We start from the raw sequence: 57,671 nt of genomic DNA, 5'->3' as shown, positions 1-57,671 counted from the left end.
CAGGAAGAGGCTGATATAGACGCGGTTCTGTTGATACCAGTCTTTAGAAATAGCCTGAGTCAAGCTTTCCTTGCTTTGGAAACTATCAGTTGTGATAGCATGATAGCGAATGCTGGTTAACTCTTTTCCTTGCTTACTGATGACGAGTTGCTCGGGTTCAAAGCTAAGAAGTAATTCCTCAGGGAAACTTGAACTAGCAGTAGCCCCGATTTGTACAGAAGCTTGATGAGGAGTCGAACCAGTATAGCTTAGTTTTCCATCTACAATCTGAGCATTGGTAGCTAGATCCTGAACGACTTCGTCCGTCAATGGAGCATAGACATCATCGATGAACATCTCTAAAGGATAGGTTTCCTGAGAACTGTTCTGGATAGCAATAGGTACCATGGATAAGCTAATCAAGAAAATACTGGTAAAAATCAGTTGAAACCAGTTTAGACCAAAACGATGAGAGAGGGGTTTACGAAATCCCCAAATACTATTAAAATAAGAAAATGGATATGGTAACATAAATCTCTTTCTATAGGCATTTTTCTATATGAGTATTATATAGAGAAATGTTTTTTATTTCAAGCGGGGATAGTAGAATCCTTGATAAAAGTGAATGTTTGTTATGATTCGTCCACTAACTAACAAGGTAATCTCAGCAAGCTCTTGTTTCTCACCAGACAATCGATGTACAAGGTCAAAAATGAAAAAGGGTGGCGGGGGGTATATTACCCCTTGTCGCCACCGCTTGTAAGTCCTGAAACGAAGTTCTTTTGCAAGAAGAAGAAAAGTGTACAGATTGGAAGAGCGATGAGGATAGCACCTGCTGAGAAGTAGGCAATCTTCAAGTTCTTCGCATTGCTGACGAAGGTTTGTAGACCAACGGCAACTGTAAAGTATTCTTTTTCACGAAGCAAGAAACTAGAGAGGATATAGTCTCCGAAAGGTCCCATGAAGGCCCAGAGTGCTTGTACAGCAACCATTGGGCGAACAAGAGGGAGAACGATTTGCCAGAAGCGGCGGAAGTGTCCTGCACCATCTAGTTTTGCAGACTCATCAAGAGACATTGGCACGGTGTCAAAGTAACCTTTCATCAACCAAGCATTCATAGGGATACCACCACCGACGTAGAGGAAGATGAGGAACCAGCTATGGTTAAGGGCGTTCAACATGAGGGCCATAACAAAGAAGGCAGTCAAAGCGGCCATTGTTGGCACCATTTGGATAATCAAGAAGAAGACCAAACTTTGTTTACGAGCCAAGAAGTTGTAACGGCTATAGGCATAACCAGCAAGTACGATAATACTTGTCTGAACAACCATAGTGATCAAAGCGATGATCAAAGTGTTGAGGTACCATGTGCCGTACAAGGTTTCTGTAAAGAGCCCTTTGAAGTTATCAAGACTGAAATTAACATTGCTGTCGAGCTTGAAGGCCACAACGTTACCGGCCTTAAAGGCTGACATAATCGTGATTAAAAGAGGATAGATAATAACGATTGAAAGTCCAATTAAGTAAAGATAAGTAAGGGTTTGAGTCAGTCTACGTTTGATTTTGATTGAGTTATTCATCTTAGACGTCCTCCATATCAAATGCGTGTAGTTTCTTGAATGCAATCATAGAAATAGAGATGACAATGATTGAAATAATCAAGGTAACAGCAGCTGCCATAGAGTATTGAGGAGCTGTACCAGTTGTCAAACGGTAGATCCATGAGATCAAGATATCGGTTGAACCAGCTCCACCACCGACACTACCAGGACCACCACCATTGAAGAGGTACATGATAGAGAAGTTGTTGAAGTTGAAGGTGTATTGGCTGATCAAAGTAGGTGCCGCAACGGCCAAAATCATTGGGAAAGTGATGTTGCGGAATTTTTGCCAAGCGTTTGCACCGTCGATATAAGCTGCTTCATACAAGTCATTTGGAATAGACTGTAGGATACCGAGAGTCAAGACGTAGATATAAGGGAAACCAAGCCATCCTTGCATCATAATCAAGGCAATTTTAGTCCAAGTTGGATTTGTCTTCCAAGGGATAAGAACGCCATCTAAGAAAGGAAGAACCTTAGCAAAAAGTGGCAAAACTTGAGTATTGATAGCACCAACACTATCGTTGAACATGTTTGAGAATGTCAAGATAGTGATGAAGGCTGGAACCGCCCAAGGTAGAAGGAAGATAACACCAAAGATACGTTTACCCTTGATGAATGGTTGGTTAGCAATAATAGCTGTAAAGATACCGAGTACGATTTGCAAAGTAGATGCAGATAAAGCCCAGATAATAGTCCAAGAAAGGACAGAACCGAAGGCTGAACGGAAGGTACTTAAGCTCCAGATATTTGTAAAGTTAGTCAATCCAACCCAATCCAAGAGTTTGTTTGGTGGTAAATGTTGGAAATCGTAGTTAGTAAAGGCAATCATCAAGGTTACAATAACCGGGAAGATGATTGCAAATGTCATGGCAACGTAAGATGGAATGATAAGCAAGTAAGGGAATCCATTTTCATAGATACCTTTAATCATATCCTTAAGTGTCGATGGGACAGGGATGCCATTATTGATACGTTTTGCAATAGTGTGAGCGTCTTTAATATTGAGAATATAAAAGGCTAGATAAACAATTACAAAAATAGAGTGGAATGCACCACGAATCAACATGAAGAGAGAGTTGTCACGGCCAGGTTTTTCACCAAGCGTGATTAAGTTGCTCAATTCAGGTGCTGCAAGTACTATAAAATAGAGGACAAAAGCCACTGTTACAGCAAGGAAGATAAAACCTTTAGCTTTTTGTTTGTTGTAGATTTGTCCCAACCCAGGAATCAATGAAAGCAAGGCTGCTTTTTTTGGTTGTTGTTCCATGAGTGCTCCTTTCATAAGATACGAGCATTGAGCTCGATGCTAATCAGTAATACTACTGAAAACATTGTCAATGTATCTAAAAATCAAGGGAGATGTTTAAATTATCTCCCTTGAATCAATCAATTAGTTACCAAATTTTTGTTGGATTGTTTCTTTGATCAATGTTACAGCATCATTAGCAGCTGTTTTAGCATCTTTCTTACCGCTTACGGCGTCAAAGAGCATTGTTTTAGCTGGGTCCCAAACTGTTGACATTTGAGAGATGTTTGGCATTGGTTGTGCGTTCTTGAACTGCTCGATAACAGCTGTAGTCAACTCATCTTTTTTACCTTCAGCGTAAGCACGAGCTTCAGTGTTAGCTGGGATTTCGTTAGTTGCATCGTAGAATGCTTTTTGTTGTTCAGTTGATACAAGGTAGTCTACAAATTTTTGAGCGCCTTCAAGGTTCTTAGTGCTTGATGGGATGATCCAAGCTTTACCACCACCAAAGGCTGCGTAGTTTTTGCCGTTTGGAAGAGTTGGGATAGTTGCAACACCGTAGTTTACTTTAGCATCTTTGAATGCTTGAGCTTTCCAAGGACCATCGATGATAGCAGCTGTTTTACCTTCTTGGAATTGAGTTTGGATCAAGTTTCCAGCACCTTCAGTATCTTGCATACCTTTAGGCCATTTTTCGTACCAAGTTTTAGCGTATTCGATTCCTGCGATAGCACCATCGTTAGCAAGACCGATATCTTTAGGATCTTTACCATTTTGACCGAATACATAACCACCGTTACCAGCAAGGAGTCCGTATGCGTAGTAGAAGTTTGTCCAGTCAGCTAGGAAGGCAGTAGTTTTACCATCTTCACCAGCGAAAGCGTATTTGCTATCTTTAGCAAGGTTTTCTAAGTCAGCAAATGTTTTTGGAGCTTCTTTGAGCAAGTCTTTGTTATAGTACATAACAAGTGACTCGATAACGGCTGGAGCGCCGTAAACTTTACCGTCAGCAGCTGTTACAAGAGATTTAGTAGTATCATCTGTTTTAGCACCGTCGCTTAGTTTAACTTCTGAAAGTTGTCCATCAGTACCAAGGCTACCTACACGGTCGTATGGTGCCATCATAACGTCAGCAGCTTGACCTGATTGGTTGTCAAGTGAAAGTTTGTCAAGTCCGCCAAGTTGGTCACCAGATTTGATGTTAACTTTTGTACCTGATTCTTTTTCATAAGCAGCAGCAACTTTCTCAGCGTAAGCTTTATATTGGTCTTCAACGTAGAAAGTGATTTCTTGGCTTCCTGATGCAGAAGAATCAGCTGCTTTATCAGCAGTTTTGCTTCCGCAAGCTACCAAAAGCAAGCTAGCAAGAGTAGCAGTACCAAGTACAGCAGCGCTCTTCATGAATTTAGTTGACATAGTGTATTCCTCCTAAAGAATAACAAATTTTAATTTCGAGGAAACGCAAACGTTTTCCCTTATGACCTTAGTATAGCACAAACAGAAAACGGTTGCAAGCGTTTTTTTGAAAAAATTTTAAAAAGCTTGTGACTGGCTAATTCCTAAAATTGTTTGTATAATAGAAGAGAAATAGGAAATCGTGTAAATTTCAATTCAAAAATAATTGCAGGGAAACGATTGCATAAATAGAAGACGAAACAAAGGGAGGGGGAAATTTAAAATATAGGGAATTTCCGATTTCGGAAATAAAAAGTAGGGAAAAAGTTTTTTTTACAAACGCTTGCATTTATTTTAGAAATGGGGTATACTTGACTTAGCGCAAACGTTTGCGCAAAGATTGAAATAATTAACAATATAAACACTTGAGGTGCTAATATGAAAAAACGTCAAAGCGGTGTGTTGATGCACATCTCATCACTTCCAGGAGCATACGGAATCGGATCATTTGGTCAAAGCGCTTATGATTTCGTTGACTTCTTGGTTCGTACAAAGCAACGCTACTGGCAAATCCTTCCTTTGGGAACAACTAGCTATGGAGATTCTCCATACCAATCATTCTCAGCTTTTGCAGGTAATACTCACTTTATCGACCTTGATATTTTGGTGGAGCAAGGTTTGTTGGAAGCAAGTGATCTTGAAGGTGTGGACTTTGGTAGCAACCCAACTGAAGTTGACTACGCTAAAATCTACTATGCACGTCGTCCACTTCTAGAGAAAGCTGGCAAACGTTTCCTTGAAGTCGGAGATGTCAAAGACTTCGAAAAATTTGCTCAAGAAAATCAATCATGGCTTGAACTATTTGCAGAGTATATGGCTATCAAGGAGCATTTTGATAATCTTGCTTGGACAGAATGGCCAGATGCAGATGCTCGTGCTCGTAAAGCTTCAACTCTTGAAAGCTACCGTGAGAAATTAGCTGACAAGCTTGTTTACCACCGCGTAACCCAATACCTTTTCTTCCAACAATGGTTGAAATTGAAAGCATACGCTAACGAAAATCACATCGAGATTGTCGGAGATATGCCTATCTATGTAGCGGAAGATTCAAGCGATATGTGGGCTAATCCACATCTCTTTAAAACGGATGAAAACGGAAAAGCGACTTGCATCGCAGGATGCCCACCAGATGAATTCTCTGCTACTGGTCAGCTTTGGGGTAACCCAATCTATGACTGGGAAGCAATGGACAAAGACGGCTACAAATGGTGGATTGAACGCTTGCGTGAAAGCTTCAAAATCTACGATATCGTTCGTATCGACCACTTCCGTGGATTTGAGTCTTACTGGGAAATCCCTGCTGGTTCTGAAACAGCGGCACCTGGTGAGTGGGTGAAAGGTCCTGGCTACAAGCTTTTTGCAGCCGTTAAGGAAGAGCTTGGTGAGCTAAACATCATCGCAGAAGACCTTGGATTCATGACTGACGAAGTTATTGAACTACGTGAACGCACTGGCTTCCCAGGAATGAAGATTCTTCAATTTGCCTTCAACCCAGAAGACGAAAGTATCGATAGCCCACACTTGGCACCTGCCAACTCTGTTATGTACACAGGAACACACGATAACAATACAGTTCTTGGTTGGTACCGTAATGAGATTGACGATCCAACTCGTGAATACATGGCTCGTTACACGAACCGTAAAGAGTATGAAACAGTGCCACACGCAATGCTTCGCACAGTATTTTCATCAGTTAGCTTCATGGCTATTGCAACCATGCAAGACTTGCTAGAACTAGATGAGTCAGCTCGTATGAACTTCCCATCTACTCTTGGTGGAAACTGGTCATGGCGTATGACAGAGGATCAATTGACTCCTGCTGTCGAAGAAACTTTGCTTGACTTGACTACAATTTATCGCCGAATCAATGAAAATTTGGTAGAATTAAAGAAATAAGACATTATCAGGAGACACAAAAAATGTTACCATTAAAAGAATTTGTACAAAATCGTTACAATAAATCTATCGCAGAATGTAGTAACGAAGAGCTTTACCTTGCTCTTCTTAACTACAGCAAACTTGCAAGTAGCCAAAAACCAGTCAACACTGGTAAGAAAAAAGTTTACTATATCTCAGCTGAGTTCTTGATCGGTAAACTCTTGTCTAACAACTTGATTAACCTTGGTCTTTATGACGAAGTTAAAAAAGAACTTGCTGACGCAGGTAAAGAGTTGATCGAAATCGAAGAAGTAGAATTGGAACCATCACTTGGTAATGGTGGTTTGGGACGTTTGGCAGCCTGCTTTATCGACTCAATCGCTACACTTGGTTTGAACGGTGACGGTGTTGGTTTGAACTACCACTTTGGTCTTTTCCAACAAGTGCTTAAAAACAACCAACAAGAAACAATTCCTAACGCTTGGTTGACTGACCAAAACTGGTTGGTTCGTTCAAGCCGTAGCTACCAAGTGCCATTTGCACACTTTACATTGACATCTACTCTTTACGATATCGATGTACCTGGTTACAAAACAGCTACTAAAAACCGTTTGCGTTTGTTTGACTTGGATTCAGTTGACTCTTCTATCATCGAAGATGGTATTAACTTTGATAAGACAGACATCGCTCGCAACTTGACTCTTTTCCTTTACCCAGACGATAGCGACAAACAAGGTGAATTACTACGTATCTTCCAACAATACTTCATGGTTTCAAACGGTGCTCAATTGATCATCGATGAAGCAATCGAAAAAGGAAGCAACTTGCATGACCTTGCTGACTACGCAGTTGTACAAATCAACGATACTCACCCATCAATGGTGATTCCTGAGTTGATCCGTCTTTTGACTGAACGTGGTATCGAACTTGATGAAGCAATCTCTATCGTTCGTAGCATGACTGCCTACACAAACCACACAATCCTTGCTGAAGCCCTTGAAAAATGGCCTCTTGAATTCTTGGAAGAAGTGGTTCCTCACTTGGTACCAATCATCAAAGAATTGGACCGTCGTGTTCGTGCTGAATACAAAGATCCAGCTGTTCAAATCATTGATGAACATGATCGTGTTCACATGGCTCACATGGATATCCACTACGGATACAGTGTAAACGGGGTTGCCGCTCTTCACACAGAAATTTTGAAGAACTCTGAGTTGAAAGCTTTCTACGATCTTTACCCAGAAAAATTCAACAACAAAACAAACGGTATCACTTTCCGTCGTTGGCTCATGCATGCTAACCCAAGCTTGTCTCACTACTTGGATGAGATCCTTGGACGCGAATGGCACCATGAAGCTTCTAAATTGGAAGACCTTCTTTCATACGAAGACAAGGCTGCTGTCAAAGAAAAATTGGAAAGCATCAAAGCTCACAACAAACGTAAGTTGGCTCGTCACTTGAAAGAACACCAAGGTGTGGAAATCAATACTAACTCTATCTTTGATATCCAAATCAAACGTCTTCACGAGTACAAACGTCAACAAATGAACGCTTTGTATGTCATCCACAAATATCTTGACATCAAGGCTGGTAATATCCCTGCTCGTCCAATCACAGTATTCTTTGGTGGTAAAGCAGCTCCTGCCTACACAATCGCTCAAGACATCATCCACTTGATCCTTTGCTTGTCAGAAGTGATCGCAAACGACCCAGCAGTAGCACCACACTTGCAAGTAGTAATGGTTGAAAACTACAACGTTACTGCAGCAAGCTTCCTCATTCCAGCATGTGACATCTCAGAACAAATCTCACTTGCTTCTAAAGAAGCTTCAGGTACTGGTAACATGAAATTCATGTTGAACGGAGCTTTGACTCTTGGTACTATGGACGGTGCTAACGTGGAAATCGCTGAGTTGGTTGGAGACGAAAACATCTACATCTTTGGTGAAGATTCAGAAACTGTTATCGATCTTTACGCAAAATCAGCTTACAAATCAAGTGAATTCTACGCTCGTGAAGCGATCAAACCTTTGGTTGACTTTATCGTGAGCGACGCTGTTCTTGCAGTTGGTAAGAAAGAACGCTTGGAACGTCTTTACAATGAATTGATTAACAAAGATTGGTTCATGACTCTTCTTGACTTGGAAGACTACATCAAAGTGAAAGAGCAAATGCTTGCTGACTACGAAAACCGTGACGCATGGTTGGATAAAGTCATCGTCAACATTGCTAAAGCAGGATTCTTCTCATCTGACCGTACAATCGCTCAGTACAACGAAGATATCTGGCACTTGAACTAAGATTAAACAAAAACGCATCTTTAATAGATGCGTTTTTTCATATTTAAACTAATTTACAGTGCTTTCCCAACCAGAATCTCTGCTTCGATAGTAATCTCAGTCAACTGACTCCAGTCAATCTTGCTTTGATCGACGTGAAAGAGTAGGGGCGTCATGCTGAGTAAGGCCTGTCTTTGCTCTGCGGTGATGGACTTGGTCAGGGAAGCTATCTGACTAGATTGGATGCGGAAATGTTCCTGGAAATGTTCCTTGATATCTTGGTTGGAATAGTCCTTCTTTGTTAGTTGCTCCTGTACCATTTGGCGGATTTCTTTAAGGTGATTTTCAGTTGGTATGACCTTAATTAAGATACCATTTTGAGATAAAACACGACGAAATTCACTGTAGTTAGCAGGGGAAAAGATATCAAGCAGGATATCCATGCTGGCGTCTTTTATAGGAAGACGAGCCAGGTCGCCAACGAACCAGTTGACTGCCCAGTTGGTTTCACTTTTAGCAGCGATTTGGACCGAGTCTTTTGAAATATCAAAGGCATAGAAGGTTTTATCAGAGTGACTTTCTTGGAATTTACGAGAGTAGAAGCCTTCGCCACAACCGATGTCCAAGACAGTTTTTGCAGATGATTTAGTCGCTAGTAGGTCCGAGATGCCTTCTAAGATAGCCTGATAAAAGCCAGCTTCTAGGATTTGCTGGCGATTTTGAAAGTTTTCCTTGTCGTAGTTGGCCGATTGCTTGATTTGTGGTGCTAGATTGACATAGCCGAATTTTGCTAGGTCAAAAGAATGGCGGTTGCTACACTTGAGGCTAGTCTCAATCAAGGTCAGATTTTCTTGGCAGATAGGACAGGCAAAGGCACTAGCAGAAGCAAAGCGCTGGAGTTTGGGTTTGAGGTTTGTATTCATAGTTTTAGTCTAGCAAAAAAAGGACTGGATAGCAAATGCCTCCAGTCTGTTTTTTAATATGTAAGGACGAAGTATTTTTTCTTACCACGGCGGATAACAGTGAGTTCGTTCTCTAACTTATCTGCGTCACTCAAGACATAATCAAGGTCTTGGATACGGTCGCCGTTGACATAGATAGCTCCATTTTGTACGTCTTCACGGGCTTGGCGTTTTGAGTTAACCACGCCAGAAGATACAAGAAGTTCAACGATGTTGTGATTTTCGTCTACCTGTACTTGGTAGTTTGGCACGCCACGAAGTCCTTGTTTGAGTTCTTTGACAGAAAGGTTTTTGATATTTCCTGCAAAGAGTTGTTCAGTGATGTTAAGGGCTTCTTTGTAGGCTTCTTCTCCGTGGACAAGAGTCACGACTTCACGAGCGAGGACTTTTTGAGCCAAGCGTTCGTGTGGTGCTGCTTCGAATTGTTTGCGGATGTCTTCAATCTCATCAAGTGACAAGAAAGTAAAGATTTTCAAAAAGCGAACAGCGTCAGCGTCCATAACATTCATCCAGAATTGGTACATTTCGTATGGAGAAGTCTTTTCAGGGTTGAGCCAAACAGCGTTCCCTTCAGATTTACCAAATTTCTTACCAGTTGCGTCTGTGATGAGTGGAACAGTGATTACGTGACCAGTTTTATCAGCCTTACGACGAAGCAATTCTGTACCAGCTGTCATATTTCCCCATTGGTCAGAACCACCGATTTGGAGGGTTACATTGTGCTCTTGGTTAAGGACAAAAAAGTCGTACCCTTGCATGATTTGGTAGGCAAACTCAGTGTAAGAAATCCCTGTTTCAATCCGTTTTTTAACAGACTCCTTGCTCATCATGTAGTTAACAGTGAAGTATTTTCCGATATCACGGAGGAAGTCAATGAAGCTGATGCTGCCAAACCAGTCGTAGTTGTTGACCATGACAGCTTTATTTTCACCATTTTCAAAGTCAAGAAAGCGAGAAAGTTGTCCTTGGATAGACTTGACCCAGCCATCTACTGTGTCTTTTGTTTGGAGACTACGTTCAGCATCTTTGAAGGACGGATCTCCGATGAGACCTGTAGCACCGCCAACGAGCGCATATGGTTTGTGACCTGCTAACTGCAAGCGACGACTTGTCAAGATTGCGACAAGGTGACCTAGGTGAAGGCTGTCAGCAGTTGGATCGTAGCCAGTATAATAAGAAACTTGACCTTCTTCTAGGGCTTTGCGCAAAGCTTCTTCATCAGTCGTTTGAAAAATCAAACCACGCTCTTTTAGCTCATCAAAAATGTGCATGTGTCTTTTCTCCTTTTTAAAATATTGTTTCTACCTATTTTACCACAAACTTGGCAAATAACCTAGTAAAATCGGGAAGAAAGTTGCTACTCGGACTTTTTTGGAAACGAGTGAAATATGGTATAATAGCACTAGCTTATTTTCAGAGAAATAGATAAAAATCGTTAAGAAAGGGGCTGAAAGATGTCTCATATTATTGAATTGCCAGAAGTCTTGGCCAACCAGATTGCAGCAGGAGAAGTGATTGAACGTCCTGCCAGCGTAGTTAAAGAGTTGGTTGAAAATGCTATCGATGCCGGCTCAAGCCAGATTGTTGTTGAAATTGAAGAAGCTGGTCTTAAGAAAATCCAAATTACAGATAATGGGCACGGGATTGCCCACGATGAAGTCGAGTTAGCTCTCCGCCGTCATGCGACCAGTAAGATTAAGAATCAAGCGGATCTTTTTCGGATTCGGACCCTCGGTTTTCGTGGTGAAGCCCTGCCCTCTATCGCATCTGTTAGTGTACTGACTCTTTTGACAGCAGTGGATGGAGCAAGTCACGGGACCAAGTTAGTTGCTCGTGGAGGAGAAGTTGAAGAAATCATCCCTGCGACCAGTCCTGTTGGGACCAAAGTTTGTGTGGAGGATCTCTTTTTCAACACACCAGCTCGTCTTAAGTATATGAAGAGCCAGCAGGCAGAGTTGTCTCATATCATCGATATCGTCAATCGTCTAGGCTTGGCCCATCCTGAGATTTCCTTTAGCCTGATTAGCGATGGCAAGGAAATGACACGAACAGCTGGCACGGGTCAACTGCGCCAGGCCATTGCTGGAATCTATGGTTTGGCTAGTGCCAAAAAGATGATTGAGATTGAGAATGCTGACCTAGATTTTGAAATTTCTGGTTTTGTCTCATTGCCTGAATTGACACGGGCTAATCGTAACTATATCAGCCTTTTTATCAATGGCCGTTATATCAAAAACTTCCTGCTCAATCGTGCTATTTTAGATGGTTACGGCAGCAAACTCATGGTGGGGCGTTTTCCACTAGCCGTTATTCACATTCAAATCGATCCTTATCTGGCAGATGTCAATGTGCACCCGACCAAGCAAGAGGTAAGGATTTCCAAGGAAAGAGAACTGATGGCGCTGGTTTCAGAAGCTATCGCAAAGAGTCTCAAGGAACAGACCTTGATTCCAGATGCCTTGGAAAATCTGGCCAAATCTACGGTTCGCAATCGTGAAAAAGTAGAGCAAACGACTTTGCCACTGAGAGAAAATACGCTCTATTATGAAAAAAATGAACCGACAAGACCGACACAAGCTGAGGTGGCAGACCATCAGGTGAATCTGACGGAAGAAAGACAGGATTTGAATCTGTTTGCCAAGGAAACCTTGGACCAGATGACCAAGCCAGCTAAACTGCATTTTGCAGAGAGAAAGCCTGCTAGCTATGACCAACTGGACCATCCAGAGTTAGACCTGGCTAGTCTTGATAAGGCTTATGACAAGTTGGAGCGGGAAGAATCTTCAAGCTTCCCAGAGTTGGAATTTTTCGGTCAGATGCACGGGACTTATCTCTTTGCACAAGGTCGAGATGGGCTCTACATCATAGATCAGCACGCGGCTCAGGAACGGGTTAAGTATGAGGAGTACCGTGAGAGCATTGGCAATGTTGACCAGAGCCAGCAGCAACTCCTAGTGCCCTATATCTTTGAATTTCCTGCGGATGATGCCCTTCGTCTCAAGGAAAGAATGCCTCTCTTAGAGGAAGTAGGCGTATTTCTAGCAGAGTACGGGGAGAATCAATTTATCTTGCGCGAACATCCCATTTGGATGGCAGAGGAGGAAATCGAGTCTGGAATCTATGAGATGTGCGATATGCTCCTCTTGACCAAGGAAGTTTCTATCAAGAAATACCGAGCAGAGCTAGCCATTATGATGTCCTGCAAGCGGTCCATCAAGGCTAACCATCGTATTGATGACCACTCGGCTAGACAACTCCTCTACCAACTCTCTCAATGTGACAACCCCTATAACTGTCCACACGGACGTCCTGTTTTGGTTCACTTTACCAAGTCGGACATGGAAAAGATGTTCCGTCGCATTCAGGAAAATCACACAAGCCTACGAGAGCTAGGAAAATACTAATACTTTTCGAAAATCAAATTCAAACTGCGTCAGCCTTACCTTGTCTAACTTAAGTTATGCCTACGGTTAGCTTCCTAGTTTATTCTTTGATTTTCATTGAGTATAAATTGAAGGGAAAATTATGTACGAATATCTAAAGGGTATTATTACCAAAATTACTGCTAAATACATCGTTCTAGAAACTAACGGTATCGGCTACATTCTGCATGTAGCTAACCCTTATGCCTACTCAGGGCAAGTCAACCAAGAAGCACAAATCTATGTGCATCAAGTCGTTCGCGAAGATGCTCATCTACTTTACGGTTTTCGCTCGGAAGATGAGAAGAAACTCTTTCTCAGCTTAATCTCTGTATCAGGCATCGGCCCAGTTTCAGCTCTGGCTATCATCGCAGCCGATGACAATGCAGGCCTCGTTCAAGCTATTGAGACTAAGAACATCACCTACTTGACTAAATTCCCTAAAATCGGTAAGAAAACAGCCCAACAGATGGTATTGGATCTAGAAGGTAAGGTGGTTGTGGCAGGGGACGACCTCCCTGCTAAGGCTGCAGTTCCATCTAGCAGTGACAACCAAGAACTGGAAGAAGCTATGGAAGCCATGTTGGCACTGGGCTACAAGGCAGCAGAGCTCAAGAAAATTAAGAAATTCTTTGAAGGAACGACAGATACAGCAGAGAATTATATCAAGTCGGCCCTTAAGATGTTGGTGAAATAGGAGATTTCTATGCCAAAACGCTGTGGCTGGGTTAAAATGAACAACCCTCTGTATGTAGCCTACCACGATGAGGAATGGGGTCAACCCCTACATGACGACCGAGCGCTTTTTGAGTTGCTTTGTATGGAAACTTATCAGGCTGGACTATCTTGGGAAACAGTGCTCAACAAACGACAAGCTTTCCGAGAAGCCTTTTATGGCTATCAAATTCAAGCAGTCGCAGAGATGACTGACACCGAATTGGAAGCTTTGCTGGATAATCCAGCCATCATCCGAAATAGAGCTAAGATTTTTGCGACACGTGCCAACTCCCAAGCCTTTCTACGACTACAGGAAGATTATGGTTCTTTTGATGCCTATCTCTGGTCTTTTGTTGAGGGGAAAACTGTCGTTAACGATGTTCCTAATTATCGCCAAGCCCCAGCTAAAACACCTTTGTCTGAGAAATTAGCCAAAGATCTCAAAAAACGAGGCTTTAAGTTCACTGGGCCAGTTGCTGTCTTGTCTTTTCTACAAGCTGCAGGTTTGGTTGATGACCACGAGAATGATTGTGAATGGAAAAGCGGTAAGTAGTGAGTACAGATAGCGAAAGTATTTGAGAATATTGAAAAAGCTGAGAAATTCATCTCAGCTTTCTTTGTTATAGTCAAAGCGAATGACTTGATCCGTTGCATCTACATACGCGTGGACTCCAAAGGGAATAATTGCTCTTGGTGTGGCATGGCCAACGTTTAGATTATAGACAATCGGGATAGTGCTATCAATGATGTCCATTAAAGCCTCCTTATAGTCGTCATAGAAGGTTTCATCCATAGGTTTTCCGACCAAGAGTCCACTGATGACTTCAAATATCCCAGTGTTCTTTAAAGTCCGCAACATCTTTTTGAATTCTTCAGGTTCAGGCTTTTCTTCGCTTGTTTCTAGCAAGAGGATTTTTCCTTCCCAGTCTGACAAGTCAGGGAAAAGTTTGTATTTTTGGCAGAGGTCTGTGCTATCTGCATATCGAGAGTTGTCAAAGATATCGTAGAGGGATTCGAGGCAACCGCCGAGGATTTCCCCCTCGAACTGTGCAGTTCCTTGTAACAAGTCAAAACCTGTATTTGTATGGCTGACACGAGGTGTTCCCAGAGCCTTGGGACTAAAATCAGTCCGTTCCTCATACCAAAGGTCACTAGGTCGAATTTCTGAGATTCTTCCCGTCTCAATCAATTCTTTGAAGTAGTGGAGGCTATATGGCAACATTTCTTTGTCTAACTCACAAATGTCTGCTAGAAATGATTGGCCGTAAAAAGTCTTGATGCCTAGTTTATGCAACATGAGGTGGTTCATGGTCGTATCCGAGAAGCCAAGAAAAATCTTTTGTTTGATAACTGTTTCTAGTTGGTCATTTTCAAAAAGATAGGGTAATAAACGATAGGTATCGTCTCCACCGATGGCACATAGTATCATGTCGATGCTATCATCAGAAAAGGCCTGAATTAAATCCTCTGCACGTGCTTTAGGATGGTTCTTGATAAAGTCTAAACCTTTTAGTGAATGAGGTAAAAAGATAGGATTGAGTCCGAGGTCTTTGAGTCGTTGGGCCCCCAAGTCCACTTCGTGTTTGACAAAGTCTTCTCCGATAATGCCACTAGACAAACTAACAATTCCAATAGTAGAAGACATATATTATCCTCCTAGAAATAAATTGATGCTATTGTATCACAAAAGATGAGGGGAAACAACAAGAATTAGAGCCAGAAGAAGGCTTTTAGATCAAGAAAGTAGTAAAAAAGCAACCAATCGTGTGGTTGCTTTTTCTTTTTATATTAGTTGCATTCTTATAGAGCAGTAAGGAAGGTCAGTCCGCCAAGGATAACCCCAGCCGAGTTTGGAATGATTAGAATCCAGTCTTTCTTAGGCTCTTTTGTCCATCCATAAATGACCCAGATTAAGCAAGAGACTGCTGCTGATAAAGGTTGAAATGGTTGAGCTTTATTTCCTTGTAAATTGGCAAAAATTTGGGGGATGTAGGCTATAAATACAATAATCCCGATAAAGGCACCAATTGAACCAACAATTTGATTAATTCTCTGTTTAGTCATATATATTTCTCCTTATTACTTTATTAGTATAACAGAAAAACAACTTGGATTCAAGGACAAAACCTCGGGATTCTAAGGAAAGACTTTACATTAGAACGTTTTTAGAAAATGTAGCTACTTTTCTTTGGAGAATAAAAAAAAGCTTTGGAGCCATAATAAAAGTAGTCTGTCTGTAAAACACACTACTTTTATTGTTTATCTTAATATCTAGCAGGTCCGGCACTTGCGCTCTTGATGTTGAAACGTTTTTTGAGGTAGAAACGTAGGGCAAGGAGAGCTCCTCCAATCACCAACAAAACAAGAGGTGGTAAGCTGATGTTGATGGCTTGTGGAAGGAAGTTACTCAAGAAGAGGATGAAGACCCAGGCAAACATGGTTGCTAACATAACCAAAAGTGATTTCCAGAATGGAGGGCGTTGGCTGCGGTCAGTATCTGGTCCGTAGTAGCGGTAGATGAAGTGGTAGAGCAGGTAAAAGGCAACTCCACCAAAGGCCCCTACACTGATAAGTGTTACCAATCCGTAAGCTACTGGCTGGTTTGAGAAGAAGCTCATCAAGGCGCTAACTACTGCAAATAATCCTGTGATGAAAAGGGCTGAATCCAACATCATCAATTTTGGATCGTCGTTTTCTTTTGGATGTTCTTTTTCGTATTGCTCTTTTTCGCTGAAACTATGAGCCCAGTGAGTTGGTGCTCCGTAGATAGAACGAGCTGTCACTCCTTTTGGTTGCTCCTCAAGGATATGAGGAATGACTTCTTCAAGGATAGCCTTGATTTCGGCATCGGTTTTCCCGTCCTTGAGAAATTGCTGGGTTGCAATATGGATAAATTCTTGGTTTTTCTTTGTTAATTCTTTTAAATCAATCTGTGACATAATAACTCCTGTTTAGAACCATTTTTTATGGATGAGGTAAAGAGTGAGAGAAACACTCATGGCAAAGGCGATAAAGACGATGAGCCAGAAAGCGTGCGGTTCTCCGTTTAAAGGAATTTCATTATCCTTAAAGTTCATTCCGTAAGCTGAGAAAATCATGGTCGGGATAGACATAACGATGGTCACGAGGGCCAAGGTTTTCATGATATTGTTCTGGTTGTTTGAAATGATAGAGGCAAAGGTCTCTGTCATAGAGTGAAGGACGTTTCCATAGATATCCGCCATCTCGATGGCCTGTTGCGTTTCAATCAAGGTATCTTCGAGTAAGTCTTCATCTTCAAGGTATTTCTTGATATTGCTAGTTGCGCTGGTCAATTTTTTAATCACGCGCTCGTTTGTCTTGAGAGAGGCCTTGAAGTAGACGATGGTCTTTTCCAACTCCATGAGTTCAATCAACTCTTCATTTCGAGTAGACTTGTGAAGTTGAGTTTCGATTTGCTCACTCTTACGTTCGATTGAACGTAGGGCAGTTAGGTAAATCTCCGCATTGCGGTAGAGGATTTGGAAGATAAAGCGCGAACGCATAAAGGTATAGAAATTTCGAAGTCTCCGATTGATAAAGACATCTAGAAGTGGGAGAGGTTCCAAGCAAGTAGTAATAATAGCCTCCTCTGTGATGATAATCCCCAAGGGAATGGTCACATAGTAGGTGCGGTTATTTCTCTCCTCGGTAATGGGAACGTCCACGATGATCAGAGTGTATTCATCTTCAATGGTAATACGAGACATTTCTTCCGCATCGAGTGGTGCACGGAGGTCAGCGATATCAATATCAAAGGCAGAAGCGATTTCCATCGATTCGCTTTGTGTAGGATTGACGAGATTGATCCAAGTGCCCGGTTGGAGCGTATCGATCTCTTTAAATTCTGTTGTTGTTGAGAGAAAGACTTGTTTCATATCCCCTATCCTTTCCTAATCTATTCTGTGTTTAAGTGATTTTTAGCACCGTACTATTATACTACAAATTCGGCTTTTTTGGTAATAGAATTTCACTTTTTTTGGTATAATGGAAAGCAACAATGGACTAGAAAGAAGTAATATGCAAGATAAGATTGTCATCCATGGGGCACGCGCCCATAATTTAAAAAATATTGACGTGGAAATTCCACGTGACAAGCTAGTTGTGGTGACGGGGCTGTCGGGTTCGGGCAAGTCGAGTCTTGCTTTTGATACCCTTTATGCAGAAGGGCAACGTCGCTATGTAGAGAGTCTATCAGCCTACGCTCGTCAGTTTTTGGGCAATATGGAAAAACCAGATGTGGACTCTATCGATGGTCTCAGCCCTGCCATTTCCATTGACCAGAAAACGACCAGTAAAAATCCTCGTTCGACGGTTGGGACAACGACGGAAATCAACGATTATCTACGTCTTCTCTATGCACGTGTAGGGACACCCTACTGTATCAATGGACATGGGGCTATCAAGGCTTCGTCTGTAGAGCAGATTGTGGACAAGGTTTTGGAATTACCAGAACGCCAGCGTCTGCAGATTTTGGCTCCTGTTGTTCGTAAGAAAAAAGGGCAACACAAGACGTTGATTGAAAAGATTCAAAAAGATGGTTACGTACGTGTCCGTGTCGATGGAGTTGTCTATGATGTGACTGAAGTTCCTGAACTTGAAAAGAATAAACAACACAACATTGACGTGGTGGTAGACCGTATTATCATCAAAGAAGGTATCCGTAGTCGTCTCTTTGACTCAATTGAAGCAGCTCTCCGCATCGCTGAAGGTTATGTCGTTATTGATACCATGGATGATTCAGAGTTACTCTTTTCAGAACACTATGCTTGTCCAGTTTGTGGCTTTACGGTTCCAGAACTAGAACCTCGTCTCTTCTCTTTCAATGCACCATTTGGTTCTTGTAGTGAGTGTGATGGTTTGGGGATCAAGCTAGAGGTTGATACAGACTTGGTAGTGCCAGATGCTAGCAAGACCCTTCGTGAGGGAGCCTTAGCGCCTTGGAACCCGATCTCTTCTAACTATTATCCAAATATGCTAGAACAAGCCATGACAGCCTTTGGAGTGGATATGGATACTCCTTTTGAGGACTTGTCTGAGGAGGAGAAACATCTCATTTTCTATGGTTCAGATGGTAAGGAATTCCATTTCCATTATGAAAATGAATTCGGCGGAGTTCGTGATATCGACATTCCTTTTGAAGGTGTTATAGGAAATATCAAGCGTCGTTACCATGAAACCAATAGTGACTACACCCGCACACAGATGCGTCTTTATATGAATGAGCTAACTTGTGGCACTTGTCACGGTTATCGCCTCAACGATCAGGCCTTATCCGTTCGTGTAGGAGGAGAGAAAGCCCCTCATATTGGAGAAATTTCAGACCTCTCCATCGCAGACCATTTGGAGGTTATTGATCAACTAAGCCTATCTGAAAATGAAGCCACCATCGCTCGTCCGATTCTTAAGGAAATAAAGGACCGCTTGACCTTCCTCAATAATGTTGGTCTCAACTATCTGACCCTTTCTCGTTCTGCAGGAACATTATCAGGTGGGGAGAGCCAACGTATTCGCTTAGCGACCCAGATTGGTTCCAATCTCTCAGGAGTCCTCTATATCTTAGATGAGCCGTCAATCGGTCTCCACCAGAGGGACAATGACCGTCTGATTGCCAGTCTGAAAAAGATGCGGGATTTGGGTAATACTCTTATCGTGGTAGAACACGATGAAGACACCATGCGAGAAGCCGATTATCTGATAGACGTCGGCCCTGGTGCAGGGGTCTTTGGTGGAGAGATTGTAGCAGCAGGAACGCCTAAGCAGGTAGCTCGAAACAGTAAGTCAATTACAGGACAGTATCTGTCAGGGAAACGTGCGATTCCAGTACCGACGGAACGCCGTATAGGCAATGGTCGCTTTATCGAGGTGACTGGGGCGCGTGAGAACAACCTACAAAATATCACCGCTCGCTTCCCACTCGGGAAATTCATTGCGGTGACAGGGGTCTCTGGCTCAGGGAAGTCGACACTTATTAACAGCATCCTCAAAAAAGCCATTGCTCAAAAACTCAATCGAAATTCAGACAAGCCTGGAAAGTTTAAGACTATCTCAGGGATTGAGCATATCGATCGTCTGATTGATATTGACCAGAGTCCTATTGGAAGAACACCGAGGTCTAATCCTGCAACCTATACAGGTGTCTTTGATGACATTCGAGATCTCTTTGCTCAGACAAATGAAGCCAAGATTCGTGGCTATAAGAAGGGTCGCTTCAGTTTCAATGTCAAGGGTGGTCGCTGTGAGGCCTGCTCAGGTGACGGGATTATCAAGATTGAGATGCACTTCTTGCCAGACGTATACGTAGCTTGTGAAGTCTGCCATGGAACCCGCTACAACAGTGAAACCCTGGAAGTTCATTATAAGGAAAAGAATATCTCGCAAGTTTTAGATATGACCGTCAACGATGCGGTGGAATTTTTCAAACACATTCCAAAAATTCAACGCAAACTCCAGACTATCAAAGATGTTGGTCTAGGCTATGTGACCTTAGGGCAACCAGCCACGACACTTTCTGGTGGAGAAGCGCAACGTATGAAGCTGGCTAGCGAGCTCCATAAACGCTCGACCGGTAAATCCTTCTACATTCTAGATGAACCGACAACTGGTCTTCATACCGAGGATATCGCGCGTCTACTAAAGGTCTTGTCTCGCTTTGTAGATGATGGCAATACAGTTCTCGTGATTGAGCACAATCTAGATGTCATCAAAACAGCAGACCATATTATCGACCTAGGCCCAGAAGGCGGTGTTGGTGGTGGAACCATCATTGCAACAGGAACTCCAGAGGAAGTAGCTGCTAATGAAGCTAGCTATACAGGACAGTATTTGAAAGGAAAGTTACATCATGAATAAACGTGTGCAAGCATTTTTAGATAAAATGCAAGAAAAAGAACTAGATGGGATCATTATCAATAACCTTAAGAACGTCTACTATTTGACAGGATTTTGGGGTTCGAATGGAACAGTCTTTATCAGTCGTGACCGTCAAATTTTGGTGACAGATGCCCGCTATATTATCGCTGCTAAGCAAGAAGTAACTGGTTTTGAGATTTTTGCAGAGCGTGATGAGTTGGCTACTATCGCAAAAATTGCTAAAGACATGGGACTTTCTCGTATCGGGTTTGAAGATGAAATTTCGGTTTCTTATTACCACCGCATGCAAGCCGCTTTTGAAGGTTTGGAATTAATTCCTCAGACACAGTTTGTTGAAGCGCTTCGCATGATTAAGGATGAGACAGAGATTGCGACGATTCGTAAGGCTTGTTCAATATCAGACCAAGCTTTCCACGATGCCCTTGAATTTATCAAGCCAGGGAAGACTGAAATTGAAATTGCCAACTTCCTTGATTTCCGTATGCGTGAGCTGGGAGCGGCAGGTTTGTCTTTTGACACAATCCTAGCGAGTGGCATCAACTCTTCTAAACCCCATGCTCATCCTATGCATAAGCCAGTAGAACTAGGCGAAGCTATCACTATGGACTTTGGGTGCCTTTACGAGCATTATGTGAGTGATATGACTCGTACCATCTACCTAGGCCATGTCAGCGACGAACAAGCAGAAATCTACAACACTGTTTTAAAGGCTAACCAAGCATTGATTGACCAAGCTAAGGCTGGCTTAGGTTTCCGTGACTTTGACAAAATCCCTCGTGATATCATTGTGGAAGCAGGCTATGGACAATACTTTACACACGGTATCGGGCACGGTATCGGACTTGATATCCACGAAGAGCCTTACTTTAGCCAAACTTCCAAAGAAGTTATCAAAACTGGTATGGTTTTGACTGATGAACCCGGTATTTATATCGAAGGTAAATATGGAGTTCGTATCGAAGATGATATCTTGATTACAGATACCGGTTGCGAATTATTAACCCTTGCTCCGAAAGAATTGATTGTGATCTAAGAAAATGAGATAAATCGTTGACTTTTATTAGTTAAAGGTTTATACTGAAAGGCGAAAACGGTAGGTGAGGCTACCATAGGGATACGGATGACTACCGCAAAGCAGTGGAGACACTACTCGTTGGTCAACAGTCCTGGTCGCGAAGGTCAAGACTAAGCTCATTACATCGCCCTATGGAGTTAAAGCTTGAACGAAAACAGATAATAAGTTTTTTAGTCCTGCCATTTTATGGCAGGATTTTCTGCTGTTTTAAAACAAAGAAAGGAGACAAACGATGCAAATTGACGATCATCCAGAACCGCACATACACAGCCAATCGCTGATTTGTGTCGTTCTGTCCCTATAAAGTGATTGGTCCCTGTGTATGATACTCTTCGAAAATCAAATTCAAACTGCGTCAACGTCGCCTTGGCGTACTCAAGTACAGCCTGCGGCTAGTTTCCTAGTTTGCTCTTTGATTTTCATTGAGTATGAAATCACCATTCATACAGATAGGAGAAACCAATGAAAACTACAAAAGAAAGACTAGCAGTAGCTATTCAAACTCCATTAAAAGATAGTCTAGCTTTTTACCATACAAGTCTAAAAGGCTTAGACCAAGAACAAGTCGAAGAAAACCGTGACCTATATGGTGAAAACACCATTACTAAGGGTCAAGAGGATTCCATCTTTAAAAAGATTTATGAGTCCATTATCAATCCTTTCACAATCATTTTGCTTGTAATTGCCTTTATTTCTCTCGTTACAAACGTCTGGCTTGCCAAACCTGGCCAAGAGGACCCTACGACCTCTATTATTATTGTTGTCTTGGTTTTGATTTCAGGAGGCATCCGTTTTGTCCAAGAGTTGCGGAGCGACAAGGCGACAACCAATCTTTCAAAAATGATTGTCAACACTGCAACTGTTATTCGTGATAGTCTGGAACAAGAGTTGCCAATCGACGAATTGGTTGTGGGAGACCTCGTGAAATTGAGCGCTGGAGATATGATTCCAGCAGATGTCATCTTATTCGAATCGCGCGACTTTTTCGTTCAACAGTCAGGTTTGACTGGAGAAAGTGATGCAGTTGAAAAGCTAGCTTTAAATAAAACCACTGGTCAAAATGTAGATAGCCTCTTAGAAGCAGAATCTTTGGCCTTCATGGGGACAAACGTTATCTCAGGAAGTGCTACAGCTATGGTCCTAGCGGTTGGTGATGACACCATGATGGGAGCCATCGAGCAGACTCTCAACACCTACGATGAACCAACTTCTTTTGAACGTGAAATGAACAGCATTTCTTGGCTCTTGATCCGCTTGATGCTTGTCATGGTTCCAATTGTGTTTTTCGCAAATGGTTTGACCGACGGAGACTGGCTAGAGGCTGGAGTGTTTGCCTTGAGCGTCGGTGTCGGCCTTACACCAGAAATGCTTCCGATGATTATTACAGCCAGCTTAGCAAAAGGTTCCATTATCATGGCTAAGGAAAAGGTAGTCATCAAAAAACTCAATGCTATCCAAGACTTAGGAGCAATCGATATCCTTTGTACGGATAAAACTGGAACTTTAACACAAGATGAGATTGTCTTAGAATACCCATTGGATATCCATGGCGATTTGGATATGGCAGTCTTAAGAAGAGCTTATCTAAATTCACATTTTCAAACAGGTTTGAAGAACTTGATGGACCGTGCCATCATCAGTAGAACTGAAAAAGAAGCCAAGGAACATGTTATCCTACAAAATCTAGACACCAGCTTCCAAAAAATCGACGAACTACCATTTGATTTTGAACGTAGACGCATGAGTGTTATCGTCAAAGATGATAGCAATGTTGTTAGTATGGTAACCAAAGGCGCCTTGGAAGAAATGTTGACCATTTCGACACATGTGGAATATCGTGGAGAAGTCATCCCTCTTACTGAAGACATTCGTCAAGAAGTGTTGGCGGAAGTTGGTCAATTAAACCGTCAAGGTTTACGTGTATTAGGTGTTGGTTACAAGTCAGGTCTACGTGAAGATTATGCCTATGCTGTGACTGATGAAAGTGACATGATCCTTACAGGTTACCTTGCCTTCTTGGATCCACCAAAACCATCTGCAGCACCAGCTATTCAAGCTTTGCTTGAGCATGGTGTCAGAACAAAGATTTTAACTGGGGATAATGAAAAAGTAACCCAAGCCATCTGTGAAAAGGTTGGTTTGGATGTTGAGCAGATGCTTTTGGGAGCTGATATCGACCAAATGACAGACCAAGAATTGGCAGAAGCGGTTGAAAGTGTAACAGTCTTTGCCAAATTGTCTCCTGACCAAAAAGCTCGAATTATTCTACAATTGAAGAAAAATGGTCATGCCGTTGGTTATATGGGTGACGGTATTAATGATGCCCCATCTATGAAGGTAGCAGATGTTGGAATTTCCGTTGATACAGCAGTAGATATCGCAAAGGAAACAGCTGATGTTATTTTGCTGGACAAGGATCTCATGGTTCTTGAAACAGGTATCGTTGAAGGCCGGAAGGTCTACGCCAACATGACCAAATACATCAAGATGACCGTTAGTTCAAACTTTGGGAATATCTTCTCTCTGTTGGTTGCAAGTATCTTCTTGCCATTTTTACCAATGGCTCCTGTTCATCTCATTGTCCTAAACCTAGTCTACGATTTATCTTGTGTGGCATTGCCGTTTGATAACGTGGATCAAGACTTCCTCAGACAACCCCATACATGGGAAGCAAAATCTATTACGCGATTTATGGTTTGGATGGGTCCAATATCATCTATCTTTGACATTTTGACCTTTATTTTCCTATACTTTATCATTGTTCCTTTGGTGACAGGCCACCATTATGTTCATGGTTCTGAATCTGCCCTTCAGTTTATTATCTTATTCCAAACAGGATGGTTCATCGAATCTATGTGGTCTCAAACCATGGTTATCCATATGCTTCGTACGGCAAAAGTTCCTTTTGTACAAAGCAGACCAGCTTGGCTTGTAATCTTGACAACCTTGGTTGCCGCAATTTTCGTAACTAGTCTGCCTTATGGACCGCTAGTAAATATCCTTCGTCTAGCACCCTTAGGGCTTCCTTACTTCTTGTTCTTAATCTGTATTATTTTCTTGTATATGTTTAGCGTCACAGTTATTAAGAAATTTTACATTAGGAAGTACAAAGAATGGTTATAGTTCGGTTTTTGTCAAGAAAAAAGATAGAAAACTGGGGAAAAAGTTAAATTTTTTTAAAAATAGGTCGCAAGTCGGATGTTTTTTATGGTATAATAGAATAAACTGATAGTAACATGTAGCGAAAGGGGTAGGTACATGATCAAAATTTATACAGTCTCAAGTTGTACTAGCTGTAAAAAAGCTAAAACCTGGCTCAATGCCCACCAGTTAAGTTATAAAGAACAAAACCTCGGTAAAGAGGGGATTTCTAGAGAAGAATTATTAGATATTCTAACAAAAACAGACAATGGAATTGCGAGCATTGTATCATCAAAGAATCGCTACGCTAAAGCTCTCGGAGTTGATATCGAAGATTTGAGTGTCAATGAAGTGCTTAATTTAATCATGGAAACACCACGCATCCTAAAAAGTCCAATTCTTGTTGACGAGAAACGTTTACAAGTTGGCTATAAAGAAGATGACATTCGTGCCTTCTTGCCACGCTCTGTCCGCAATGTAGAAAATGCAGAAGCACGTTTACGTGCAGCACTATAAAACATAAAGGCTGGGAGTGACTCCTAGCCTTATTTGATAGATAAATAAGGAAAAATAAATATGAAGAAGATAGTTATCGGTACAGTTGCGCTCCTATTTTTGCTAGCTGGCTGTGGACAGAAAAAAGAGTCTGCGGAACCTTCTAAAGATACAACGACAGAAGCTCTTCAATCAACTTTGCCAGTTCTAGAAAATGCCAATAACAATACAGTAGTAACAAAGACGCTTGTTCTACCTGCTGACGAAAATGGGGTTCAACAAACCCAAACCATTACCTATAAGGGCAAACAGTTCTTGACCTTAACGATTCAGCAAAAACGACAAGTTTCAGAAGACCTCAAGAACTTTATTGCAGAGCATGGATTAGAGGAAGCAAGAAAGGCCTTGAAAGAAGGAGAAGACAAGGATGAATCGGTCCAAGAAGCACGTAAAATTCCTGGATTTAACATTGAAACCAATCTTTTAAGTGAAACCGAGATTGAAACAAAAACAAGTTATGATTTTCAAGTTCTAGACGTTAAAAAGGCAAGCGAAAGCGAATATTTAAAAAATGTGGGATTAGAAAATCTACTAAAAAACGAACCAGAAGAATATATTGAAAATCGAGTTGCAAGTGGCGCGACTGTCCAGTAAGGAAGTCACAGAAAATCAGCAAAATCAGGCTGTGTCATTTGTAGAATGGCTGTGAATGTGCTATAATAGTACTATTCTAAGGAAAGAGGGTGTTAGAATGGGATTTACTGAAGAAACCGTACGTTTTAAATTGGATGATTCCAATAAAAAAGAAATTAGTGAAACATTGACAGAAGTCTATGCTTCATTGAATGAGAAGGGGTATAACCCTATTAATCAGATTGTGGGCTATGTTCTCAGTGGAGACCCAGCTTACGTTCCTCGTTATAACAATGCACGAAATCAAATTCGTAAGTATGAACGCGATGAAATTGTTGAAGAGTTGGTTCGCTACTACCTTAAGGGACAAGGAGTCGATCTATAATCTATGAGAATTATGGGATTGGACGTTGGTTCCAAAACAGTAGGAGTAGCGATTAGCGATCCGCTAGGTTTTACAGCACAAGGGCTTGAAATCATCCAAATCAATGAAGATCAAGGAGAGTTCGGCTTTGAACGACTCAAGGAATTGGTTGACACCTATAAGGTGGAGCGCTTTGTTGTTGGTTTACCTAAAAACATGAATAATACCAGTGGACCGAGGGTTGAAGCTAGTCAAGCCTATGGTGTAAAGCTAGAAGAACTTTTTGGTTTGCCAGTAGAGTATCAAGATGAACGCTTGACTACGGTTGCTGCAGAGCGCATGTTGATTGAGCAAGCAGACATTAGTCGCAATAAGCGTAAAAAAGTTATTGATAAATTGGCAGCTCAGTTGATTTTGCAAAATTATTTAGATAGAAAATTTTAAGACAGAGGAGAAACTATGTCACACGATCACAACCACGATCACGAAGAACGTGAACTTATTACACTTGTAGATGAGCAAGGAAACGAAACTTTATTTGAAATCCTTTTGACTATTGACGGAAAAGAAGAATTTGGTAAAAACTATGTTCTTCTTGTACCAGTTAATGCAGAAGAAGATGAAAACGGTGAAGTTGAAATCCAAGCTTACTCATTCATCGAAAATGAAGATGGAACTGAAGGCGAATTGCAACCAATTCCTGAAGATTCAGATGACGAATGGAACATGATTGAAGAAGTCTTCAACAGCTTTATGGAGGAGTAAAAACATCCGGGGGATGTTTTTACCCTTGCGATAGAAATGAAGACCGCAAGTCAGTCCAGGGGATGTTTTTAGCCCTGCGCTAGAAAATAGAAACGCAGGTAGTCTGGGAGACTGTATCAGCCCAGTTCCTTGAAATAAGAGAGAACTGGTAAGTCCAGTGGACGTTTTTAGCCTGACGCTAAAAATAAAATTTAGCTAGTATCTAGCAAAATGAGTAAAAAGCGAAGAGAATCTTCGCTTTTTTGTTAAGGAGATAAGCATGATTGAAGTAGAAAAATGGCTTCATAGTCGGATTGGCTTGAATTTTAGATCAGGATTGGGACGGATGCAAAGAGCAGTAGATTTGCTGGGGAATCCTGAGCAAACCTATCCAATTATCCATGTGACAGGGACAAATGGCAAGGGGTCAACTATTGCTTTTATGAGGGAGCTTTTTGTTGCCCATGGGAAAACGGTTGGTACCTTTACTTCGCCCCACGTTGTCAGCATCCATGACCGTATCTGTATTAATGGTGAGCCTATATCGGACGAAGATTTTATTCGTTTAGCAGATCAAGTCAAAGTAATGGAGCAAAGACTTTTAGAAACCCACGATCAGCTATCTTTTTTTGAGTTGCTGACCTTGATTGCTTTGCTTTATTTTAAAGAGCAAAAAGTAGATTTGGTCCTACTGGAAGTTGGGATAGGTGGACTTCTTGATACCACTAATGTGGTGACAGGAGAAATTGCAATCATCACATCAATCGGCCTCGATCACCAGGAGACCTTGGGCGATAGTTTAACAGCAATTGCAGAGCAGAAAGCAGGAATTTTTAAGCCTGGGAAATCAGCTGTGATTGCAAATTTAGCACCGGAAGCCCAACTCGTTTGTCAAAGGACAGCCACTGATTTGGGTGTAAGTCTCTACCAAGCTAATAAAGATTTTTCTTTCCGAAATGGGAACTTTTCTTCTTCTCTAGCTGACTTTAACCACCTAATATTGGGACTGGAGGGAGCATATCAGGAGGAAAATGCAGCTCTTGCCTTGCAGGCTTTTCTACTATTTATGGCACAAAGAGACGAGAAAGTTGACCAAGAAGCAATTCGAGCTGCTTTGCGAACTACCAGATGGGCTGGAAGGCTAGAAGCTGTCACTGAGCACATCTATTTGGATGGGGCTCACAATTTACCAGCTCTAGAGCGTTTGGTTGAGTTTATCCAAGAAAAAATCCAGCAAGGGTATCAGCCTCAAATCTTATTTGGTGCCCTAAAGCGGAAAGATTATAGTGGAATGCTTACTTATTTAACAGAGCATTTACCTGATGTAGCTCTCTATGTTACGAGTTTTGACTATCAGGGTTCCTTGGAAGAGCAAGACTTTGGAGATTATACAAGCATTGCTTCTTATCGAGATTTTATAGATAATTTTGAGAGTTTTGCAGGGGAGCAAGACTTGCTATTTGTGACAGGATCTCTCTATTTTATATCAGAGGTTCGCGCTTGTCTCATGGCCCTAGATTCATTTGATTGACCCTCCTATCTTTATTTGTTATAGTAAAGGTGTGGTGGCTCAGCAGGGTTATTCTGATTTTAAGCCACTAAAAGAAAGGAGCCGTCATGTCACTAAAAAAATTCACACTTTCTCTTGCTTCTTTGGCAAGTCTTAGTCTCTTAGTTGCATGTTCGCCAAAAGAGCAGGCAGCTCCTTCAACTCAAGCAAGTACTAGTACGGAAGTAACGACTGCTCAGTCAGCAGAAACGACTGTTTCTAGTTCGACTGCTAGCTCAGTAACCAACATTGATGGGACCTATAAAGGGCAAGATGAGAGAGATAGCATTACTCTCGTAGTTACTGGTAATACTGGAACATGGACAGAAGTAGAAGCTGATGGCGATCAGGAAATTAAAAAGGTCACCTTCGAACCAGAAAGTCAGAGGGTCTTTATTGGAGATGATATCAAGGTTTATGTAGCTGATGGCAATCAAATTATTATTGATGATATGGGTCGCGAAATTTCTGATCGTATCGTTCTAAAAAAATAGATATCTTTTGTAAGGATTTGAATCTCGTTAACAAGGATTCGGGTCCTTTTTTCTTTAATCGATTTTTGGCAAAAAAAAATCCATACGATTAAGGTAGCTATTTTCTACCAAAAAAGTATGGAGGGATAGTTTTTATTAAAGGAACTGCTCTTGTAAAAAGTGAGCGACTCCGTCTTCTTCGTTGGTTAGTGGTAATTGCTCGTCTGCGAAAGAAAGTAGAGCGGGATTAGCATTTTTCATGGCATATCCTCTACCTGCAAAGGAGAGCATTTCTTGGTCATTGTGTTCGTCACCAAAGGCAATCAGGTTCTGTCTGTCTATATTCATGACATTTAGAAGGTATTCAAGAGCAAAGGCCTTGTGAACACCTTTTGTAGTACATTCAAGAATGTTCAAGGGACCGCCCCAAGTATTGATATTAAGCTGATGCTTGTAAAAGCTAGTCATCTCTTCTGCTAGTGCATATTTATCGTCTGCCCTAGTTTGTAATAAAATACAGTTAGGCCCCTTAGTCACTAAGTCAGGCTTGAATTGATTTTCAGGGCGAAAGTTTTCAACACCAAACAATTTAGGATCTGCAATTTCCTTGTCTGGGGATGTAATGTAAAACTTTTTACGGTATTCACCTGCGATAAAGTCTGCCTCGATATCCTCTTTTCGTTTTACGATATCCAAGAGATATTTTTTGTCCACAGTAAGACATTTTTCATGTTTCCAAGCCCTACCAGGTAGGTGAGTGAGCGAACCGTTGAAGTTAATCATAGGAGTCTCAAGTTCAAGTTGGTCATAAAAATCTTTGGCCATACGATATGGGCGACCGGTTGCGATAACCACATGGTGGCCTTTCTTAGAAATTTTTTTAATGGTTTCTTTTGTAAAGTCAGAGAGTTTGCTTTCTCCATTAAGTAAGGTACCGTCTAAGTCCACGGCAATCATTTTTTTAGTCATAAAATCCTCCCGAATTTAGTTTCAGATAAGATGTTTCCTATTATATCAAAAAGCTGAAAGAAAAGCTGACTATAAGCAAAAATAAGAAGAATCATATCCTTTAAGAATTTTTAAAAATAAGAAAAATAGCTTGAAAATGTGAATGATTAATGATATAATAGACATATTGTTCGTAAAATGACAAAGGAGATTAAAAATGGACAAATTATTTAAACTAAAAGAGCACGGGACAGATGTTCGTACAGAGGTGCTTGCTGGTTTAACAACTTTCTTTGCAATGAGTTATATTCTCTTTGTAAACCCTCAAATGCTTTCGCAAACAGGAATGCCTGTTCAGGGTGTATTCTTGGCAACAATCATCGGTTCTGTAGTAGGAACTTTGATGATGGCTTTCTATGCTAACTTGCCATACGCACAAGCTCCAGGTATGGGACTTAATGCATTCTTTACATTTACGGTTGTATTCGGAATGGGCTATACTTGGAAAGAAGCTCTTGGTATGGTCTTCATCTGTGGGATTATTTCTCTTATTATCACATTAACCAATGTTCGTAAAATGATCATTGAGTCTATTCCTGCAACTCTTCGTTCAGCAATTTCAGCTGGTATTGGTGTTTTCCTTGCCTATGTTGGTATTAAGAATGCTGGTCTCTTGAAATTCTCAATTGACCCAGGTACTTATACTGTAGCAGGTGAAGGAGCAGATAAGGCTCAAGCAGCGATTACTGCAAATGCAGCAGCTGTTCCAGGATTGGTAGATTTCAATACTCCAGCAGTATTGGTAGCTATTGCAGGTCTTGCCATTACAATCTTCTTTGTTGTCAAAGGTATTAAAGGTGGGATCATTCTTTCTATTTTGACAACTACAGTCCTTGCGATTGCGGTTGGTCTTGTTAATTTGTCAGGAATCGATTTTGCTAGCAACAATCTTTCAGCAGCAGTTAACGACTTAGGAACTTTATTTGGTGCAGCCCTTGGTTCAGAAGGTTTGGGTTCTCTGATTTCAAATACTTCACGTTTACCTGAAACCTTGATGGCCATTCTTGCCTTCTCATTGACTGATATTTTTGATACAATTGGTACTCTTATCGGTACAGGTGAAAAAGTTGGTATCATCGCATCAAGTGGTGAGAACAATGAATCAGCTAAATTGGATAAGGCTCTATATTCTGACTTGGTGGCGACATCAGTTGGTGCCATTGCAGGTACTTCAAACGTTACAACTTATATTGAGTCAGCAGCAGGGATCGGTGCTGGTGGACGTACTGGATTGACAGCCTTAGTTGTTGCTATCTGTTTTGCTCTATCAAGCTTCTTTAGCCCACTTCTTGCCATTGTGCCTTCAGCTGCGACAGCACCAATTTTGATTATCGTCGGAATTATGATGCTCTCTAACTTGAAAAACATTCCTTGGGATGATATGTCAGAAGCTATTCCAGCCTTCTTCACATCTATCTTTATGGGATTCAGTTACTCCATTACACAAGGGATTGCTGTTGGTTTCCTAACTTACACTTTAGCGAAGATTGTTAAAGGTCAAGTTAAGGAAGTGCATGTCATGATTTGGATTTTAGACGCTCTGTTCATCTTGAACTACATTAGCATGGCTCTAAACTAAAGACAAAAACTTTAAAAAAGAAGGAGGAAACTCCTCTTTTTTTACTACTAGAAATGTCGCAAAAGAAAACTTTTTGGTATAATAATAACATGCACACAAAAAATGAAGATGAACTAATCGCTCTTGGACAAGAGTTGGGTAGTCTACTTGAAAAAAATGATGTATTGATTTTAACTGGTGAATTAGGTGCTGGAAAAACCACATTAACAAAAGGTCTAGCTAAGGGCCTAGGGATTCATCAAATGATTAAGAGTCCTACTTATACCATTGTTCGAGAATATGAAGGACGTCTACCTCTGTATCACTTGGATGTTTATCGTATCGAAGGGGATGCAGATTCTATCGATTTGGACGAATTTCTTTTTGGATCAGGTGTGACAGTTATTGAGTGGGGGCATCTATTAGGTGAGGCTCTTCCAGCTGACTATCTAGAATTAGAAATCCTTAAAGATGATGAGGGCCGTGAAGTTGTCTTTCATGCCCACGGTCAACGAGCAGCAGAACTCTTGCAGAGGTTGACAGATGGAGTATGATTTATTAATTCGTGAAGCAGAAGTTGAGGATGCTACAGAACTTATTGCACTTTTGGATCAGATTGGTCATGAATCTAGTTTTACCAGTCTGGATGAAAATGGAATTGTAATGAGTGAATCTGAGATGCAGCGTTTTATTAACAAGCAGGCCCAGTCGGATAATCAGATTACTTTACTAGCTTATTTGAATGAAGAATTGGCAGGAGTGATCAATATAACGGCTGATCAACGTCCACGAGTTCGGCATATTGGGGATATCTTTTTGGGTATCAAAAAAGCCTATTGGGGAAATGGTCTCGGTAGTATCTTGATGGAAGAAGTTATTGAGTGGGCCCAATCGAGCGGAAGTATTCGACGCTTACAATTGACAGTTCAAAAACGAAATCTGGCAGCTGTTCATCTATATAAAAAGCTGGGCTTCATCATTGAAGGCCAGCAGGAACGCGGCGCTTGTATAGAAGGAGGAGAGTTTCTTGATGTTTACCTGATGGGTCGACTGATAGACGAATAAATGTATGGCAAAAAAAATAATCGGAATGTTTTTAGGCTTTGTTCTTGTGACGGTGCTTGGTGTGGGAGCTTATGCCTATACTATCTACCAACAAAGTACACAGACTTTAGCCAAAACTTATAAACAAATCGGAGAAGAAACCAAGGTTATCGAGGCAACTGAACCATTGACAATCCTTCTTATGGGGGTAGATACGGGGAATGTTGAACGTACAGACCCATGGGCAGGAAATAGTGATTCAATGATCTTGGTAACAGTGAATCCTAAAACCAAGAAAGTTGTTATGATGAGTTTGGAACGTGATATTCTGACACAAATCCAACAACCAGATGGTAGTGTTAGAGAAGCTAAACTCAACGCTGCCTATGCTGATGGTGGAGCAGAGCTTGCCATTTCGACCATTCAAAAAATGATGAATATCCACATCGACCGCTATGTGATGGTCAATATGCACGGTCTTCAAAGAATGGTTGATGCTGTCGGAGGTATCACAGTAAACAACACTCTAGGTTTCCCAATCTCTATCCAAGACCAGGAACCATTTAACACGATTTCTATCGGTGTTGGGGAACAAACCCTAAATGGTGACGAGGCGCTAGTATACTCACGCATGCGCTATCAGGATCCAGAGGGAGACTACGGTCGTCAGAAACGTCAGCGCGAAGTCATCCAAAAGATTGTTGAAAAAATTCTTAGTTTGAATAGTGTCAGCCACTACCAAGAAATTTTGAAGGCTCTTAGCGATAACATGCAGACAAATATCGAGATTACGACAACAACGATTCCTCAGTTGATGGGCTACCAAGATTCCTTTAAGAATATTGAGTCTCAGCAATTACGTGGAGAGGATGCAATGATTGACGGAATATCTTACCAAATCGTGACATCTGAGCATATGTTAGAGATGCAAAATCTTTTACGTCGTTCATTGGATAAGCCAGAAGTGACCGAATTGGAGACAAATGTAGTCTTGTATGAAAATATTTATGGGCGTTTACCACAAACAACTGGTTCTGTTGCAGATCAAGAACAACAAGGCCAACAAGTACAACAAGAACAATAAGAAATGAATACTAAAATCGTAGGAATTTTCCTGCGATTTTTTCAAAGGAATCCGAATAGATAGGTAGGAGGAAAAAATGAAAGCGGAAATCATAGCTGTTGGAACAGAGATTCTAACAGGTCAAATTGTCAATACCAATGCTCAGTTTTTATCTGAAAAGTTGGCTGAAATCGGTGTTGATGTCTACTTCCAAACGGCTGTAGGAGATAATGAGTCTCGTCTCTTATCCTTGTTGGAGATTGCTAAGAATCGTAGCAATCTGGTTATCCTAACAGGAGGACTGGGACCGACAGAGGATGATTTGACCAAACAAACCTTGGCCCATTTTCTACGGCGTGATTTAACTTTTGATGCTCATGCGCAGGCTAAACTAGATGACTTTTTTGCTCATCGACCGGACTATGCCCGAACTCCAAATAATGAGCGCCAAGCTCAAATCGTTGAGGGTTCAATCCCGCTACCTAATGAAACAGGACTAGCAGTCGGAGGCATGATTGAGGTGGCTGGCGTGACCTATGTCGTCCTACCAGGGCCACCAAGCGAACTAAAACCCATGGTTTTGAATGAATTGCTTCCGAGATTGACAACTGGAGCTAAGTTATACTCACGTGTGCTACGTTTCTTTGGCATTGGCGAGAGCCAGCTAGTAACGATTCTGTCGGATTTGATTGAAGAGCAGACAGATCCAACCTTGGCACCTTATGCAAAAATAGGAGAAGTGACTCTGCGTTTGTCTACCAAGGCTACTAGTCAAGAAGAAGCAAGAAAATCTTTGGATCGTCTTGAGGTTCAAATTCTTGCCCGCCAGACTTTTGAAGGTGTTGCTTTAAAGGATATTTGCTATGGTTATGGTGAGGAAGCGAGTCTAGCTAGTGTAGTTGTTGAGGAGTTGAAAAAGCAGCATAAAACCATAACGGCTGCGGAAAGTTTGACAGCAGGGCTTTTTCAAGCAACTTTGGCAGACTTTTCGGGAGTGTCAACTATCTTCAAAGGTGGTTTTGTCACTTATAGTCTAGAAGAAAAGGCTAAGATGTTAGATATTCCACAAGTAGAGTTGGAAAAACATGGAGTTGTTTCAGACTTTACGGCGGAAAAAATGGCAGATCAGGCACGGCTTAAAACTCAATCAGACTTTGGAGTTAGCTTGACAGGAGTGGCTGGTCCGGATAGTCTAGAAGGGCATCCTGCAGGCACAGTTTTTATCGGTTTGTCTCAAGTATCAGGCACAGAAGTTGTTCAGGTCAATATAGCTGGAAGAAGTCGAGCAGATGTTCGTAAAATTGCAGTCATGCATGCTTTTAACTTAGTTCGCAAAGCTTTATTAAGTGACTGACTTTTGATATAATAGAAGAAGGTTCTTAGAATCATTAAAATATAGGAGAACAAAATGGCGAAAAAACCAACAAAAAAATTAGATGAAATTGGGAAAAAATTTGGGGCTGATCGTGAAAAAGCTTTGAATGATGCGCTTAAATTGATTGAAAAAGACTTCGGTAAGGGTTCAATCATGCGCTTGGGTGAGCGAGCAGAACAAAAAGTGCAAGTGATGAGTTCAGGCTCTTTGGCACTTGATATTGCACTCGGTTCAGGTGGTTATCCTAAGGGACGTATCATTGAAATCTATGGTCCAGAATCATCAGGTAAGACAACAGTAGCCCTTCACGCTGTAGCGCAAGCACAAAAAGAAGGCGGAATTGCAGCCTTTATCGATGCGGAACACGCTCTTGACCCGGCTTATGCAGCAGCTCTTGGGGTTAACATTGACGAATTGCTCTTGTCACAACCAGACTCAGGTGAGCAAGGTCTTGAAATTGCAGGGAAATTGATCGACTCAGGTGCGGTTGACCTTGTGGTTATTGACTCAGTTGCAGCTCTTGTACCTCGTGCGGAAATCGATGGAGATATCGGAGATAGCCACGTTGGTCTTCAAGCTCGTATGATGAGCCAAGCTATGCGTAAACTCGGTGCTTCTATCAACAAGACAAAGACAATTGCTATCTTCATCAACCAGTTGCGTGAAAAAGTAGGGGTTATGTTTGGAAATCCAGAAACAACTCCTGGTGGACGCGCCCTTAAATTCTATGCTTCAGTCCGTTTGGATGTGCGTGGAAGTACACAAATCAAGGGAACTGGTGATCAAAAAGATACGAACGTTGGTAAAGAAACTAAAATTAAAGTTGTGAAAAACAAGGTTGCTCCACCGTTCAAAGAAGCTCTTGTTGAAATCATGTATGGTGAAGGGATTTCTAGAACTGGTGAACTCTTGAAGATTGCTAGTGATTTGGATATTATCCAAAAAGCAGGTGCTTGGTACTCATACAAGGGTGAAAAAATCGGACAAGGTTCTGAAAATGCGAAGAAATACTTGGCAGATCACCCAGAAATCTTTGATGAAATCGACCACCAAGTTCGTGTTCAATATGGTTTAATTGAAGAGGAAGAAGGCTCTAAAGCAAGTGCAGCAGCTGATGCAGATTCTAACCAAGAAGTAACACTTGATTTGGGCGACGCTCTTGAAATCGAAATTGAAGAATAAAAAGAAAAGTAGCAGTTTTACTGCTACTTTTTGTTTCATGATGACTAGTGGTCACTAAAGCGTCGGTATTCGATACGAAAGTCGAAGTAGTTCTCTTCTTGCAATTTTTGAAAGATGTTCCGATAGGCCTCTTCATCAAAGTGGTCGCCACGATAGAGAATTTCGAAGCTCATTCCCTCGTATTCCAAGAAGGCGTTGGCAGTTTTAAAGCCATTTTGTAAGTAAAAGTCCATGCGGGATTTTCTTTGTTCGAGATTGTCACAGTCTTCGTCTAATCGCTCCACTTCAAGAATCATAGTACGCTGGTAAAAATCAATGAGTTTTTCAATGATTTCTCTCCCGTACCCATGACTGCGGAGATGGGGCATAATGGCAAAGAAGCTAATGTAGAAAGCTTTTTGATTAGAAATGGCAAAAGCGAAGCCGACAAATTCTTCTTCGTTATAAAAGGCGAAAAAGTGGGCGTCATCTCTATCCTGGTAACTTAAAAATTCCTCCAAAGAGACACGTTCTTCTTCAGGGAAGGCCTCCTTGTTTAATTGTTCCACTTTCTCAAGGTCTGGGAATACATCTGTAATTAACTGACTTGTTAAGTTCATACATACCCTCCTTTTCTGTCACGATTATACCAGATTGTTTACATATAGGCAACGCTTTCTTAAGGAAACTCCCTTGTTCCTCTACTAGAAAGCTGATATAATAGCCATATGAATAAAAAATCAACGGTAGACCTAATTCATAGTCCTATCCTTCCTTCACTGATTAGTTTTGCTTTACCGATTCTACTGTCCAACATCTTTCAGCAGCTCTACAATACAGCTGATATTTTGATTGTTGGGCGTTTTTTGGGACAAAATTCCTTAGCGGCAGTCGGAGCTACGACAGCTATTTTTGATTTGATTATTGGATTTGCCCTCGGAGTCGGAAATGGGATGGGAGTCGTTATTGCCCGTCTTTACGGTGCTCGTAATTTTACAAGGATTAAAGAGGCTGTCGCAGCGACTTGGATTTTAGGTGCAATCCTGAGTGGTCTTGTGATGCTGATGGGTTTCTTCGGTCTTTATCCGCTCTTACAATTTCTCGAAACACCTGCAGAAATCCTCTCCCAATCCTATGAATACATCTCAATGATTGTTAGCTGCGTGGGAGTTAGCTTTGCTTACAATCTCTTTGCAGGATTACTACGCTCGATTGGTGACAGCCTTGCGGCGCTTGCCTTTCTTATCTTTTCAGCCATTGTTAATGTCATTTTAGATTTGTATTTTATTACGCAACTGCAATTGGGGGTTCAGTCTGCAGGTCTTGCAACCATCATCTCGCAAGGTTTGTCTGCTATTCTCTGTTATTTCTATATCCGAAAGAGTGTTCCAGAGCTTCTTCCAGAACTTAAACATTTCAGATGGAATAAGGATCTCTATGTCGATCTCTTGGAGCAGGGGCTAGCCATGGGACTGATGGGTTCAATCGTCTCTGTCGGAAGTGTCATCTTACAATCCTCTGTTAATGGCTTTGGAGCAGTTATTATCAGTGCCCAAACGGCAGCACGTAGAATCATGGCCTTTGCCCTATTGCCAATGACGGCAATTTCTGCTTCTATGACGACTTTTATCTCTCAAAACTTTGGGGCAAAACGTCCAGATCGTATCGTCCAAGGTCTTCGTTTAGGGAGCTATTTGAGTATGGCTTGGGCTACCTTTGCTTGTGTGTTCCTATTTTTTGCAAGTCCTAGCCTAGTTTCTTTCTTAGCGAGTTCAACAGATGGTTACTTGATTGAAAATGGGACCTTGTACCTACGTATTAGTTCTGTTTTCTATCCGTTTTTGAGTCTTTTATTGATTTATAGAAATAGTTTGCAGGGGCTCGGTCAAAAACTTTTACCCCTCATATCTAGTTTTATCGAGTTTATCGGGAAAATTGTTTTCGTCGCTTGGATTATTCCATGGGCAGGTTATACAGGTGTGATTCTATGTGAACCGCTACTTTGGCTGGTTATGACTGCACAGCTTTATATCTCACTCTCTCAGCACCCTTGGATAAAAGAAGGCAAGAAAATCTTGGCTGTTGGCGGACAATCCTAGCTTCATTTATAAAAGAAAAATCCATTTCCTCTAGTGAAAATCGACTAGACTTGTGTTATAATAAGAAAGATTAAAATGTGAAAAAAGGAGATTCCTAATGGGACGTAAATGGGCCAATATCGTAGCCAAGAAAACGGCTAAAGATGGAGCTAACTCTAAAGTATATGCAAAATTTGGTGTAGAAATCTATGTAGCAGCTAAAAAAGGTGATCCAGATCCAGAATCAAACTCAGCTTTGAAATTCGTTATCGACCGTGCTAAACAAGCGCAAGTGCCAAAACACGTTATTGATAAGGCAATCGATAAAGCAAAAGGAAATACAGACGAAACCTTTACAGAAGGACGTTACGAAGGCTTTGGGCCAAATGGTTCAATGTTGATCGTTGATACCTTGACTTCAAACGTTAACCGTACAGCTGCCAATGTCCGTGCCGCCTTTGGTAAAAACGGTGGTAACATGGGAGCTTCAGGTTCAGTATCTTACCTCTTTGACAACAAGGGTGTCATCGTATTTGCTGGTGACGACGCTGATGCTATCTTTGAGCTCTTGCTTGAAGCAGATGTCGATGTAGACGATGTAGAAGCAGAAGAAGGAACAATCACTGTTTACACAGCTCCAACTGACCTTCACAAAGCTATTGTGGCTTTGCGTGAATCTGGTATCCAAGAATTCCAAGTGACTGAACTTGAGATGATTCCTCAGTCAGAAGTTGAGTTGTCAGGAGATGACCTTGAAACCTTTGAAAAACTCTACGGAGTCCTCGAAGACGACGAAGACGTACAAAAAATCTATACCAATGTAGATGGCTTCTAATAGAAAATTTGATTTCATCCCGAGGAATGACTCGGGATGATTTTTTATCTCAAATATCATCGCCCACCGCTTGTCAACCATCCGCAATGCTGATTTGATTCTGGTCATGAAAGAAGGAAGCATCATCGAGCAAGGCAATCATGAAGAGCTGATGGCTCAGGGTGGTTTCTATGCAGACCTCTACAATAGTCAATTTACAGAAGACCAAGTAGAAGAATAGTAATCCAAAAGAAGGCTTGACGGCCTTCTTTTTCTGCACTATACTAGAGTAGGAGAAGCTAGTAGGCTTCTTGTGAAAAGAATAGGAATACCGAGAAATACATGAAAAACTATCAAGAGTGGTATGATAAAAGGAAATCAAGTCTCCTTCGACATCCACAACTATTACAACTGATGCGAGTTTTCAATCGCATGATGACAATCCTGATGCCCTTAGCTTACTTGACTCTGCTGAGCACAAGCTTTATAAGCAAAGGCTTGGGACAAGACCTTTACGCTTATATCTTAGTTCCAGCATTGGGTTTTATCCTGTTGACGCTTGTTCGTAAGTGGATCAATCAACCACGGCCTTATGAAACTTGGGAAATTGTTCCGCTACTGGACAAGGACAGTTCTGGCAATTCAATGCCTAGTCGCCACGTCTTTTCAGCAACCATTATTTCCATGGCTTGCCTGCATGCAAATCTTCCTGTGGGGTTGGTTTTGTTGGTCTTATCAGCTCTTCTCGGCTTTGTGCGGGTCTTAGGAGGCGTTCATTATCCCAAGGATGTTTTAGTTGGCTACGCCTGTGGTCTCCTCTTGGGAATTCTTTTCTTTATTTTGTAAGAAGCAAAGCAAGTGGGCTTGGGCTCGTAACCACTTACGGGCTAAAAGTGACCACTTGCTTTTTTGCCCTTGTAAAGTCTTCTGGCCTTTGGTATAGTAGATGCAGAAAGGAGATAGGATGAAGTTACGAATCGAGATTGATAGTGAATTAACTGAGACAGAGATTGTCATCAAGGCTGCAGCCCTGACAGATGAGATAGCTGACTTGCAACGACTCTTGCAAGAAACCAAGGCTCCTAGGTTAATCTTTTACAAGGGGACGGGTGAGTATTACTTAGACTTGGCAGAAATCCTCTTCTTTGAGACGGAAGGTAGCAAGATTTACGCCCATACCCAGAAAGAGGCCTACGAGGTTCGGCTCAAGCTTTATGAACTAGAGTCTATCCTGCCACGTTATTTCAGTCGGGTTTCCAAGTCGACCATTGCCAATATCCGGCAAGTTTACTCGGTGGACAAGTCCTTCTCAGGGACAGGCACTATTTCCTTTTATCAAACCCACAAGGAGGTTCACGTGTCACGGCACTACCAATCCCTCCTAAAAGAAAATCTAAGAAACATGAGGTAAGAACATGAAAAAGAAAGCATTTGGTATTGTGTTGCTAGTATTGGCAGCTTTAGTATTGTTACAGGGAAGTTTTGGAATCCCTTTATTTGGAGGGCAGATTTGGCCCTTGATTGGTATTGGATTTTTTGCCTATCAATCAGTTGAGGCAATCCTTCGTCGTCATTTCACTTCAGCCTCCGTTACAGCCCTAGTGGCCCTCATGATTGCTAATCATTTTTATAACATTTTACCGATTCCCAATCAATCACTGTTCTGGGCGAGTGTTCTCATCGTGCTTGGAGTAAGTATGCTGACTCATACTAACAGAACTTGGAATGGGAAAAAATGGTGGTATGACGGTGAAAAGACCATTCTGACAGACAAGGAAGTTGCTTTTGGGGCGGGTACATTTTACAAGCAAGACCAAGAATTGGTAGAAGACGAGTTTGAAGTCGGATTTGGGAATGCCAAAATCTATTATGACAATGCAGAGATGTTAGGAGATAGTGCAACCTTGAAGATAGAAGTCGGATTTGGGAATGCAGTTATCTATGTGCCCCAACACTGGAGAGTGGACCTGAAGGTGGAAACTTTTTGTGGTGCGGCCAAGGCAGATGCTCCTGTAGCCCCAACCAGCAAAACCTTGATTATCCGTGGAGACGTAGCTTTCGGGAAACTTGGTGTCGTCTACGTCAAATAAAAAAAGTCTTCCAATTCCCTTGCCAAAAATAAGAAAGTGTGATAACATAGTACGGTATGTGGTGCTAGCACATCCGCTATATTAGATCTAATAGGAGGAAAACACAATGGCTAAAGTATGTTACTTTACAGGTCGTAAGACTGTATCAGGAAACAACCGTTCACACGCGATGAACCAAACTAAACGTGCCGTAAAACCAAACCTTCAAAAAGTTACTGTTCTTATCGATGGTAAACCTAAAAAAGTTTGGGCTTCAGCTCGTGCTTTGAAATCAGGAAAAGTAGAACGCGTTTAATAAACATGAAAAGACCTACAGGGTCTTTTTTGTTTTGCTCGACAGCTGAAATCATTTGAAAAATCAAGCAAATATCCGATGATACAGCATTCTGCTTTTACAGTTGGGCTGAAATATGATAAAATAGAGTATCAACTATTTGAGGTAAAAAAAATGACTGTAAAAATTAATACAAAAGATGGTCAAGTCGAACTGACAGATGATGTGATCGCTACTGTCGTAGGTGGTGCAGCAACTGAAATTTTTGGTGTAGTCGGTATGGCTAGTAAAAATGCCCTCAAAGATAATTTCCAAGCCCTTCTTGGTAAGGAAAATTATTCAAAAGGTGTAGTCGTTAAAGCAGCTGAAGACGGTAGTATTACAGTTGATGTATATACTGTATTGAGCTACGGTACAAAAATCAGTGAAGTTTCAAAAAACATCCAAGAACGTGTTCGCTTTAGCCTAGAGAACCAACTTGGAATCACTGCTCAAACTGTGAATGTCTACATTCAAAATATCAAAGTTGTAGGAGAATAATCGTGTCAAATATTACTACAAGCTTATTTCAAGAAATGGTACAGGCTGCTTCAACTCGTTTGAACAAGCAAGCCGAATATGTCAATTCATTGAACGTCTTCCCAGTTCCAGACGGAGATACAGGGACAAACATGGGAATGACGATCGAAAATGGTGCTAAAGAAGTAGCAGACAAACCAGCTTCAACTGTAGGTGAGGCTGCAAGTATCTTGGCTAAAGGTCTTTTGATGGGTGCGCGTGGAAACTCAGGAGTTATCACTTCTCAGCTTTTCCGCGGATTTTCACAAGCTATCAAGACAAAAGAAGAGTTAACAGGGAAAGACCTAGCCCTTGCCTTCCAATCAGGTGTTGAGGTTGCCTACAAGGCTGTTATGAAGCCAGTTGAAGGAACTATCTTGACTGTATCACGTGGAGCTGCCATCGGTGCTAAGAAAAAAGCAGAACAAACAGATGACGCAGTTGAAGTGATGCGTGCTGCCTTGGAAGGAGCTAAAGCAGCCCTTGCTAAAACTCCAGAAATGCTTCCAGTATTGAAGGAAGTTGGAGTTGTGGACTCAGGTGGTCAAGGTTTGGTCTTCATCTATGAAGGATTCCTTTCAGCTCTTACTGGTGAATACAGTGCGTCTGAAGACTTTGTTGCCACTCCAGCCAACATGGGTGAGATGATTAATGCAGAACACCACAAATCTGTAGCTGGACATGTGGCAACAGAAGACATTACCTTTGGTTACTGTACTGAAATCATGGTTGCCCTCAAACAAGGTCCAACTTATGCTAAAGACTTTGACTACGAAGAATTCCGTAACTACTTGAATGAACTTGGGGATTCTCTACTTGTTGTTAATGATGACGAAATCGTTAAAGTTCACGTCCATACAGAAGATCCAGGACTTGTTATGCAAGAAGGTCTCAAATATGGTAGCTTGGTCAAGGTTAAAGTCGATAACATGCGTAACCAACACGAAGCGCAAGTGGAAAAAGAAGCTCAAGTCAGCAAGCCAACTGAAGAAAAAGAATATGCTCTTATCGCAGTAGTAGCTGGACAAGGATTGGCAGACATCTTCCGTGCTCAAGGTGTGGACTATGTCATCGAGGGTGGACAAACCATGAACCCTTCGACAGAAGACTTTGTTAAGGCTGTTGAGAAAGTTAATGCTCGTAACATTATCTTCTTGCCAAACAACAAAAATATCTTCATGGCAGCTCAATCTGCAGCTGAAGTATTGGAACAACCAGCTGTTGTAGTAGAAGCTCGTACAATTCCTCAAGGATTGACTAGCCTTCTAGCATTTGACCCAAGCAAGTCTATCGAAGAAAACCAAGAACGCATGACTGTGGCTCTTGGGGACGTTGTCAGCGGTAGTGTAACAACAGCCGTTCGTGACACGACTATCGATGGTCTAGAAATTCATGAAAATGACAATCTTGGTATGGTGGATGGTAAGATTCTCGTATCAAATCCTGATATGCACCAAACCTTGACTGAAACCTTGAAACACATGTTGGATGAAGACAGTGAAATCGTAACCTTCTATGTTGGAGAAGACGGAAGCGAAGAATTGGCAAATGAAATTGCTCAAGAAATCGCAGAAGAATTCGAAGATGTCGAAGTAGAAATTCACCAAGGTCAACAACCGGTTTATCCATATCTCTTCAGTGTGGAATAAAGATTAAATAATAGAAAAAAAGAAAGTTGATTTCTCAACTTTCTTTTTTTGTGACATTTGTCATATCTCTCCATGACAGAAGCTTCTAGTGACACATGCTTCAAAGAATTATAATAGATGTATCAAATGGAGGAAGAAAAAAATGAAACATAAAGTAATTGTCGCAATGAGTTTAGTAGCAGCAGGAGTCATGACTTATCTCATGTTCTCAGGATTGGATGAAGGTTTCTATCATTTTCCTTGGGAGTTATTTGCAGGATTTGGCATGATGTCTTGGTTGATCCGAGAAGGTTTGAAATTGGTCTCAGATGTGAAAAAGGAGTTTGAAAAATGAAAAAAGCGATTCTCTATCTTTTTATTGGACTATCACTAGTGGTATGGTTGGTAGAAATGTTTACAGGTTGGTTTGACCAAGCCTTCCTTCACCAATTCATCCGAGGTGCCTGGGGACTAGGATTTATGATTTTTATCGCCTTTCCGATGGGAAAGGAGTGGCTGAAAGGAGAATATCATGAACATGATTAAGGTAGAAAGCCTAAATAAAAACATCAAGGGCAAGGCTATTTTGAAGGATATTTCCTTTGAGGTAGCTGAAGGTGAATGCGTCGCCTTGATTGGGCCCAATGGTGCTGGAAAGACCACACTCTTGGACTGTTTGCTTGGAGATAAGCTAGTCACAAGCGGTCAAGTGTCTATCCAAGGCTTGCCAGTGACGAGTTCTCAGTTAGACTATATTAGAGGCTACCTCCCTCAAGAAAATGTCATCGTTCAGAAATTAAAGGTCAAAGAGTTGATTGCTTTCTTTCAAAGCATTTACCCAAATCCTTTGAGCAACCAGGAAATCGATCAACTATTGCAGTTTGACAAGCAACAAAAAGAACAATTGGCAGAAAAATTGTCAGGTGGGCAAAAGCGTCTCTTCTCTTTTGTCTTGACCTTGATTGGGCGACCAAAGCTTGTCTTTTTAGATGAACCAACTGCTGCCATGGATACTTCAACCCGTCAACGTTTTTGGGAAATTGTCCAGGACCTAAAATCCCAAGGAGTCACCATTCTCTATTCATCCCATTATATCGAAGAGGTAGAGCATACAGCGGACCGAATCTTGGTCTTGAATAAGGGAGAGTTGATTCGCGATACAACACCTCTAGCTATGCGTAGTGAGGAGATTGAAAAGCACTTTATACTACCTCTGGCTTACAAGGAAGTCATTGAGCAGTCTAACTTGGTTGAAAACTGGTCACAAAAACAAGATGCTCTACAAGTAGTCACACGTGAAGCGGATGCTTTTTGGCAATTGTTAGTGCAAGCAGGATGTAGGATTCAAGAAATTGAAGTCAATAATCGTAGCTTGTTGGATACAATCTTTGAAGAAACACAAAAGGGAGATGACTAAGATGAAACGATGGATCGCACTAAACAAGATAGAATTTCTATTGACCAAACGACAATTAGTCTATTATCTATTATCCGTAGGGATGCCGACGGCCTTCTATTTATTCTTTTCAGGCATGTACCAGGACACACCCGGTGGACCAGATAACTTTATGCGCGACTACCTCATCTCCATGACAGCTTTTTCTATGATGTCGACAGCTATGTTTTCATTCCCAGCTGTCTTACATACAGATAAAATCAACAACTGGCAGAAAACATTACGCCATACCCCGGTAAATATGGTAGAATATTATCTATCAAAGATAACAAGTATGATGGTTGATTATTTAGTTTCAATCCTGGTTGTTTTCTCAGTTGGGCACTTGGTCAGAGGTGTGGATATGCCTCTAGGAAACTGGATTGGGGCTGCGTTCTTGCTGATAGTAGGAAGTGTTGCCTTTGTAGCACTTGGATTGACCTTGACACTCTTGCCTTCTAGTCAGTTGATGTCAGTCGTGGGCAATCTTCTCTATCTAGGCTTGGCTGTTTTAGGCGGACTCTGGATGCCCATCTCTTTATTTCCAGACTGGATGCAAGCAATCGGAAAGTGCCTACCAACTTATCAGTTGATGGAGTTGCTCAAGACCTTCTTAAACGAGGGTGGTATCAATTTATCAGCCACAGTTTATCTACTTGTTTTTTCAACAGTTTTGTTTGGTTTGACCATTTACCTTCAAGGTCATAAGGAGAATGCTTAATGCTTGTAAGACTGAAAAGCATAGATTATATGTATTGGGCCAGTTTGATTTTTATGGTTTTTCCCATCGTTCCTGTAGTGACTGGGGAGCTTCCTAGCTGGCATTTGTTGATTGATATTCTATTTGTCTTGGCTTACTTAGGTGTTTTAACCACCAAGAGTCAGCGTTTATCCTGGCTCTGTTGGGTTATCATGCTAGCCTATGTAGCTGGCTATACTGCCTTTGTTGGTGTAAATTATATCTGGTTCTTCTTTTTCCTTGCCAATCTCTTAATTTATCATTTCGGCGTACGTAGTTTTAATTCTTTACATGTCCGAACTTTTCTCCTTGCTCAAGTCCTTGTTGTGGGGCAACTTTTGATTTTTCAGGAAGTTGAAGTTGAGTTTCTAGTCTATCTACTTGGAATTCTCACTTTTATCGATTTAATGACTTTTGGCTTGGTTCGGATTCGTATTGTGGAGGATTTAAAAGAAGCTCAGGCTAAGCAAAATGCCCAGATAAACCTATTGCTTGCTGAAAATGAACGTAGTCGTATCGGTCAGGATTTGCATGATAGTCTGGGACATACTTTTGCTATGCTGAGTGTCAAGACAGATTTGGCCTTGCAGTTGTTTCAGATGGAGGCTTATCCACAGGTGGAAAAGGAATTAAAAGAAATTCACCAGATCAGCAAGGATTCCATGAATGAAGTGCGAACCATTGTGGAAAATCTGAAATCACGGACCCTAGCTTCAGAGCTTGAGACTGTCAAAAAGATGCTAGAGATTGCTGGGATTGAAGTTCAGGTTGACAATCAGTTGGACAAGGCTAGTTTGACCCAAGATGTGGAGTCGACAGCTGCTATGATTTTGTTAGAACTGGCGACCAATATCATCAAGCATGCCAGAGCTAAAAAAGCCTATCTAAAACTGGAACGTACAGATCAGGAATTGGTTCTGACAGTTAGAGATGACGGGAAAGGATTTGCAACTGTAAAAGGAAATGAACTCCATACAGTCCGTGACCGTGCAGCAGCCTTCTCAGGTCAAGTAGAGCTGGTCAGTTTGAAAGATCCCACAGAGGTGCGCGTGCATCTGCCTTATAAGGAGAGAAAGTAGATGAGAGTATTAGTCGCAGAAGATCAAAGTATGCTGAGAGATGCCATGTGCCAGCTCTTAAGCTTTCAACCAGATGTGGAGACCGTCTTGCAGGCGAAAAATGGAGCTGAAGCTATTGAGATTTTGAGGAAAGAAGCCGTAGACATTGCCATCCTTGACGTCGAAATGCCAGTCAAGACAGGACTAGAAGCACTTGAGTGGATCAAACAAGAAGTGCCTGAAACCAAGGTGGTTATCGTTACGACCTTTAAACGTCCAGGTTATTTTGAACGAGCGGTCAAAGCAGGAGTCGACGCCTATGTCTTGAAAGAGCGAAGCATCGCCGAACTCATGCAAACCCTGCATACGGTGTTAGAGGGACGAAAGGAATATTCTCCAGAGCTGATGGAAGTCATGATGACCCATCCCAATCCCTTGACCGAGCAAGAAGTTGCTGTTTTGCATGGAGTTGCACAGGGGCTGTCCAACCAAGAAATTGCGGATAAGCTCTACCTATCAAACGGCACCGTCCGTAATTACATGACCAATATCCTCTCCAAACTAGGCGCCAGCAACCGAACCGAAGCAGCTAAAACTGCCGAAGAAGAAGGCTGGTTGTGAGGTGGAGAAAGAAAAAATCTCTTAGAAATGAATCTAAGAGATTTTTTTGTGTTGTTCAGGTTTGTTTTGCTACCCAGCCGATGGCATCGCTTGGTGGATTTTCAGTATCAATCCAGATGAATTCAATACCGATTTCGCCATTTTTAAACTTGGTCAATCGAATACCGTTGATTTCTAGTTCATTGAGTCGTTGTCCTGTCAATACTTCTCGTTCCTTCAACTGAAAAACACCACGCAAGATCCAATTTCCAAGAATTTCTTGCTTATCAGTTGACTGAATCGCCTTACCAGCTTCTTGGTTGATATATGCATTGATGACATCACCAGAAGGTAAAAATCTTAGTTTAAAGGTTCTTTCTTCTTTAGACAGAGCTAGTTTTTTAGAGCCAGGTTCAAAGGTTCCAAATCCTGGTCCGAAGAAGTCAGGCCTTTCATCGTGGAAATTTTTGGAGTCAGGCAGAGGAATGTAAACCTCACTAACTGGACGATAGACGAGTTGTTCGATTTCTTTAATGAGCTTTTCATTGCCAGTCTCGTGGACAAAGTGAATCAAATCCTCACGAATCGCCTTCATCTGAGCTTTTTCATCCTTGCTGGTCCACTTTTTCAAGAGGATTTCTTCTAAAGAAAAAGTCACAAAAGCTAGTTCTTCTGGAGCCAGACTGTCTTTGAATTTTTCCTGAATCTTTAGAATCCGTGGCAGACGATCTTTTTTGGCTAGTTTTGAACCACCATTAAAAGCATTGAAACCAGAGTTTTCTTCCACATTTCCATGTTTGTCTGTAATCACCCAAGATACTGTTTCTAAGATATCGGATTGTTCCTTTTCAGCTGTCAGTAAATGAAGGTTTTCAAAGAGAGAAAAGGGATCTTCAATGTAATGGACATCCCAAGTATCTACCACAATGTCTTTATTATTAAAAGTCATGTGGAGCTGGCTGTCAGCTGCTGTGTACTTGTAATGATGTTGCCCATCCGTAAATCGAAAATTAGTAGGATTGTTTTTGGTAGTTGATCCTTCAATGACCAGATTGTCAATATCGACTGGTAAATAAGTCGTTTCACCAACAAAAATCTTAGGATTTTCTCCCTTTGGTGTCGGCATTAGAACGTGGTAAACAGCTTCAACATTGACCGAATCCGAGCTAAAACCCTTGATTTGTGCCTTAGAGGATTCGATTCTCTGATTTCTTAAGATCGCAATCTTTCGTGCCAACTCTTCATAGCGCTGATAGTTTTCCTTGTCTGCAGCTTCTTTATCAGCTGAAATATCGGCATGGAACTTAATATCACCCAACAAGTCTGTCCAAGATTGAGAATCTTTCTTGAACTGGGCAATTTTTTGGTCTCCAGAATTAATCCCAAAAGACTTGATACCCACTAAGTATTTATGATTTTCATCCACAATGACGGAAGCATCATAGGAAGTATTGGCGATATCTTCCCCTACGGCATTAAAAGCCTTCTGGAAAACAGTCTCCTGAAATTTGGAGTTAACGATCGGAGCAACATACTGTTCTGTTTGTCTCTCGTCTTCGGATTCTGCCTTTTGAGAGAAAGCTTGACTCAAACTAGCGAAGTTGGTAATTAAGGTTTTGTATTTTTCTTTTTGTTCAGACTTTAGATGTTCCCACATATGCACCCTCTTTTCTATTTTCAGTATATCAAAAGAAGATTAGTTTTTCACTAATCCTCTTATATATTCGTTAATTAATACTGTAAAATTCGAGTTTACCTTGTTTTTTGACAAGTCTCAAATACTCTTCATCTGATAGAAGAGCTAAACCATCATCATAAGCCTTGATTTTTTCAAGAGCTTGGTCATAGCTATCCGCAAAGTCTTTCACATACGACTCGCCTTCAAACTGGCCATTCATCTTGGTGTAGATAATGGCAAATTTTCCTGAACGGTCAAGTTGAGACTGTCCTTGACTTTCATTCAAAGCCTTGGCAACATTCTCTGCGATGCGTTTAATCACAGGAACAACTACGCTATTTCCAGCTTGTTTGTAGAGCTGACCGTTAGAAACCTTTTCTGGGATTTTAAAGGATTTAGGATAGCCTTGAACGTTAAAGGTTTCTTTGGGAGTCAACTTCCGAATCTCGCCACTGTCCGTCAAAATCAATGGAACGTTATGTCCACCTGTTCCCATATTTGCTGTTAGGGTAGGTACGACGCCGTTTTTATTTTCACGGACATATTGACGTCGCCATTGGTAAACTGTATCTTGACTGGTCACTTCAAACTTCAACTGGTCGTAGAAATTCTGCTTACCTTCACGGTAGTAGTAGACCTCGTCTAGCTTATCACCGAAGTTAATCACATCCTGAAGAGTCGTAGTCAGCTTGATTTCCTCTGGAAATTCAAACAAGTCATAAGCTTCCTTGGTATCAAAACCAACAATGTAGATCCGCTCACGGTTTTGTGGGATATTTCCATAGTCTTTCCCGTTGAGGACCTTCCACTTGATAAAGTAGTTGTTCTCGGTCAAGGCTTCACGAATAACCTTGAAGGTATTTCCGTGGTCATGACCGACCATGTTCTTGACATTTTCGATAAAAATAGCGCGAGGTTTGCATCCCTCAATCATACGAAGCAACTCGAAGAAAAGATCGCCACGATCATCATCAAAACCCTTGCGATAACCCGCAATACTAAAGGCCTGACAAGGGAAACCTCCCATAATCACATCCACGCGCTCAGCTGGAATATCCTTTGGTTGAACATCGTGAATATCACGACCATCCAAATAGGTATCTGGATGGTTTAACTGATAAGTCTGACGCGCATACTTATCAAATTCATTGGCATACACCACTCTGAACTCGTTGGTCTGTTCAAATCCCAACTCAATTCCCCCAACACCTGAGAAGAAAGCTGCTATGTTGTACTTCTCAGGTCGGTTCGAACTTACAGAATTTGTCATGTAGTTACCTGCTTTCTAGAAATTAGTTATTCTCTGAAAATAAACTTGAGCAATTTATTCTTATTTTGAAATTTTTTATTTAAGATATCATAAAGTTCTGTTATTTTTTGTCTTGATTCTACTTGAAATGATTCAAATTTTTGATAATCAGTCACAGTATTTTGTTTATTAGAATAAAACTCCTCTGAATTTTCTATAAACTTTGTGAATTGGTTGTAAAATTCTATATCTAAAAATCTATATGGTGATGATTTTTTTCTAAGATTTTTCAAAACTGAAAGTATATTACTAATTCCATCTATTCTGTTTGATTCATGGTCAAATCTCAATTTGGCTTCTGCTTTTGGAATAATTAATTTCATATAAGAAAAATATATATCTTGAAAAAACTTTGAATCAGATTCTCTCTTTAATCTTCGGTTTTCTAAATAAAATGTAACTATTATAGCTATACAAGAAACAACAATCGCAACTATTGAAAGCCAGTCACTTAGCGCTACGCCTTGACCGGGAACATTGGACGTATTTGTCATTAATCAAAACTCTCCCAAAAATCTTTTTCCAATCCTTCAAATTCAGAATATATTTTGAATTTCTTTTTCACGTTTTCCAATCCTAGCTTCTCTATTTCGCTTGCTAATAATCCTTGTGGAAAAGAGGAAGCAAAAGACATAATTTGTGCAGGAAATTCTAAAACGACTTCCTTTTCGCCTTCAATTTTATTTGCTATTTGTGTATTATATATTTCAATTCCAAATGGTCTTCCAGATAAGCTAATCAAAGATTTATCTTTAATGTTTAGTTTAATATGTTTCATGTATTCATCTCCTCTAAAATAAAATTTAAATTATATGCAACTCCCGGTAAGTACACTTTACTTATTCCTAGAGAAGTTATTTCTGGAATAGAGTGTAAAAAAGAATTCTTATTAAATCCTATAAAACCTTCAGAATCTTGCTTAAGTAACTCTTTCTTGAATTTAAGTATTTCTTTGCCACTCATCATGTAACAATAATCTTCATGGGTGAAATTTTGAATTGATTTAATCAAATCAGTCATGCCTTTTCCACCGTTATTATAATTATCTGGTCTACCTGAAATCTTATCTTGAATAGAAGCTAAATTCCAAAAGTGTTCTTCGTTATAATTATCATTGAAATAAGATTGGTGGGTATCATATGCAACTTTAATTTTTTGATACCTTTCACTTTTAGATAATTCTGTATTTAAAATTTTATTCTTAACCTTATCACCAAAGTTTGTGCCTGAAAAATTAAGTACGGCAATATTTACAGCTCCAAACGTCCTTCCTAGCTTCTTTGAATGTGTGAAATTATGAGTGATATCAATGTCTAATAGACAATCCCCATCACCATGTTCAATAGCATTACCTACCAATTCTCCAATAGTATTAGCAAGTTTTATAACCATGACATCGTCATATTCAATCCGTCTATAGTTATCACTAAACTCAAATTGATTCCTAAGAAATAAAATCAAGTCACTCGTAAGTTTTGAAAGGTAAGAGTTCGACTCAGGGGAAATTAATCTCCTATATTTAACAGTGTTTCTACTAATATAGTTAAAATGTTTTTTAAACTTAGCTTCTCTATCTTGTTTGTCTGTAGAGAAATTTATAGAAAGTTCATTTAGAAACATAAGTGGTGAATTTTTAATTCCTTTTGTATCAATTGTAGAATCAGGAATGAGCTTTACTGTTATTGAATATCCCAACATCAACATTTCATACACCAAACACTCTAAAACTATGTAACTTAACTTATCTGCAACGGTAACTTTCCCAATATCAAGTAACACAGGTAGTTTTATAGGTTTGTTCTTTACCGAATTTAAAAAATCAATAATATTTTTTATAGTTGTATCATTTAAAACATGAGTTCTATTTTTAAACTGAAAACATTTTTTTCTTTCTTTAGTTAATAGAATATTCGATATTCTACGTGATTTCTGTGAACTAAGTAATAAATTAATATTATTCAATATCTATCCCTCGGTAACGAGTTTCTTCATCTCATCAATACGTGCGACGGTCGCATCGTACTTGGCTTGGTAGTCAGCTTGTTTGTCGCGTTCTTTTTGGACGACTTCTGGTTTAGCATTGGCTACGAAGCGTTCGTTAGAGAGCTTCTTACCGACCATGTCCAGTTCTTTTTGCCATTTAGCCAGTTCCTTGTCGAGACGAGCCAGTTCTTCTTCGACATTGAGGAGGTCTGCGAGTGGCAGATAAATTTCTGCTCCTGTGATGACACTTGACATAGCAAGTTCAGGTGCAGGGATGTTTGATGCAATTTCCAGGTGTTCTGGATTTGTGAAGCGTTTGATGTAGTTGACATTGCTGTTAAAGAAGGCTTCCAAGTCGCTATCGCTTGTCTTAACAAGAATCGTGATAGGCTTACTTGGTGCTACGTTTACTTCCGCACGCGCATTCCGAACAGCACGGATCAAGTCTTTGAGGCTTTCCACACCTGTGTGGGCCGCAAGGTCTTCAAAGGCTGGGTTGACAGTTGGGTATGCTGCTGTAACGATAGAACCTTCTGAGATTTGTCCAAAGATTTCTTCTGTTACGAATGGCATGATTGGGTGAAGGAGACGAAGGATCTTGTCCAAAGTATAAAGGAGAACAGAACGTGTGATAACTTTCTCTTCTTCGTTGTCGCTGTAAAGGACTTCCTTGGTCAACTCAACGTACCAGTCCGCAAACTCATCCCAGATGAAGTTGTAGAGGATGTGTCCAGCAACACCAAACTCAAACTTGTCAAAGTTTTCAGTGACTTTGCCGATCGTTTCATTGAGGTTGTGGAGAATCCAGCGGTCGGTGACATTTCCAGCTTCTTTGTTGACAACTTTTTCCACATTGGCAGTTGCTTGCTCAAGGGTCAAGCCTTCATTGTTCATGAGGATGTAGCGAGAGATGTTCCAGATCTTGTTAATGAAGTTCCATGAAGCATCCATTTTCTCGTAAGAGAAGCGCACGTCTTGCCCTGGTGCAGAACCGTTTGAAAGGAACCAACGAAGGCTATCTGTTCCGTACTTATCAATAACATCCATTGGATCAATCCCGTTACCGAGAGATTTCGACATCTTGCGTCCTTGCTCATCACGAATGAGACCATGAATCAAGGCATTTTTGAATGGCGACTTGCCAGTAAATTCCAAACCTTGGAAAATCATCCGAGACACCCAGAACGGAATAATATCATAACCAGTCACCAAAGTTGATGTTGGATAATAACGTTTAAAGTCTTCTGAGTCGACATCCGGCCAGCCCATGGTAGAGAATGGCCAAAGAGCCGAACTGAACCACGTATCCAAGACGTCTTCGTCCTGAGTCCAACCGTCACCTTCTGGAGCTTCTTCGCCGACATATATTTCACCCTCAGCATTGTACCAAGCAGAGATTTGGTGACCCCACCAAAGCTGGCGAGAGATAACCCAGTCGTGGACATTTTCCATCCATTGGAGGAAGGTATCGTTGAAACGAGGTGGGTAGAATTCTACCTTGTCCTCTGTGTCTTGGTTGGCGATAGCGTTCTTAGCCAATTGGTCCATCTTGACGAACCATTGCGTAGACAAGCGTGGTTCAACCACGACACCTGTACGTTCAGAGTGACCAACACTGTGGACACGTTTTTCGATTTTAACGAGGGCACCGATTTCTTCCAACTTAGCAACGACTGCCTTACGAGCTTCGAAACGGTCCATGCCTGCAAATTCGAAGGCCAAGTCATTCATGGTTCCGTCGTCGTTCATGACATTAACTTGTGGCAAGTTATGGCGTTGACCAACCAAAAAGTCATTTGGATCGTGGGCAGGCGTGATTTTCACGACACCAGTACCAAACTCAGGATCTGCGTGTTCATCCCCAACGATTGGAATCAATTTATTAGCGATTGGAAGAACGACATTTTTACCAATCAAGTCCTTGTAGCGTGGATCTTCTGGATTGACCGCAACCGCAACGTCTCCAAACATGGTCTCAGGACGAGTTGTCGCCACTTCAAGGGCGCGTGAGCCATCTTCTAGCATGTAGTTCATGTGGTAGAAGGCACCTTCGACATCCTTGTGGATAACTTCAATATCCGAAAGGGCTGTACGAGCTGCTGGGTCCCAGTTGATGATAAATTCGCCACGGTAGATCCAGCCTTTCTTGTAAAGGTCCACAAAGACCTTTCGAACCGCTTTTGACAAACCTTCGTCAAGCGTGAAACGCTCGCGAGAGTAGTCTACAGAGAGCCCCATCTTGCCCCATTGTTCCTTGATGGTAGTGGCATATTCGTCTTTCCATTCCCAGACTTTGTCAAGGAATTTTTCACGACCAAGGTCATAACGGCTGATACCTTCGCCACGCAAGCGCTCCTCAACCTTAGCTTGAGTCGCAATCCCAGCGTGGTCCATCCCTGGAAGCCAAAGCGTATCAAAACCTTGCATGCGTTTTTGACGGATGATGATATCTTGCAAAGTAGTATCCCAAGCGTGACCAAGGTGGAGTTTCCCAGTTACGTTTGGTGGTGGAATCACGATAGAGTAGGGCTTAGCCTTTTTATCGCCTGAAGGCTTGAAAACATCTTCGTCAAGCCATTTTTGGTAACGACCAGCCTCAACCTCGGCTGGATTGTATTTAGGTGAAAGTTCTTTAGACATGTGTTTGTCCTTTCTAATTAATTCTATTTTTAATGTTGACCTTGAGTCTCCCACTCACTCTTCAGCAAGCCGTATCTCAAATCATCACAGCGGTTGCCTTGAGCATCTTTGCGGTCTCTTATGCGAGCTTCGAGGGTAAAACCAAGTTTCTCAGCGACTCGTTGACTTTGGATATTGTAGCCAAAGCAAGACAATTCTACCTTGTGAAGCCCCAGTTCTTTAAAAGCCAGGTCAATCAAGGCACGCACTGCTTCAGGCACATAGCCTCGTCCCCAATAGTCTGGGTGCAAGGTATAGCCAATCTCCAGTACATCGTCTTCGTAGCGACGGGGAAAATCGACTGAGCCTATGATTTTATCGGTCCCTTTGACTACGATTCCATAGCCTGCTGGGAGATTGTCTTTTTGATTGCGCTCGGGAAGGATATGTTCTAGGTAATAAATTTCATCTTCCAAGGTCTTGACGGGTGGAAAGCCTGCTGGGTAAGAGACTTCTGGCAAACTGGCGTATGCATGAATATCCTCTGCATCCGCCACTGTTCGGACTCGCAGGACCAGTCGCTCTGTTTCGATTCGTTCTGGCAACTCTGTTCTTGTCACCTTCCTACCTCGCTTTCTACAAAAAAATCGCCCCTGTCATTAATTTGACAGGGACGAATGTGTTTATCCGCGGTACCACCCAATTTCGGGCAGAGCCCGCAACTTTGTTTATTTCATTTTCATCCATTAGCAACCAGTTTTGACACATTTGTGGACTTCTCAGCACCGCCACTTTCTGTAAAATGTGGGATTCAAAACACCTCTAATGGCTTTATTTTAACAAGTTTTTCACGGAAATGCAAGGGACAAGAAAGATTACTTGAACTTGATGCCGTTTTCTTTTAATTTCTTGATTGTAGCTGGACCGATTCCTTTCAAAGCAAGGAGTTCTTTTTCTGTCCAGTTTTTGAAGTCAGCAGCAGACTTGATTCCTTCATCGTAGAAAGTTTTAGCACGGTCAAGTGGAAGTCCGCCTAAGTTAGCTGCGAAATCTTCAACAGAAGTTGTAACCTTTTGGGCTTGCTCTTTAGTTGCTTCTACAGCTTTTTCTACTTGCTTAGAGACAGCTTTTCCAGCCTCGCTTGCTGCTTTTTCAGCATGCTTCACAACTTTTTTTGTTTCTTCGACAACCTTGTTTACTGCGTTTGAAAGTGCGCCTGAGCGACGAAGACTGTTTCTTAATTGTTTTTTACGTTGTAGTTTTTTTGACATGATAAGATCCTTTCAATAAAAAACCCCTGTGACTGAACAAGGATAAATCTTTATGTTTTATTGTACCAACTTTCTCTGTGAAATGCAAGGCTTGTTAGTTTAGAAAGATAGGAGTTCTATAGGGAATTCCGACTTAGAATAAGAGAATATGATAGAAGAAAAGCGAAAAATATGGTATAATGAAACGATAGATTTTTGAATAGGAATACAATCATGTTTGGATTTTTAAAAAAAGATAAAGTTACAGAATCACCAGCAGTGGTGCCAGCCCATATCGGAGTTATCATGGATGGCAATGGTCGCTGGGCTAAAAAACGGATGCAACCGCGTGTCTTTGGTCATAAGGCTGGGATGGATGCTCTGAGAACGGTAGCCATTGCTGCTAGTGATATGGGTGTCAAGGCTATGACTGTTTATGCCTTCTCGACTGAAAATTGGACACGCCCAGACCAGGAAGTCAAGTTTATCATGAACTTGCCTGTTGAATTTTATGATAAGTATGTCCCTGAATTGCACCAAAAGAACATGAAGATCCAAATGATTGGGGAAACCGATCGCTTGCCAAAACAAACTTTTGAAGCTTTGAAAAAGGCAGAGGAGTTGACTAAGTTAAACACAGGATTGATTCTCAACTTTGCCCTTAATTACGGTGGACGAGCTGAAATTACACAAGCGGTCAAGTTGATTGCACAGGATGTTTTGGATGCCAAGGTGAATCCAGGCGATATTACAGAAGAGTTGATTGGGGAATACCTATTTACAGGGCATTTGCCTAAGGTCTTGCGTGATCCGGACTTAATCATTCGAACGAGTGGGGAGCTTCGCTTGAGCAATTTCTTGCCTTGGCAAGCAGCTTATAGTGAACTTTATTTCACAGATGTTTTGTGGCCTGACTTTGATGAGGAAGCTTTGAAAGAAGCTATTGCAGAGTATAATCGCCGCAATCGTCGATTTGGAGGAGTTTAGGAAGAAGTTATGAAAAAGGATTTATTAAAGAGAACCATATTTGCCGCTCTGGCCTTAGCAATCTTTATCCCGCTCTTGGTGATTGGTGGGCTTTGGTTACAGATTGCTATGGGACTTCTAGCCATGCTAGGGGTTCATGAGTTGCTTCAGATGAAAGGGTTAAATACCATGACCCCTGAGGGCTTGCTGACCTTGTTAGCAACTTTCGCACTGACAATCCCCCTAGAAAACTACTTGACATTTTTACCTGTAGATGGGAATGTTGTCGCATATGGTGTTGTGATTTTTATCATGTTAGGTTGCACTGTTTTTAGCAAGAATTACACCATTGAGGACGCTGTATACCCGATTGCCATGAGTTTCTATGTTGGTTTTGGCTTCAACGCTTTAGTCGATGCTCGAATTGCAGGTTTGGATAAAGCGCTCTTGGCCCTCTGTATCGTATGGGCGACAGA

The 57,671-nt window shown here is 41.3% G+C and carries 57 protein-coding genes, 1 pseudogene and 1 riboswitch (2 of these 59 only partly in view); of the genes and pseudogenes, 38 read left to right on the top strand and 20 right to left on the bottom strand.

Going from position 1 to position 57,671, the window contains the following annotated elements; genetic code table 11:
- The 4 genes from KBU52_RS07410 to KBU52_RS07395 all read right to left on the bottom strand — a co-directional run.
- A protein-coding gene (locus tag KBU52_RS07410; protein WP_254724667.1) for a DUF1189 domain-containing protein crosses the window boundary here: on the bottom strand, positions 1-510 show its 5' portion. Its footprint begins 291 nt before the window's first position; the window shows 510 of its 801 coding nt (coding positions 1-510); the start codon lies at positions 508-510; its stop codon lies beyond the left edge, outside the window.
- A 206-nt stretch (positions 511-716) separates the two neighbouring features.
- The gene (locus KBU52_RS07405) at positions 717-1,559 is read right to left on the bottom strand and encodes a sugar ABC transporter permease (RefSeq protein WP_254724668.1); all 843 of its coding nucleotides are present in this window, start codon (positions 1,557-1,559) and stop codon (positions 717-719) included.
- Between the two features lies 1 nt (position 1,560).
- Positions 1,561-2,850: a carbohydrate ABC transporter permease gene (locus KBU52_RS07400; RefSeq protein ID WP_281137565.1), complete on the bottom strand. Its 1,290-nt coding sequence runs from the start codon at positions 2,848-2,850 to the stop codon at positions 1,561-1,563.
- A gap of 123 nt (positions 2,851-2,973) precedes the next feature.
- Complete coding sequence (locus KBU52_RS07395) at positions 2,974-4,245, bottom strand: extracellular solute-binding protein (protein WP_254724669.1); 1,272 nt, start codon at positions 4,243-4,245, stop codon at positions 2,974-2,976.
- Positions 4,246-4,662: 417 nt separating this feature from the next.
- Here KBU52_RS07395 and malQ point away from each other — a divergent pair, with 417 nt between their 5' ends.
- Positions 4,663-6,180: a 4-alpha-glucanotransferase gene (gene malQ, locus KBU52_RS07390; RefSeq protein ID WP_254724670.1), complete on the top strand. Its 1,518-nt coding sequence runs from the start codon at positions 4,663-4,665 to the stop codon at positions 6,178-6,180.
- 23 nt (positions 6,181-6,203) lie between these two features.
- Positions 6,204-8,462 carry a glycogen/starch/alpha-glucan family phosphorylase gene (glgP, locus tag KBU52_RS07385; protein ID WP_254724671.1) on the top strand — a complete coding sequence of 753 codons (2,259 nt, stop codon included), beginning with the start codon at positions 6,204-6,206 and terminating at the stop codon, positions 8,460-8,462.
- Between the two features lie 53 nt (positions 8,463-8,515).
- Here glgP and KBU52_RS07380 read toward each other — a convergent pair whose 3' ends face one another.
- Positions 8,516-9,364 (bottom strand): putative RNA methyltransferase, encoded by an 849-nt coding sequence (locus tag KBU52_RS07380; protein ID WP_254724672.1) that lies wholly within the window; start codon positions 9,362-9,364, stop codon positions 8,516-8,518.
- 53 nt (positions 9,365-9,417) lie between these two features.
- On the bottom strand, positions 9,418-10,674 hold the full coding sequence (tyrS, locus tag KBU52_RS07375) for a tyrosine--tRNA ligase (RefSeq protein WP_254724673.1): 1,257 nt from the start codon (positions 10,672-10,674) through the stop codon (positions 9,418-9,420).
- 183 nt (positions 10,675-10,857) lie between these two features.
- Between tyrS and mutL the strand changes: the two genes are divergently transcribed.
- The 3 genes from mutL (at position 10,858) to KBU52_RS07360 (ending at position 14,095) form a co-directional block, all read left to right on the top strand.
- On the top strand, positions 10,858-12,807 hold the full coding sequence (gene mutL / locus KBU52_RS07370) for a DNA mismatch repair endonuclease MutL (RefSeq protein WP_254724674.1): 1,950 nt from the start codon (positions 10,858-10,860) through the stop codon (positions 12,805-12,807).
- A 121-nt stretch (positions 12,808-12,928) separates the two neighbouring features.
- Entirely contained in the window at positions 12,929-13,522 is a 594-nt protein-coding gene (gene ruvA, locus KBU52_RS07365) for a Holliday junction branch migration protein RuvA (RefSeq protein WP_142558944.1), read from the top strand.
- A gap of 9 nt (positions 13,523-13,531) precedes the next feature.
- A complete protein-coding gene (locus KBU52_RS07360) occupies positions 13,532-14,095 on the top strand; it encodes a DNA-3-methyladenine glycosylase I (RefSeq protein WP_254724675.1) in 564 nt (187 codons plus the stop codon).
- Positions 14,096-14,149: 54 nt separating this feature from the next.
- On the opposite strand, the gene KBU52_RS07355 is transcribed toward KBU52_RS07360, so the two are convergent.
- From KBU52_RS07355 to KBU52_RS07340, 4 genes are all read right to left on the bottom strand, one after another.
- On the bottom strand, positions 14,150-15,187 hold the full coding sequence (locus tag KBU52_RS07355; RefSeq protein WP_254724676.1) for a S66 peptidase family protein: 1,038 nt from the start codon (positions 15,185-15,187) through the stop codon (positions 14,150-14,152).
- A gap of 155 nt (positions 15,188-15,342) precedes the next feature.
- Entirely contained in the window at positions 15,343-15,606 is a 264-nt protein-coding gene (locus KBU52_RS07350; protein ID WP_004250486.1) for a SemiSWEET family transporter, read from the bottom strand.
- 200 nt (positions 15,607-15,806) lie between these two features.
- A complete protein-coding gene (locus KBU52_RS07345; RefSeq protein ID WP_006146142.1) occupies positions 15,807-16,481 on the bottom strand; it encodes a DUF1129 domain-containing protein in 675 nt (224 codons plus the stop codon).
- Positions 16,482-16,493: 12 nt separating this feature from the next.
- Complete coding sequence (locus tag KBU52_RS07340) at positions 16,494-17,438, bottom strand: magnesium transporter CorA family protein (RefSeq protein WP_004250490.1); 945 nt, start codon at positions 17,436-17,438, stop codon at positions 16,494-16,496.
- A 142-nt stretch (positions 17,439-17,580) separates the two neighbouring features.
- On the opposite strand from KBU52_RS07340, the gene uvrA reads away from it, so the two are divergent.
- The 10 genes from uvrA (at position 17,581) to KBU52_RS07290 (ending at position 28,928) form a co-directional block, all read left to right on the top strand.
- Entirely contained in the window at positions 17,581-20,412 is a 2,832-nt protein-coding gene (gene uvrA / locus KBU52_RS07335) for an excinuclease ABC subunit UvrA (protein WP_254724677.1), read from the top strand.
- Positions 20,405-21,466 carry a Xaa-Pro peptidase family protein gene (locus KBU52_RS07330; protein ID WP_254724678.1) on the top strand — a complete coding sequence of 354 codons (1,062 nt, stop codon included), beginning with the start codon at positions 20,405-20,407 and terminating at the stop codon, positions 21,464-21,466. The genes uvrA and KBU52_RS07330 overlap by 8 nt, the downstream gene beginning before the upstream one ends.
- A gap of 52 nt (positions 21,467-21,518) precedes the next feature.
- Positions 21,519-21,672: riboswitch (M-box (ykoK) riboswitch) on the top strand.
- A 298-nt stretch (positions 21,673-21,970) separates the two neighbouring features.
- Positions 21,971-24,631 (top strand): magnesium-translocating P-type ATPase, encoded by a 2,661-nt coding sequence (mgtA, locus tag KBU52_RS07325; protein WP_254724679.1) that lies wholly within the window; start codon positions 21,971-21,973, stop codon positions 24,629-24,631.
- A 135-nt stretch (positions 24,632-24,766) separates the two neighbouring features.
- Entirely contained in the window at positions 24,767-25,165 is a 399-nt protein-coding gene (spx, locus tag KBU52_RS07320) for a transcriptional regulator Spx (protein WP_000591164.1), read from the top strand.
- Between the two features lie 60 nt (positions 25,166-25,225).
- Positions 25,226-25,798 (top strand): SP0191 family lipoprotein, encoded by a 573-nt coding sequence (locus tag KBU52_RS07315; RefSeq protein WP_254724680.1) that lies wholly within the window; start codon positions 25,226-25,228, stop codon positions 25,796-25,798.
- A gap of 97 nt (positions 25,799-25,895) precedes the next feature.
- Positions 25,896-26,162 carry an IreB family regulatory phosphoprotein gene (locus tag KBU52_RS07310; RefSeq protein ID WP_004250500.1) on the top strand — a complete coding sequence of 89 codons (267 nt, stop codon included), beginning with the start codon at positions 25,896-25,898 and terminating at the stop codon, positions 26,160-26,162.
- Between the two features lie 3 nt (positions 26,163-26,165).
- On the top strand, positions 26,166-26,585 hold the full coding sequence (gene ruvX, locus KBU52_RS07305; protein WP_033630844.1) for a Holliday junction resolvase RuvX: 420 nt from the start codon (positions 26,166-26,168) through the stop codon (positions 26,583-26,585).
- A 15-nt stretch (positions 26,586-26,600) separates the two neighbouring features.
- Positions 26,601-26,906 (top strand): DUF1292 domain-containing protein, encoded by a 306-nt coding sequence (locus KBU52_RS07300; protein ID WP_004250503.1) that lies wholly within the window; start codon positions 26,601-26,603, stop codon positions 26,904-26,906.
- A gap of 259 nt (positions 26,907-27,165) precedes the next feature.
- Positions 27,166-28,416, top strand: a complete 1,251-nt coding sequence (locus KBU52_RS07295; RefSeq protein ID WP_254724681.1) for a folylpolyglutamate synthase/dihydrofolate synthase family protein — start codon at positions 27,166-27,168, stop codon at positions 28,414-28,416.
- Positions 28,417-28,502: 86 nt separating this feature from the next.
- Positions 28,503-28,928 (top strand): SP_0198 family lipoprotein, encoded by a 426-nt coding sequence (locus KBU52_RS07290; RefSeq protein ID WP_254724682.1) that lies wholly within the window; start codon positions 28,503-28,505, stop codon positions 28,926-28,928.
- 135 nt (positions 28,929-29,063) lie between these two features.
- On the opposite strand, the gene KBU52_RS07285 is transcribed toward KBU52_RS07290, so the two are convergent.
- Complete coding sequence (locus KBU52_RS07285) at positions 29,064-29,876, bottom strand: Cof-type HAD-IIB family hydrolase (protein WP_254724683.1); 813 nt, start codon at positions 29,874-29,876, stop codon at positions 29,064-29,066.
- A 196-nt stretch (positions 29,877-30,072) separates the two neighbouring features.
- On the opposite strand from KBU52_RS07285, the gene KBU52_RS07280 reads away from it, so the two are divergent.
- The 6 genes from KBU52_RS07280 (at position 30,073) to recA (ending at position 36,137) form a co-directional block, all read left to right on the top strand.
- Entirely contained in the window at positions 30,073-31,494 is a 1,422-nt protein-coding gene (locus KBU52_RS07280) for an NCS2 family permease (protein WP_036758137.1), read from the top strand.
- Positions 31,495-31,583: 89 nt separating this feature from the next.
- Positions 31,584-32,027 carry a tRNA (adenosine(37)-N6)-threonylcarbamoyltransferase complex ATPase subunit type 1 TsaE gene (tsaE, locus tag KBU52_RS07275; protein ID WP_254724684.1) on the top strand — a complete coding sequence of 148 codons (444 nt, stop codon included), beginning with the start codon at positions 31,584-31,586 and terminating at the stop codon, positions 32,025-32,027.
- Complete coding sequence (locus tag KBU52_RS07270) at positions 32,017-32,538, top strand: GNAT family N-acetyltransferase (protein ID WP_254724685.1); 522 nt, start codon at positions 32,017-32,019, stop codon at positions 32,536-32,538. Before tsaE ends, KBU52_RS07270 begins: the two co-directional genes overlap by 11 nt.
- 4 nt (positions 32,539-32,542) lie before the next feature.
- Positions 32,543-33,601 (top strand): LCP family protein, encoded by a 1,059-nt coding sequence (locus KBU52_RS07265; protein WP_254724686.1) that lies wholly within the window; start codon positions 32,543-32,545, stop codon positions 33,599-33,601.
- 76 nt (positions 33,602-33,677) lie between these two features.
- A complete protein-coding gene (locus KBU52_RS07260) occupies positions 33,678-34,934 on the top strand; it encodes a competence/damage-inducible protein A (RefSeq protein ID WP_254724687.1) in 1,257 nt (418 codons plus the stop codon).
- A gap of 54 nt (positions 34,935-34,988) precedes the next feature.
- A complete protein-coding gene (gene recA / locus KBU52_RS07255; protein ID WP_006149228.1) occupies positions 34,989-36,137 on the top strand; it encodes a recombinase RecA in 1,149 nt (382 codons plus the stop codon).
- Positions 36,138-36,181: 44 nt separating this feature from the next.
- Here recA and KBU52_RS07250 read toward each other — a convergent pair whose 3' ends face one another.
- Complete coding sequence (locus KBU52_RS07250; protein WP_254724688.1) at positions 36,182-36,736, bottom strand: GNAT family N-acetyltransferase; 555 nt, start codon at positions 36,734-36,736, stop codon at positions 36,182-36,184.
- A 108-nt stretch (positions 36,737-36,844) separates the two neighbouring features.
- Between KBU52_RS07250 and KBU52_RS07245 the strand changes: the two genes are divergently transcribed.
- From KBU52_RS07245 to KBU52_RS07175, 15 genes and pseudogenes are all read left to right on the top strand, one after another.
- Positions 36,845-38,215, top strand: a complete 1,371-nt coding sequence (locus KBU52_RS07245) for an MATE family efflux transporter (protein ID WP_254724689.1) — start codon at positions 36,845-36,847, stop codon at positions 38,213-38,215.
- 97 nt (positions 38,216-38,312) lie between these two features.
- Positions 38,313-39,029, top strand: a complete 717-nt coding sequence (locus tag KBU52_RS07240) for a YebC/PmpR family DNA-binding transcriptional regulator (RefSeq protein ID WP_254724690.1) — start codon at positions 38,313-38,315, stop codon at positions 39,027-39,029.
- Positions 39,030-39,084: 55 nt separating this feature from the next.
- Positions 39,085-39,249: pseudogene (locus KBU52_RS07235) on the top strand (ABC transporter ATP-binding protein); the annotation flags it as partial.
- 101 nt (positions 39,250-39,350) lie between these two features.
- Positions 39,351-39,854: a phosphatase PAP2 family protein gene (locus KBU52_RS07230; protein ID WP_254724691.1), complete on the top strand. Its 504-nt coding sequence runs from the start codon at positions 39,351-39,353 to the stop codon at positions 39,852-39,854.
- A gap of 118 nt (positions 39,855-39,972) precedes the next feature.
- On the top strand, positions 39,973-40,419 hold the full coding sequence (locus tag KBU52_RS07225; protein ID WP_004250544.1) for a LytTR family DNA-binding domain-containing protein: 447 nt from the start codon (positions 39,973-39,975) through the stop codon (positions 40,417-40,419).
- Positions 40,420-40,423: 4 nt separating this feature from the next.
- On the top strand, positions 40,424-41,098 hold the full coding sequence (locus tag KBU52_RS07220; protein WP_254724692.1) for a hypothetical protein: 675 nt from the start codon (positions 40,424-40,426) through the stop codon (positions 41,096-41,098).
- Between the two features lie 106 nt (positions 41,099-41,204).
- On the top strand, positions 41,205-41,393 hold the full coding sequence (gene rpmB / locus KBU52_RS07215; protein ID WP_001140948.1) for a 50S ribosomal protein L28: 189 nt from the start codon (positions 41,205-41,207) through the stop codon (positions 41,391-41,393).
- Between the two features lie 153 nt (positions 41,394-41,546).
- A complete protein-coding gene (locus KBU52_RS07210) occupies positions 41,547-41,912 on the top strand; it encodes an Asp23/Gls24 family envelope stress response protein (RefSeq protein ID WP_254724693.1) in 366 nt (121 codons plus the stop codon).
- A gap of 2 nt (positions 41,913-41,914) precedes the next feature.
- Positions 41,915-43,579 (top strand): DAK2 domain-containing protein, encoded by a 1,665-nt coding sequence (locus KBU52_RS07205; protein ID WP_254724694.1) that lies wholly within the window; start codon positions 41,915-41,917, stop codon positions 43,577-43,579.
- Positions 43,580-43,721: 142 nt separating this feature from the next.
- Entirely contained in the window at positions 43,722-43,913 is a 192-nt protein-coding gene (locus KBU52_RS07200; RefSeq protein ID WP_000681201.1) for a hypothetical protein, read from the top strand.
- Entirely contained in the window at positions 43,910-44,104 is a 195-nt protein-coding gene (locus KBU52_RS07195; protein WP_006146175.1) for a hypothetical protein, read from the top strand. Before KBU52_RS07200 ends, KBU52_RS07195 begins: the two co-directional genes overlap by 4 nt.
- Positions 44,091-44,975: an ABC transporter ATP-binding protein gene (locus KBU52_RS07190; protein ID WP_254724695.1), complete on the top strand. Its 885-nt coding sequence runs from the start codon at positions 44,091-44,093 to the stop codon at positions 44,973-44,975. The genes KBU52_RS07195 and KBU52_RS07190 overlap by 14 nt, the downstream gene beginning before the upstream one ends.
- A 1-nt stretch (position 44,976) precedes the next feature.
- Positions 44,977-45,714, top strand: a complete 738-nt coding sequence (locus tag KBU52_RS07185; RefSeq protein WP_254724696.1) for an ABC transporter permease — start codon at positions 44,977-44,979, stop codon at positions 45,712-45,714.
- Positions 45,714-46,811, top strand: coding sequence for a sensor histidine kinase (locus KBU52_RS07180; RefSeq protein ID WP_254724697.1), 1,098 nt, complete (start codon positions 45,714-45,716; stop codon positions 46,809-46,811). Before KBU52_RS07185 ends, KBU52_RS07180 begins: the two co-directional genes overlap by 1 nt.
- The gene (locus KBU52_RS07175; protein ID WP_254724698.1) at positions 46,812-47,411 is read left to right on the top strand and encodes a response regulator transcription factor; all 600 of its coding nucleotides are present in this window, start codon (positions 46,812-46,814) and stop codon (positions 47,409-47,411) included.
- 55 nt (positions 47,412-47,466) lie between these two features.
- On the opposite strand, the gene KBU52_RS07170 is transcribed toward KBU52_RS07175, so the two are convergent.
- The 8 genes from KBU52_RS07170 to KBU52_RS07135 all read right to left on the bottom strand — a co-directional run bounded on the left by KBU52_RS07170 (position 47,467) and on the right by KBU52_RS07135 (position 56,250).
- Positions 47,467-49,047, bottom strand: coding sequence for a hypothetical protein (locus KBU52_RS07170; RefSeq protein WP_254724699.1), 1,581 nt, complete (start codon positions 49,045-49,047; stop codon positions 47,467-47,469).
- Positions 49,048-49,117: 70 nt separating this feature from the next.
- Entirely contained in the window at positions 49,118-50,338 is a 1,221-nt protein-coding gene (locus KBU52_RS07165) for a DNA cytosine methyltransferase (protein WP_254724700.1), read from the bottom strand.
- A gap of 26 nt (positions 50,339-50,364) precedes the next feature.
- On the bottom strand, positions 50,365-50,871 hold the full coding sequence (locus KBU52_RS07160) for a hypothetical protein (protein ID WP_254724701.1): 507 nt from the start codon (positions 50,869-50,871) through the stop codon (positions 50,365-50,367).
- A complete protein-coding gene (locus tag KBU52_RS07155) occupies positions 50,871-51,155 on the bottom strand; it encodes a hypothetical protein (RefSeq protein ID WP_254724702.1) in 285 nt (94 codons plus the stop codon). The genes KBU52_RS07160 and KBU52_RS07155 overlap by 1 nt, the downstream gene beginning before the upstream one ends.
- A complete protein-coding gene (locus KBU52_RS07150; RefSeq protein WP_254724703.1) occupies positions 51,152-52,339 on the bottom strand; it encodes a hypothetical protein in 1,188 nt (395 codons plus the stop codon). The genes KBU52_RS07155 and KBU52_RS07150 overlap by 4 nt, the downstream gene beginning before the upstream one ends.
- A gap of 3 nt (positions 52,340-52,342) precedes the next feature.
- Positions 52,343-55,000: a valine--tRNA ligase gene (locus tag KBU52_RS07145; RefSeq protein WP_254724704.1), complete on the bottom strand. Its 2,658-nt coding sequence runs from the start codon at positions 54,998-55,000 to the stop codon at positions 52,343-52,345.
- A gap of 29 nt (positions 55,001-55,029) precedes the next feature.
- A complete protein-coding gene (locus tag KBU52_RS07140) occupies positions 55,030-55,599 on the bottom strand; it encodes a GNAT family N-acetyltransferase (protein ID WP_254724705.1) in 570 nt (189 codons plus the stop codon).
- Positions 55,600-55,854: 255 nt separating this feature from the next.
- Positions 55,855-56,250, bottom strand: coding sequence for a helix-hairpin-helix domain-containing protein (locus tag KBU52_RS07135; RefSeq protein WP_006149254.1), 396 nt, complete (start codon positions 56,248-56,250; stop codon positions 55,855-55,857).
- A 213-nt stretch (positions 56,251-56,463) separates the two neighbouring features.
- Here KBU52_RS07135 and KBU52_RS07130 point away from each other — a divergent pair, with 213 nt between their 5' ends.
- Positions 56,464-57,216, top strand: coding sequence for an isoprenyl transferase (locus tag KBU52_RS07130; protein ID WP_254724706.1), 753 nt, complete (start codon positions 56,464-56,466; stop codon positions 57,214-57,216).
- 9 nt (positions 57,217-57,225) lie between these two features.
- Positions 57,226-57,671, top strand: partial view of a phosphatidate cytidylyltransferase gene (locus tag KBU52_RS07125; RefSeq protein ID WP_254724707.1) — the 5' portion only. It continues 358 nt past the right edge of the window; only the first 446 of its 804 coding nucleotides appear in the window; its start codon is at positions 57,226-57,228; its stop codon lies beyond the right edge, outside the window.

Origin of the sequence: Streptococcus sp. 9.1(2021), assembly GCF_030466425.1 — a bacterium.
GTDB lineage: Bacteria > Bacillota > Bacilli > Lactobacillales > Streptococcaceae > Streptococcus > Streptococcus wuxiensis.
This window is presented reverse-complemented; position numbering and strand designations above follow the sequence as displayed.

Excerpts from the sequence above, each read along its gene's own strand:
- KBU52_RS07405 (WP_254724668.1), bottom strand. The coding sequence starts at position 1,559 with ATGAATAACTCAATCAAAATCAAACGTAGACTGACTCAAACCCTTACT.
- KBU52_RS07400 (WP_281137565.1), bottom strand. The coding sequence starts at position 2,850 with ATGGAACAACAACCAAAAAAAGCAGCCTTGCTTTCATTGATTCCTGGG.
- KBU52_RS07395 (WP_254724669.1), bottom strand. The coding sequence starts at position 4,245 with ATGTCAACTAAATTCATGAAGAGCGCTGCTGTACTTGGTACTGCTACT.
- malQ (WP_254724670.1), top strand. The coding sequence starts at position 4,663 with ATGAAAAAACGTCAAAGCGGTGTGTTGATGCACATCTCATCACTTCCA.
- glgP (WP_254724671.1), top strand. The coding sequence starts at position 6,204 with ATGTTACCATTAAAAGAATTTGTACAAAATCGTTACAATAAATCTATC.
- KBU52_RS07380 (WP_254724672.1), bottom strand. The coding sequence starts at position 9,364 with ATGAATACAAACCTCAAACCCAAACTCCAGCGCTTTGCTTCTGCTAGT.
- tyrS (WP_254724673.1), bottom strand. The coding sequence starts at position 10,674 with ATGCACATTTTTGATGAGCTAAAAGAGCGTGGTTTGATTTTTCAAACG.
- mutL (WP_254724674.1), top strand. The coding sequence starts at position 10,858 with ATGTCTCATATTATTGAATTGCCAGAAGTCTTGGCCAACCAGATTGCA.
- ruvA (WP_142558944.1), top strand. The coding sequence starts at position 12,929 with ATGTACGAATATCTAAAGGGTATTATTACCAAAATTACTGCTAAATAC.
- KBU52_RS07360 (WP_254724675.1), top strand. The coding sequence starts at position 13,532 with ATGCCAAAACGCTGTGGCTGGGTTAAAATGAACAACCCTCTGTATGTA.
- KBU52_RS07355 (WP_254724676.1), bottom strand. The coding sequence starts at position 15,187 with ATGTCTTCTACTATTGGAATTGTTAGTTTGTCTAGTGGCATTATCGGA.
- KBU52_RS07350 (WP_004250486.1), bottom strand. The coding sequence starts at position 15,606 with ATGACTAAACAGAGAATTAATCAAATTGTTGGTTCAATTGGTGCCTTT.
- KBU52_RS07345 (WP_006146142.1), bottom strand. The coding sequence starts at position 16,481 with ATGTCACAGATTGATTTAAAAGAATTAACAAAGAAAAACCAAGAATTT.
- KBU52_RS07340 (WP_004250490.1), bottom strand. The coding sequence starts at position 17,438 with ATGAAACAAGTCTTTCTCTCAACAACAACAGAATTTAAAGAGATCGAT.
- uvrA (WP_254724677.1), top strand. The coding sequence starts at position 17,581 with ATGCAAGATAAGATTGTCATCCATGGGGCACGCGCCCATAATTTAAAA.
- KBU52_RS07330 (WP_254724678.1), top strand. The coding sequence starts at position 20,405 with ATGAATAAACGTGTGCAAGCATTTTTAGATAAAATGCAAGAAAAAGAA.
- mgtA (WP_254724679.1), top strand. The coding sequence starts at position 21,971 with ATGAAAACTACAAAAGAAAGACTAGCAGTAGCTATTCAAACTCCATTA.
- spx (WP_000591164.1), top strand. The coding sequence starts at position 24,767 with ATGATCAAAATTTATACAGTCTCAAGTTGTACTAGCTGTAAAAAAGCT.
- KBU52_RS07315 (WP_254724680.1), top strand. The coding sequence starts at position 25,226 with ATGAAGAAGATAGTTATCGGTACAGTTGCGCTCCTATTTTTGCTAGCT.
- KBU52_RS07310 (WP_004250500.1), top strand. The coding sequence starts at position 25,896 with ATGGGATTTACTGAAGAAACCGTACGTTTTAAATTGGATGATTCCAAT.
- ruvX (WP_033630844.1), top strand. The coding sequence starts at position 26,166 with ATGAGAATTATGGGATTGGACGTTGGTTCCAAAACAGTAGGAGTAGCG.
- KBU52_RS07300 (WP_004250503.1), top strand. The coding sequence starts at position 26,601 with ATGTCACACGATCACAACCACGATCACGAAGAACGTGAACTTATTACA.
- KBU52_RS07295 (WP_254724681.1), top strand. The coding sequence starts at position 27,166 with ATGATTGAAGTAGAAAAATGGCTTCATAGTCGGATTGGCTTGAATTTT.
- KBU52_RS07290 (WP_254724682.1), top strand. The coding sequence starts at position 28,503 with ATGTCACTAAAAAAATTCACACTTTCTCTTGCTTCTTTGGCAAGTCTT.
- KBU52_RS07285 (WP_254724683.1), bottom strand. The coding sequence starts at position 29,876 with ATGACTAAAAAAATGATTGCCGTGGACTTAGACGGTACCTTACTTAAT.
- KBU52_RS07280 (WP_036758137.1), top strand. The coding sequence starts at position 30,073 with ATGGACAAATTATTTAAACTAAAAGAGCACGGGACAGATGTTCGTACA.
- tsaE (WP_254724684.1), top strand. The coding sequence starts at position 31,584 with ATGCACACAAAAAATGAAGATGAACTAATCGCTCTTGGACAAGAGTTG.
- KBU52_RS07270 (WP_254724685.1), top strand. The coding sequence starts at position 32,017 with ATGGAGTATGATTTATTAATTCGTGAAGCAGAAGTTGAGGATGCTACA.
- KBU52_RS07265 (WP_254724686.1), top strand. The coding sequence starts at position 32,543 with ATGGCAAAAAAAATAATCGGAATGTTTTTAGGCTTTGTTCTTGTGACG.
- KBU52_RS07260 (WP_254724687.1), top strand. The coding sequence starts at position 33,678 with ATGAAAGCGGAAATCATAGCTGTTGGAACAGAGATTCTAACAGGTCAA.
- recA (WP_006149228.1), top strand. The coding sequence starts at position 34,989 with ATGGCGAAAAAACCAACAAAAAAATTAGATGAAATTGGGAAAAAATTT.
- KBU52_RS07250 (WP_254724688.1), bottom strand. The coding sequence starts at position 36,736 with ATGAACTTAACAAGTCAGTTAATTACAGATGTATTCCCAGACCTTGAG.
- KBU52_RS07245 (WP_254724689.1), top strand. The coding sequence starts at position 36,845 with ATGAATAAAAAATCAACGGTAGACCTAATTCATAGTCCTATCCTTCCT.
- KBU52_RS07240 (WP_254724690.1), top strand. The coding sequence starts at position 38,313 with ATGGGACGTAAATGGGCCAATATCGTAGCCAAGAAAACGGCTAAAGAT.
- KBU52_RS07230 (WP_254724691.1), top strand. The coding sequence starts at position 39,351 with ATGAAAAACTATCAAGAGTGGTATGATAAAAGGAAATCAAGTCTCCTT.
- KBU52_RS07225 (WP_004250544.1), top strand. The coding sequence starts at position 39,973 with ATGAAGTTACGAATCGAGATTGATAGTGAATTAACTGAGACAGAGATT.
- KBU52_RS07220 (WP_254724692.1), top strand. The coding sequence starts at position 40,424 with ATGAAAAAGAAAGCATTTGGTATTGTGTTGCTAGTATTGGCAGCTTTA.
- rpmB (WP_001140948.1), top strand. The coding sequence starts at position 41,205 with ATGGCTAAAGTATGTTACTTTACAGGTCGTAAGACTGTATCAGGAAAC.
- KBU52_RS07210 (WP_254724693.1), top strand. The coding sequence starts at position 41,547 with ATGACTGTAAAAATTAATACAAAAGATGGTCAAGTCGAACTGACAGAT.
- KBU52_RS07200 (WP_000681201.1), top strand. The coding sequence starts at position 43,722 with ATGAAACATAAAGTAATTGTCGCAATGAGTTTAGTAGCAGCAGGAGTC.
- KBU52_RS07195 (WP_006146175.1), top strand. The coding sequence starts at position 43,910 with ATGAAAAAAGCGATTCTCTATCTTTTTATTGGACTATCACTAGTGGTA.
- KBU52_RS07190 (WP_254724695.1), top strand. The coding sequence starts at position 44,091 with ATGAACATGATTAAGGTAGAAAGCCTAAATAAAAACATCAAGGGCAAG.
- KBU52_RS07185 (WP_254724696.1), top strand. The coding sequence starts at position 44,977 with ATGAAACGATGGATCGCACTAAACAAGATAGAATTTCTATTGACCAAA.
- KBU52_RS07180 (WP_254724697.1), top strand. The coding sequence starts at position 45,714 with ATGCTTGTAAGACTGAAAAGCATAGATTATATGTATTGGGCCAGTTTG.
- KBU52_RS07175 (WP_254724698.1), top strand. The coding sequence starts at position 46,812 with ATGAGAGTATTAGTCGCAGAAGATCAAAGTATGCTGAGAGATGCCATG.
- KBU52_RS07170 (WP_254724699.1), bottom strand. The coding sequence starts at position 49,047 with ATGTGGGAACATCTAAAGTCTGAACAAAAAGAAAAATACAAAACCTTA.
- KBU52_RS07165 (WP_254724700.1), bottom strand. The coding sequence starts at position 50,338 with ATGACAAATTCTGTAAGTTCGAACCGACCTGAGAAGTACAACATAGCA.
- KBU52_RS07160 (WP_254724701.1), bottom strand. The coding sequence starts at position 50,871 with ATGACAAATACGTCCAATGTTCCCGGTCAAGGCGTAGCGCTAAGTGAC.
- KBU52_RS07155 (WP_254724702.1), bottom strand. The coding sequence starts at position 51,155 with ATGAAACATATTAAACTAAACATTAAAGATAAATCTTTGATTAGCTTA.
- KBU52_RS07145 (WP_254724704.1), bottom strand. The coding sequence starts at position 55,000 with ATGTCTAAAGAACTTTCACCTAAATACAATCCAGCCGAGGTTGAGGCT.
- KBU52_RS07135 (WP_006149254.1), bottom strand. The coding sequence starts at position 56,250 with ATGTCAAAAAAACTACAACGTAAAAAACAATTAAGAAACAGTCTTCGT.
- KBU52_RS07130 (WP_254724706.1), top strand. The coding sequence starts at position 56,464 with ATGTTTGGATTTTTAAAAAAAGATAAAGTTACAGAATCACCAGCAGTG.